The following is a 57,671-nucleotide window of genomic DNA, read 5'->3' as shown; positions in this document are numbered from 1 at the left end:
ATTCTGAATGAGAAATATGATACATTAAAACATCATGTACTGTATCATTTATAGCTTCTTTATAAGCTTCTTTTTCTTCGAAGATTAAAATAGGTGTTAGAAAATTACGCAATAAATAGATACCACCAAATGCTTTTGTATAAAAAGAGTCTGATGTAAAAACAATATCTTCTAAGTTTAAATCTCTATTTCTTAAATCCCCATATTTATTAGCTGAATCTAATAATTGTTGATGAATCTTTTCATCTATAAAGTTATTATCTTTATTAAAGTTTACTATTAATTGTAATTGCTCTTCTTTTACTTTGTCTAAATTATCTATTAGTCGAAAACGAATTACAACATCTGTATATCTTAAAACATCTAGTGGTTCGTAAAAAACATCTATATTCTGATCAAAATCGACACAAATTGCTGAATCTCTCGTAATATTTTGAATTTTAGTTTCATGTATTTTAAAAATCAACTTCATTAAGTCTTTATCAAAAGAATGAAACGGATTGTATATTGGTAATCCTTTTTGAAATGGTGTAATAATAATACAATGCGAGTTTGCATCTCCATTATTTAAATAATGAATATCTTCTTTTTCTTCAGATATTTCAGGGCTCCAACCGAGTCCGTCAATAGAAAATGATTCTAGTTTTGTTACCGTAAGTCCTAATTTAATTAAGCATTTATTATAACGTTCTACTAACTTTCCGCTTACAGGAATTAACTCACTTCTATATAAATTGGCTTCTTTTAATTTTTGCATTATAATTTTACTCTTTAATAAAAGTTTCTCTGTTTATATATCTTAATTTAAATAATAATTTACTAAAAAAAGAATTCCATTCATATCTTGAACCTCCTAACTCCCTATTAACATCAAATTTTTGGTTTTGATGTTTCCTATAAAAAGGAATATTTAATTTAGAATGAATCATTGATTTATTATTTTTAACCTCCTCAAAAAACTCTTCATCTAAAAATTTCTTAAGAAAATACTTAATTACGATAATTGTTTCATCTTTTTTTGAAGCATAAATATGAAAGTTCAAATCATATATATCAAAATAAATTTTAGATAAATCTTCCGACACCTCTTTTATTAATTTCAGTTTTTTCTTTTTTACAACGTTACCTCTTTCGTTCGAAATTTCATGTAAAAAATATTTATAATTATCTGATAAAACATTCCAACAATTCCTTTTTACTATTTCATTTAAATCTATAGTAGAATTCTCAATTATCGTTTTCACCTCCTTTATAGTAGCCATTTACTAGCTTCTTTCATTAAACTGTCCCCTAGCCTCTAAATCAATATTCATTTGGTTTACTCTAGCATCTACTTTTCGTTTAAAATCGGTATCAGCAATTGTTGCTACGTTGTCTAAATATCGAACTACTTCTTGTCTTCTTACTTCAGAAAAATTCAATCCTTTCATATTCGATTTCATTAATTCTTGTAGCATATTAAACTTTGTTTCGTAATTCTGCTTAAAATAAATTTCTGGTTTATCAAACCAATCTTGTTCTAAATCGAAATCGGTTAATCGTAATGATATTGCTGACTGAATGTTACGAACATCTCTTGATGAGAAAAACGGAAATATATTCTGAATTTCTTTATACAAACTTGCATAAAACAAATGATCATTCGTTTTATGTTGTTTTTCTGCTTTATCATATGCTTCTAAAACTCGTGCCTCAGATGGTTTTTCTACAGAGTTTAAAATATCTCCCATACTTTTTGCCAATCCTTGATCTTTCAAATACTCATAATCCGAAGGGCTTGTCATATTTACAAAATCGGGCATTGTTTTTTGCAACTTACGCCACCATAAATGATCTTGATCTAAAAAGTCATGCTCCGTTCTTGCTCCGTCAATTTTAAACCGCCCTTGCACACGAGAAATAACTGCTTTATCGAGCATTTCAGGTAAATTTGTGAATAAACCAATAGAACTATTCCCGTAATTTACAGCGTATGCTCCTTCGGTATATCGTAAGAAAACTCCGATAACTTCTTTTACTCCGGCTGATACTCCTTGTGCTGTACGTTCTTGTAAATTATTTTCAGCATCGTCAATCGGGGCAAATATTAATTTTGATGGATCTTGCATTGGCTTCATCCATGCTACCATTTTTTCTGCCGATCCTCCTTGAAATGTAGAGATTAAGGTGTCTGGCATTGGGTGAAATAAAAACGGAATGTCTAAATTATCACTATGTTCTTTTAATCGTGTTGCTATTGCGGCAATTAACATCGATTTTCCTGTACCTGGAATTCCATACCCCATAAACACAGGCATAAACCCTCCCAATTCTTGAAACGGATTTTTCTTTGCTTCAAAATCGTAACTTAACATTCGTTCTGTTAACCTACGTGCAAAGTGTTTTGCATCTCTATTACCAACAATTTGTTCAAACTTAATTTTATTAAATTCGATACTCTTTGCTGTTCCTGAAAAAGCATTTTCCCAACCAGAAATAGCAAATTCGCTCTTCTCTAATTTATAGGTTCTATCTACAATCGTCTCTGTATATTCTAAACTACTTTTTCGCAATTGAATTTCATCAATTAAAGCTTCAAAATACACTACCGTAAAATCGATAACGTCTTTATCTGATTTTATAATATCTGGATGTCCTAAATATTTTTCATAATAAAACAAACTACATGCTATTCCTTTTAATGGAGATATAAATGAAACCTCAGGAATTCCTGCGAATTTCTGTTTCATTACTGATAAATCGTCAGATGCATGCGGTTTTAAGTCGTGTACTATTTTATAAGATGTAGCAAACAATTGAAAGGCTGTTGCAGTTTGCATTTTGCTTTCAAATTCTCGTTTTCCATTTGCATCTAACGCAGCTATTCGTTCTCGTAAGCTCGATAATCCTGATGCATCATAGTAACTATCTTTTATCCAAATACCTAAGGTAAGCCCTTCTTGAACTGCGTACAGTGTTTGATTTAAATACACAGGTATTGCGATAGAATCTGGTAATAATCGTTTTTTTAATGCTAATATTGTTTTAGATACCGAAGTTACTTCTGTTGTTGAACTTCCGTTGTTTGCTCTAGATAAATATAATAATATAGAGTCGTCTTTGGTGTCTTTATTTTTATTTTTTGCTCGTTGTCCTTGCTCCCATTGAATACTTTTTAAGTATCCGCTTGCTTCATCTCGAAGCATATCAAGTTCATTCTGTTTTATTGGAAAAGTTGAATTGTGTTCCATAGTATTTTAATGTTATCTGTCATTACGAATGAAATGAAGTAATCTCTTATTTTAAAAGGATACTCTTGTTATTTTCTTCTTCTCGCGATGACGTTATTTATTTTATTTTTCACAACTATTAATCTTATTTAAAAAATTAATTCTTTCTATTTTCAAAAGGGTTTATAAGTGCGGTGTTAGGTATAGGCGCATCATTTTTTAAATATTTATCAAACCATGCTATTATATCTTTAAACTTTTCTTTTCCAAATTGAGATATACCGTGGTTTCCTCCTTCATATATCTTTAAACGATATGGTATTTTATATTTCTGAAACTCTAATGCCAACTCTAAACTTTGATTTGCTCTTACATTCCAGTCTGCACTTCCATGCATTAAAAAAATAGGTACATTAGTAGGAAATTGATCTACCCATTTTACAGCAGAACGTTTCGTAAGTTCTACTTCTTTATTTTTATAATAATTAGGAACTAATTCTGCTAAAACCCTAGTTTCCATCTCTGGTCTAGCAATAATACTTTTAAAACTATTAGATACGGCTCCTCCAATAACAGCTGTTTTAATTTTTTTGGTTTTTGTTAACGCTCTATATGCCATCATACCTCCTCTACTCCAACCAAACATTCCTATTCTGTTAGTATCTGTATTAGGCAACTCTTCTACAACATCTAATAAAGCAATAACATCATTAACATCCTTTCCACCAAATTCATCTTTTCCTTCGCTATTACCACAACCTCTATAATTACAACCAACAACAACATACCCCTTACTTGCTAAATAAGAAAAATACATTATTGCAGAAATCCCTTTCATTTTACGGTTTCCAAATAAGCTAAGAGCATTAAAATCTCTATTTCCCCCTCTATTAAATACAATAACAGGATAGTCTTTTTCTTTTTTTGGAATAGCTGCAAATGCTTCTATTTTAAGACCATCACTTAAATATTTAATTTTAAAAATATCAATACTCTTTAATCTTTTATATGACTTCTTAAATGTTTTTTCTGTTTTATCTAGATAAACTCTTTCTGCATAATCATCCCAATTAATTTTTGTTTTTTCTATAATTTTTAATTCTTGCCCTTGCGCAATTAGCACAAATAAATTAGCTAAGAATAAATATAAGCACCTCTTCATTTTCATTTTTTTTCTAAATCTATTTTCAAACTAACTTTACTGCTTACTTATTTTAAGTTCTGCAACTTGAATTGGTGGTTTTGCTAAATTATTAAGCACATTTGGCACTTTATTATGTAGCATCTGTATAATTCTATGCGGAGCAAAAACGTATTTCTTCTGCTCTACTGCATTCCATTTTTGCATGGTTTGTTTCGAAAAAAAACTTCCTTCTTTAAAAGTGTCTCCAGAAAAAACCTCATCTATTTTAAATGACAATGCATACGACTCTAAAGGAATTTCTTTTTTTGCTATTCCACCTAAAACGGCATGTGTTATTTCATTTTCATCTTTTGCAAATACATTATGTAAAGGACCTAAATCGATTCTTTTTATATGTTTTGGATATACTTCTGGCAATTTTCTGTCGATATTATATGCCATTGTATCTAACGACATTTCTCTATCGGCACTTTCTTTTAGTACTTTATATATTTCTTCTTTTGCTTTTTCTACTCGTTTACCATCGTAATCGAAATACATAAAACATATATAAGGTCTATTTGTACTTACATCGTAAAAACTCCAGCTTATTAACAAACTTGCATTGCTGTTTTTTGGTGCATCGATTATTTTTCCTTGTACAAATTTGTTAAATATGTATTGCTGTTTTACAGATTTGTAATAAACAATTGATGCTGCTTTAAAGAGTTCGTTCTTTTTTATTGGTTGTTTTTTTCGCAATAGTGTATCTAAAAACTCTTCTTTTATTATGCTTGTGTCTTGTAATTTATCTAAATACTCGTTTCGTAACTCTAAATCGTTGTATAAATATCGAAATTCTAGATAATTTGGAAAGCCAGAATCGGTTAAATCTACTTTCATATTATCTTCTTCGTCATACATATACTTAACTCTCATTGCTTCTATTGAATACAATAACAAATCGGAATATTGTTTGAAGAAGATTAGCTCTTGATAACTGCACAACTCATTTTGTTGTACACTCACTATTAATTCTTTCAGCGCAAAATCTACCATTTTATGGTAAAAAACATATTGTTCTTTTGTATTTAATATTGCCGAATCTAAAGGTGTTACAATCATATTATTTTGTAAACAATATTTGTTTAATAGCTATTTTATTGTTGCTTGTATTTGCGTTAAGGATTGAATTGGTATCCTTTTTTCTTTTTCGAAAAAAGATTGAAATGAAAGCCTGACCTTCTTTTATTTTCAAAAAGAAGGTAACGCCCTCATTATTATTTTTTCTCTTTTTTAAATTTCAAAACCTCTTTCAAAAACGTTTTATGATAACATGTCATCGTCATTATTTGCTTCTGGAGCTGGAGCAGCTTCTGGTTCTGAATCTTTTCCAGAAGGTACCGTTTTATCTGCTTTGTAATAGTCTTCAAAAAGTTCTTTCATATCTATACCATAGCGGTCAGCAAAGTTTTTTTGAATATCAATATCTTTCTCTCTAATTTCATGTAATGCCTCAGCATAGCTACCATATACTCCTTGCATAACTTTTTCGTGTACAGGAATGTTATCCATCATTTCTTGACGTGCTTTTGCACTTGCTGAATGCATTGATGCTAAGGTTGCTCCGATATGTTCATCGGTTTTTACACCTAAGTGTTCTAAAATTGCCGCAAATTCTTGATCTGTTCTTGCTTTTAACGCAACCACATATCCGTCATAATACTTTAAACGCTCTTCGGTGTCTGATTTTAGTTTTGCTCTATGTGTTTGTAAGTTACTACGTAAAGATGTTAATACTTTTATGGTTAAATTATGCTTGTGTACAAAACTATCTTTACTGGCTGCTAAGGTTGTATAGGCGTTTTTAAGTCCTTCTAATTCTTCTACCTTCTGCTCTACTTTTGTCATTTTACCTATTATTTCTGAATAGGCTGGTGATTGTTTGTCTACCGTTTCTTCTAACTCTTGTCGTACTTGTTTTAATAAAACATATTGTTCTTCTAACTTACCTTCTACTTCTTGCTTTTTCTCTAATGCTTTTGTATGGTTTTTTGTTGCTTCTACAATGGCCGTTTGTAGTTTATCTTCTACTTCTTTAATTTCTACTTCACGGTTTTTTAATCTTGTAACAGCTGCTTGAGATTTATACGATAATTCATTTAACAATGTTTGAACATCTGCGCTTTCAATACGCTCTTGAAACATTGCCTTTGCTTTATTATCCGCGCCTTCTCTTGTTTTTTCAACAATTTTTAGTTCGTCTTCAGCTTTTTTAATTTTGCTTTTTCTTCCCCAAAGGTTATTCCACCAAGTATCTGGTTTATTTTGTGCGTCTTCTAATTTAATTTTAGCACGTTCTAACGCTTTTTGAGCATCGTCAATTACTTTTTGTTCTTTGGCGTTTAATGTCGAAAATTTTTCGAATATAATTCCTACTTCATCTTGATAATCTGTTAGGTCTTTAATAGCATCTAAAAGAGTTTCTCTATCCTTTTCTGCCATATGCACCACATCATCTAATGTTGCATTTAGTATTTTTTGACGTGTTTGTGGATCTTCTTCATGTGCTAATTTAGACTTCATTGTGTCTATGGTTTTACCCCAATTAACATCTACTTTCTCAGTTTTTTCGTTTGAATTAGTTTCTAATAAATCAAAATCATCTGACATGTTGCTTCGTGTTTTTTTTAGTTGAACAATTTTTGGTTAAGCAATTTCGTTATTTTTTTTTAATTAAAACATGAATCGCATAATTTATATGTAGCAACTGAGGTCTTTTTGTTACAAAAACCTTATTTAATCATATTTATAACCATAAAAAAACTTCCTTGATTATTATCAAGGAAGTAACTTCAATTACTAAAAATTTATAAACAACTACTTATAAATCCACTATTTACTGATTGATATTAAAATCAATCTTTTAAAAATTCCCGCACTGCTTAATAAACCAAACAAATGCAGGAACTAATTATACATCATTCTGTTAAAAATATATTATTAAACTGCAATACCTCTTTGAACTTTTACACTAGTTTCTTGTTTCTTTGAACCAAACTGACTAGACGTATTTTTTGTTCCTCCAGCTATTAAAGCATTATCACCTGCAAAGAATGTTTTATGATCATCTCCTAAATCAGAACCGGCCATTCTTTGATGCTTTACACATGACACTCCTTTACGAATTTCTTGACGCTGTACTCCTTTTACATACGCTAGCATTCCTTCTTCTCCAAAATACCCTGCTGTTAAGTCACTCATGTGAAGCGCTGTAGTATGATAGGTTGGTAATGTAATTAAATGATGAAAAATACCAGCTTCTCTTGCTCCATCAACTTGAAAAGTCTTAATTTTTTCATCAGCACGATAACATAGTTCTGAACCATCATACTGAGCATCCATTAAATTATTTCTATCATAATCAGTCATATTTTCACCTTCAGAAAGCATTTCATCATAAGCTTGGTTACGGAAATTAAGTGTCCAGTTAAATGAAGGTGAATTATTATACACCAATTTTGCGTTTGGAACCACCTCTTTTACTCGATTCACCATATGAGCTATTTGCCCAACATGCGGAGTTGGCGTTTCAATCCATAATAAATCTGCGCCATTCTGAAGACTTGTTATACAATCTAAAACTACACGATCGATATTCGTTCCTTCTCTAAATTTATACAATCCATTTGCTAATCTTACCGGGCGTACTAGTTTTCCATTACGCTTTAATAAAACATCATTTTCACTTGCTTCGTCTACAGCTATTTCTTCAGCCTCAACAAAAGCTAAATACTGAGAAGCTAAATCTCCTGGCTCTTGACTTACTGGTAATTTCTGAGTAAGACCAGCTCCTTCAGAATCTGTTCTTGCCACAATAATACCTTCTTCTACTCCTAATTCTAAGAATGCGTACCTAATTGCATTTAGTTTTGCTATAAAATCTTCATGTGGTACAGTTACCTTTCCATCTTGATGTCCGCATTGTTTTGCATCTGACACCTGATTTTCAATTTGAATAGCACAAGCGCCTGCCTGAATCATTTTTTTTGCTAACAAGTATGTAGCTTCTTCATTTCCAAATCCAGCATCTATATCTGCAATAATAGGCACTACGTGTGTTTCAAAATTATCGATTTGCCCCTGTACATCTTCTCCACCTTCTAATCTTCTAAACAAATCGTTCAACTCAATAGCATCTGCTTGACGCAAAAAATCATAAATCTCTTCAATTAATGAAGCAACGGCTGTTTTCTCATGCATTGACTGATCAGGCAATGGTCCAAATTCAGAACGTAATGCTGCAACCATCCATCCCGACAGATACAAATACCTCTTACTCGTTGTTTTATGATGCTTTTTAACTGAAATCATTTTTTGTTGCGCCACAAACCCATGCCAACAACCTAATGACTGTGTATATTTAGAAGAATCAGCATCGTAAGCTGTCATATCTTCTCTCATAATCGCTGCTGTATATTTAGCAATGTCTAAACCTGTTTTAAAACGGTTTTGAGCAATCATTCTTGCTGCATTTTCAGAAGTAATCGCACTCCAAGTACTTCCATACTTTTGCTTTAAAGATTTTACTGTTTCTAATGCTGAATTATAACTTCCTTGAGCTAAATTTTTCATAAGTTTGTTTTTTAATAAGTTATTAATTACTGATAGCTTCGCCCTTAAAATGTTGCCGCATTTTAGGGGCTTTTATTTTATATTTTAAATGTATTGATATGCTGGTAAGGTTAAAAACTCCACAAATTCCTTATTTAATACCAACTTATCAAATAACTGAATTGCTAGCTCAAATTTTCCATTTACATATTGAGTATCTCCAACATATTTTTTAATCTTTTCAATTTCTTCTTCTTTTAATTGTTGATACATTTCTTGCGTAAAAACTCTTCCGTCTTCTAACTCAATATTTTTATGCAACCACTGCCATACTTGAGTTCTAGAAATTTCTGCTGTTGCCGCATCTTCCATTAAATTATATATTGCTGCTGCTCCATTTCCTCTTAACCAAGATTCTATATACAAAATACCTACATTAATATTCTTACGAACTCCTTCTTCTGTAATTGTTCCTTTAGGCATTTCTACTAAATCTTTTTCTTGAATATTAACATCTGCTCTGCTTACATGAATTTGATTTTTAGTAGTCATATTTTCGTTAAATACATTCATCGCTAAATCCACCATTCCTGGATGTGCTACCCAAGTACCATCATGCCCGTTTTTAACTTCCTGCTCCTTATCTTTTAACACCTTTGCAAACGCTAATGCATTTGCTTTATCATCATTTTTTACTGGAATTTGTGCTGCCATTCCTCCCATTGCATGCACTCTGCGTTTATGACAACGCTGAACTACTCTCAATGAATACGACTTCATAAAAGGAGTACTCATAGTTACCTGATCTCTATTAGGTACTACAAAATTTGGATGATTTCTAAATTTTTTGATATATGAAAAAATATAATCCCAACGACCACAATTTAACCCCGCCATGTGATCTCTTAATTCATAAATAATTTCATCTAACTGAAAACTTGCTGTAATTGTTTCAATTAAAACTGTTGCTTTTATAGATTTTTGAGCAATACCTAAATAGTTTTGCGCAAAAACAAAAACTTCATTCCACCAACGAACTTCCTTATAATGTTCTAATTTTGGTAAATAGAAATACGCTCCCGAACCTCTTTCTTGCAGTGTTTTAATATTATGAAAAAAATACAATCCAAAATCTACCAAAGATCCCGACATAGCAACACCATCTACCAAAAAATGCTTTTCATTTAAATGCAACCCTCTCGGACGCACTAACAATACAGCTACTTGCTCATTTAATTGATAGGTTTTATCTTTCTTCTCATTATAAAAAGAAATTGTTCTGTTATTAGCATCTCGCAAATTTATTTGCCCATTTAACTGATTTATTATGCCTGGTGAATTACTATCTTCAAAATCTGCCATAAAAGTTTTAGCTCCAGAATTCAAAGCGTTTATTACCATCTTTCTATCAACAGGACCTGTTATTTCTACTCTCCTATCTAATAAATCTTCTGGCAACTCGGCACACACCCAATCACTTTCGCGAATCTCTTTTGTCTCTTTTGGAAACTTCGGATAGTTATCAGCATCAAAATAGACTTGCTGATTTTCTCTTTCTTTTAATAAATTTAATCTTTCTTCATTAAATTTATCATGTAACTCTAACAAGAAATTCTTTGCTTCATCAGATAAAACCTGATGATACCTTTCTAACTCAAAACCCTTAAAATCAATTTCTTTCGTAATCCCATTTTGTTGCATAACTGTCATTTTTTCGATTCAACACTACAATACTATAAAATATTTTTGAACTCCACAAGCGAACGTTCGCTAATTACGTAAAATAATTAATTTTTATTAATTCGCTAATTTACATACCTTTGAATTACGAATACCTTAATCAATTACTTTGGAAGAAGAATATATCCGCTTAATTTTTGGGCTTAAATTAAAGCAAATACGTACTGACAGAAAGCTTTCTCTTTTCGGCTTAGCCAAGCTCACAGGCTTATCTAAATCTTATTTAAACGAAATTGAAAAAGGAAAAAAATATCCGAAAACGGATAAAATAGTGCTTCTATCAGAAAACCTGGATGTACCATACGATCATTTAGTTTCCTTAAAACTTGATAAAAACCTTGCTCCTATTGGAGAAATTCTTCAATCTAAAATTTTAAAGGAAATTCCGCTAGACTTATTCGGCATTAAAGAAAATAATTTAATTGATATCATTGCTAATGCTCCCGCCAAGGTAAATGCATTCATTAGCACCATTATTAAAATATCTCAAAACTATAATCTTACTCGAGAAAGCTTTTTTTTAGCTGCTCTTCGTTCTTATCAAGAAGCTCATAACAACTATTTTGGAGAAATTGAAATCGAAGCTGAAAACTTTGCGAAATCTTATCATATAGACTTAAACAAACCTGTTCTTTCAAAAGATCTAGAAGAAATATTAATAGAAGAATTTAACTATACTATTGACACAGAAGAACTTTCTAAACACCAAAATCTTTCTGAGTTACGAACCATATTTATCCCTAAAAAGAAAGCGTTATTAATATACAATGGAATAAGTGAAGCTCAAAAAACGTTTATTTACGCCAAAGAATTAGCTTATAATTTTCTGAAAATTGAAAATAGATTATATACCTTCCCGTGGGTAAAATTTGATAGTTTTGATCAAGTTTTAAATAATTTTATTGCCTCTTATTTTGCTGGTGCTTTAATTATTCCTAAAAAATCACTTATTCAACAATTAACAAACTTCTTTGCTTTAGAAGAATGGAAACCTTTTAAACTACACAGAATAATTAAGCACTATAATTGTTCTCATGAAACTTTTTACCAACGACTAACCAATATTTTACCTAAACATTTTAATATTAAGAATTTATTCTTTTTACGGTTTACACATAAGCTTAACTCCCCTATACATAGATTAAGTAAAGAACTACACGTTACACAACAACAAGCTCCGCATGCCAATAGAAATAACGAGCATTATTGCAGAAGATGGATTTCTTTAAAAACCATTCAAGATCTAGAAGATTTAAAAAAGAGTAAAGCAACTTTTGGTGTTCAAATTTCCTCTTATGAGAATGAGAAAAACGAATACCTTGTACTTTCCTCAGCAACACCTGATCCTTTTAAAAAAGAAATTAACAGAAGTGTTAGTATAGGAATGTTACTATCCCCTCACTTAAAAAAGAAGCTTCGTTTTTTCAAAGAAGGCATTTTTACAAAAAAAATTGTTGGAGTAACTTGCGAAACCTGTGCTGTTCAAAATTGCAAAGAGCGAGTTGCTAAACCTTGGAGACTTGAACGCTCAAACCAATATGAAGAAATTTCTAAAGCGGTTGAAAACATAATACTCTCGTATCACAGCACGTAAGAACCTCATTCTTACGGTTAAGAAACGAGAAAACTTCTATATTTTTTTTCAAGGTATTAAAAAACATAAAAAATAAACTCCTCAATTCATACAGTTTAATTAATTTTTAAAATTTCGATTACCTATTTATCTAAACGCATTTCAATACATTAGCATCAAATAAATAGGCTTAACTAAAAATAAAATTATTGACAATCTTAATTTACCAATGAAAATAGTTTTAATCATCTTTTTTGTTATCGTTTTAATAATAGTTCTACTTCTAATGTTAGCCGCTTCTGAAAAAAAAGAAATAAAAAAACAAGAACAAGACCGCAAACTTTTAACAATAGAAAACTATGAATTGATACGTGACTCCCCATATGCAGATAAACTAAGTAAACACACTATATATCGAGAAAAAGACAAACTTAAATTCACTTCAAAAAATGGTTATACTCGATTTTACTTAGAAATAAATAGAGACAAACCCAATAACGTTAAATTAATAGGTTTAGATGGTTACGGCATTAGAAATAGAGAATTCTTAAAACACACAGCTAACTTAATACGTAAAATACCCCGTGCTTAATTTTCAAGAATAACTACGAATTCAAAAAACAAGAAAGCTGAAATATAGCGAAACCACTATAAACTAAAAATTAATATTTTTTTTACCCGACTAAAGCCAGCAGTACTCGATTACTCTAGCATAAAATCATCACTGTCATTTTTTGATGTTCTATAATATTTCAAGTACTCACTTACCTTTTTATCAGTAATATTCCCCATACTTCAATATCCAAATCATATTACCCCAGTAAGAGCTTTAGAATATCACATTCTCAGACATGATTTGTATCACATTAAAATAACAGAAAATTTCTACTTAAAAAACTTAAAAAAACAACATCTATATAATATTTCGAAAGGAGAATAAACTACTGAAACCTGTGAGTAAAAAAGTAAATCTTAATTTTGATTAATATTTACCATTTTTACTCACAATATCTTCGCTTTAAATAAAATATAACTAAAAATGAAAAAAAAAGTAATTTTAGAATTAAAAGTAAATTCAGGAAAAATAAAAGAGCTAATGAATTTTCTAGAAAATAATTTAGAAAATGTCAGAAGTTTTAAAGGTTGTTCACAAGTTAAGGTTTATTAAAATGCTGATGATTCGAAAATGATATTTGATGAAACATGGAAAACTACAGCACATCATAAAGAGTACCTTAATTTTATTACTGAAAATGGTATTATGGAAAAGCTTTTATCTTTTACCGTATCAACACCTGAAATAAAATATTTCGATATTGTTAATTTATAATAGTTTAGAAAAACTATACTTCTTACTTTATGAATGCAAAGTGATATGATTGTAAATCAGATTCAATACAAGTTAACCATTTTTCACCTAAAATCGCACAAACTTCTTCTAGAGGTATTCCTATTATCATGAAAAATACAAGCCTATTCGCATTAATAATAATGATACGGTTATTCTATAAATTTAATTTTATTAATTAATTTTTCTTTCATAATTATAGCTATCTATAAATCTTTTGTAAGTTTTAAAACATTAGAACGTCTAACTCAATGAATTTGAATTATTCAAAGTGTATTTACTTTAAATTAGGAGCATGTAATTATGCTCCTTTTTTTATACTTTTTTATTTATTTTTGCTGTATTAAAAAGATATTCCTCTCCTTTTATACTATTTGTTTAATCTGTTTAGATGCTAAAATATTTCTGTATTTAGATATCGAAAAGTTTAATATTTACATATTTTACTATAAATTTTGGGCATTTATTTTTTGCATCACCTTGTTTATTACCTACTTAATAAACACATACAAATCCTACCGAATTTACTACACTTTTGGTTTAATATTAAATTTACTTGGCATCATCGCTTCATTAATTTTACCAATTTTATTAGCCTTAGGAACACTATGGGAAAGCCATTAATTTTTTTAACTACAGTTATTTTAATTTTTAATTTTTAAATCTTGGACATAAAAAAACACCTTAATTAAGGTGCTTTGTGGTAAGTTATTTATATTTTAAGGATTATAGAAAAACCTTTACAGTTTCTAATTCATATAATTTATTTTTAAAATCCGACATCAACAACACTTTATCAAATGTTGATTTAATTCTAAAATCTTTTAAAAAATATTCTTCAATATCATATGAATATTCAGAAACTCCACCTGCAACTATAAGCAACCACTGAGGAAGTTCTGTTTTTCGTCTATAATTTTCTATCTTTTTTTCCTTTTTATTAATTGCTTCTTGAATAATTCCCTCCGTAATATCACTTACCATATGAGCTCCAAAATTTGGAGCAAGACTTAAGGTGTTATGCGGTTGCTTAAATATATCTTTGATTAATCCATTATCGATAATCTCATTATATTTGAAGTAGTGATTTAATACCTCCTTAATATTTTCTATAAGTTCAGCTTTTGATTCAGCTGGAAATTCTAGATCTTGATACAGAAAACAATTCAATAATAAATTTGGTGTGTCGTTACTTTTTAATAAATCTCTTTCTGCTAATCGAAATAAATTTTCAAAAAATCCATGTTTTCTTCTTAATTCAAAGTTTGAAACTACCTCATGTTCCAAACCAACAGTTAATTCATTATTCGAAATTATAAAATCAGGAACTTCCCTCATCTCTTTAATTTTGAATTCAGGAAAATATGTAACTAACATTTTTCCAACTTGACAAAGTTCTAATTGTTTTTGTTTATCACCTTTATTTTGTGAGTTAAGTCCTTCTAGATAATCTCCAATAATTAATTCCATTGAATTTCTAAACTCATTGCTTTCTGAAAATTCCTTTGATTCAAGTTTCATAGTTAAAATAGTTAATTTTTCACACACTTAAAATTAGTTGAAAATTAACACTTACCACAATTATGTCAATGAACTTTTCCGTTTTTTTTAGGTGCCGGAGAACCTACAGTTTTTATTAAATTACCACAATTAGAAGTTTGTTTTAGCTATAGAGGTGAAATCGTTGTTTTATTTATAATTAATTTTACATTATTAAAAATTTTAATTCAATCAAATCATGAATATAAAGACCATGAAAACTATAGAAGCTAATTTAAATAAAAAGTTAGAAAACAATAAATTTCCTAGTGATCTTACATTTAGTATAGTTCATTTTTCACCTCAAAACCCTAATTGTAAAATACTTTTCTTTTGGGCACGTGAGGGAGAATCAGTATATTATAAACAATCAAAATCTTTTGCATGCATACCTGATGATTTATACGATTCTTATAAAAAGAAGATAATCCCCTTTTTAGAAAAATTAAGTAGCTGTTAATTATGTGATTTTATCCCCTCTAATTAAGGGGAATCAGTTTAACTACACTTATCCTTAACAATACGATTTATAACTGTTTTTATAAGTTTAATAACAAGTAAATTAGATAAATAAACCCAACATTAACATGTTGGTTTTTTCTTGTACTCGTTTATGGCACCTACATTAAGAACCGTATCAATAACCATTCTATGATAATTGTCTATTTTTTCCTGCGGGAATACATCTAAATAAATATCGGTTGTAGATTTAGTTTTATGACCTAATAATTCTTGTAAATAAAGGACCATTGTTCAAGGCATATAGCGTTAGCCTATCGGCACGCCATACACTTAGTTATTGTAAGTAGTTTATTTCTCTAAATCTATTTGCCAAGTTATTTCATTATTATCGTGAAATATTGGGCAAAGAATTTTTATTTCTTCTCGATTTTCACTGATTAATTTCCAATCAGAACTGTTGATAAAATGAATATATTTTAATTCCTCTTCTTCACACATTCTATTAAAATTCTTATCATCCCCTTCACCTAAGTAGTAACTTGCTTTTATGGAGTGTTTAATGAAACTAGCTAATTGATTGTTATCAAAAGTTTCGTCCAAAAAATTAAATTTGAATTGGATATCGCCAGAACTTCTCATATCCCAATTTGTTTCTTTTAAAGTTCCAATATCAATATTTTTCCAGTATAGTTCGTGTTTTTTCATTAGTCAATTTACAATAGGTTTATAAGTATTTAATTGAAGATTATTTACAGTTAATTAAATAGTTTATTTATAGTATCAGATTCATCTTTATGATAAAAATATTTTAAATAATGTTCAGTCGTTGCTAATTTTGTAATAAATTATTTTAAGATCAAAAAGTAATGCTGCTGCTAATTTAGCATTAAACTTTTCTTCTAAATTATGCTTTTTTTACTCTTTATTTTTTTATCTCATTGATTTAGATTTGTACTTATGTATTGAATATCATTTTAACTTGTAAAAAATCATAACCTAATAGCCTGAGTGCCATTTTGCCTTTTATAAGTGTTAATTTGTAGGTTGAAACTCATTTGTACATTATTTCGATAAAATGAACAAAAAATAACAGATATAAAAAATAAAGCCCTCTATTAAATAGAGGGCTTAAGTGATAGATACTATGTTTATTGGTATTACATAACCATACTGTGATATACATTTTGAACATCGTCATCTTCCTCTAGTTTCTCTAAAAGCTTTTCAACATCCGCTTGTTGTTCTTCTGACAATTTTAAAGTTGTTGTTGGTATTCTTTCAAATCCTGAAGATAAAATCTCTACATTATTTTCTTCAAAATATGATTGAATAGAACCAAATTGTTCAAACGGTGCGTAAATAATAATTCCTTCATCGTCATTAAAAACTTCTTCTACATCAAAGTCTATTAATTCAAGCTCTAACTCTTCTAAATCAACAGTAATATCTTCTTTCTTTACTGTAAAATTACAGACACGATCAAACATAAAAATTACTGAACCTGATGTACCTAAATTACCATTACATTTATTAAAAATAGCACGTACATTGGCTACTGTTCTGTTATTGTTGTCAGTAGCAGTTTCTACTACGACTGCAATACCATGCGGTGCATACCCTTCAAATAAAACTTCTTTATAGTTACTAGTGTCTTTATCAGCAGCTTTTTTAATGGCGCGCTCTACATTCTCTTTAGGCATGTTTGCAGCCTTTGCATTTTGCATTACAGCTCTTAAACGTGAGTTTGTATCTGGATTTGGCCCACCATCTTTAATAGCCATTACAATATCTTTACCTATTCTGGTAAATGTTTTAGCCATTGCAGACCAACGTTTCATTTTACGTCCTTTTCTAAGTTCGAATGCTCTTCCCATTTCTTTAAATTATGTTTACGCAACGGCAAATGTAACTATTGCGTTAATTATTTACAATTAAAATCTTTTTTTGATTAACAACTTACTATCTTTTTCATCGTAAGCGCGCCATGTACCAGATTTTTTCCCGTTTTTATAGCTTCCTTTTAACTTCAAATTTCCATTAGGATAGTACATTTTATAATTTCCATCTAACATACCATCATCTAATTCGACTTCAAATTTTAACTTACCATCATCATAATACTCTTTGTAATTTGGTGCGCTTAAATCAGAAGGATTAATTTCTTTTATTTGGAAATTTGATTCTATTTTAGCTACGGAATCAGTACTTAATTCCATTTTCTTTGTTAATTCCTTTTTTAATTTTCGATCTAAATTTATTTTCTCCTTTACTAGTACAGGATCATTAAATGTAGTAGTTATATTACTTTTAAAAATATTCCCTTCAGAAGTTAGCTGAATACCTAGTTGTGAAAAACATATAATATAATCTTTATGTTTTTTTATTTGAAGCTGTGTTTTTCTATCAACAAAACTTACCAAATCAGTATAAATGTAAGGTGTGTTTATGTAAGTGAAAATAGTTGACTTATCATCAAACAAATAATTAAACTCTTCAAACTCTTTAGAAGAAGCCAGTGTATAATTTGTTATTTTATTATTTATAATTTCTTTTAATGTGTTTGGGCTTGCACTAAAAATAACAAAATCGTCAATAATAGTAAAATATGGTTTTTCCATTTTTTTAAACATATTCCCAACAATCATTTTAAAAAAACCTTTTAAATCTAAAAAGTTAATAGTGTGTTCTTTGTAAGTAATTTGTTTAAACTGTAATGGTGTTTTTTCTTTTATTTTAGATAAAATAAAGTTTAAATTTTCAGTAGCGTCATCAATATCAGTTGTTTTAAAAACAGCAGCAACATCTTTTTTATTTCTTGAAAGCGAAGAGTTAAAATGTATAAGAGCAACCTCATCTCCTATCCAACTAAATACATTTTCTTTTACACTAATACCTAGCTTACTTTCAATGTCTGTAATTTGCTTATTATAAATTTCAAACTCTTCTGGTTTCTCTTTTTTAAGATCTTCAAAGTTTTCTTGAAACAGTTCAAAACTGTCAAAAGCAAAACTTAAATAAAGTGCCGTATTCCTTGGGGCAATACTTGCAATTGTTCTTTTTCCTTTTCCTGATTTTTGAATGGCTGTTAGATAACTTTCAGAATTTTCTTTAACATTACTATAACCATCTGCTTGAATAATTGTTCCTTCAATTAAAGAAACATCAAAACCTGAATAGAAAAGTGAACTCTGAATATTTTTAACAACCTCGTCATTTGTTTTATTCGTAAAACAAGAAAGGTATTTATTTAAGTATTTATATTGAAAAAACAATTTAAAAAAACCGTCTTCAGGAGTTTCTTTAGTTATTTCCACAAAATTAACATCTCTACCAATTATTGGTTTTTGATATTGGTTTATAGAGTTTTCTATTAATACATGCGTATAAGAGGCTATTAATTGGTTTTTAATAAACGCAATATGTAGCGTTTCTCTTTCGATTTTGTCGTATAACTCAGTTATTTCATGGTTTAAATATGTTCTTTTAGTAATTTTATAATTATCACCTGCTAATTTAGAAATGCTACTTTTTAAAAAATTAAGTTTTGATAATTTTTCAAGATCTATTACATATAAAAAATCATATTTTTTTGGTTTGTAAACATGAGCAGAAATAAGAACATCACGTTCTCCAATAAAATTAAGGATACTTTTTTGTTCTTTAACAACTTTATCAAGTGTATTTAAACTCTTGCTAATGTCATTAAAAAAGGTGTTTTTTTGTAAGTGTTTCCAAATATCACTGGCACTAATTTCATCCCAAGTGTCAATAGGTCTTTCGGTGTCAAGAATAAAAACTGCATCATTAGGTATAAGATAAATAGGTTTAATATTATCTTCTTCAGCAAGCGTGAAAATGTAAGTTTGGTATGCTAAAAAGCCAAGAAAGGCTATTAAGATAGTCCATAAAATTTTCTTTCTCATAACTAATGATGTGTGAAATTATACTTGAATGATTCCTAAATTAAATTTTTTTTCAATTGGCGCATGATTTGCAGCTTCAATTCCCATAGAAATCCAAGTTCTAGTATCTAATGGATTAATAATGCCATCTGTCCAAATTCTTGCGGCTGCATAATATGGTGAGATTTGGTCATCGTAACGAGATTTTATTTTATCAAATAACTCCGCTTCTTTTTCTGGCGTAATTTCTTCTCCTCGCTTTTTTAAAGATGCAGTTTCTATTTGCAATAAAACTTTAGCAGCAGAATTCCCACTCATTACAGCTAATTCGGCACTAGGCCACGCAGCAATAAGTCTTGGATCATAAGCTTTACCGCACATTGCATAGTTACCTGCTCCGTAAGAATTACCAATAATGATTGTAAATTTTGGTACAACAGAGTTACTTACTGCATTCACCATTTTAGCTCCGTCTTTTATAATTCCTCCATGTTCAGATTTAGATCCAACCATAAAACCAGTAACATCTTGTAAAAATACTAATGGAATTTTTTTCTGATTACAGTTCGCTATAAAACGAGTTGACTTATCTGCTGAATCGTTATAAATAACGCCACCAAATTGCATTTCTCCTTTTTTAGTTTTTACTAACTTTCGTTGATTAGCAACAATACCGACTGCCCAACCATCAATGCGACCATAACCTGTAATAATAGTTTTACCGTACCCCTCTTTATATTGTTCAAATTCAGAATTATCAACCAAACGATGGATGATCTCTAACATGTCGTATTGTGCATTTCTTTCCTTCGGAAGAATACCAAAAATATCTTCTTCATTTTCTTTTGGAGGGAAAGCTTCTTTACGGCTAAACCCTGCTTTGTCGTAATCCCCTATCTTATCAACAATAAACTTTATTTTATCTAAAGCATCTTTATCATCTTTCGCTTTATAGTCAGTAACACCCGAAATTTCACAATGCGTAGTTGCTCCACCTAATGTTTCATTATCAATACTTTCACCTATTGCAGCTTTCACTAAATAGCTTCCTGCAAGAAAGATACTTGCTGTTTTATCAACAATCATAGCTTCATCGCTCATAATTGGTAAATAAGCTCCACCTGCAACACAACTTCCCATTACAGCAGAAATTTGGGTAATTCCCATACTACTCATAACTGCGTTGTTTCTAAAAATTCGCCCAAAATGTTCTTTATCTGGAAAAATTTCATCTTGTAAAGGAAGGTATACCCCTGCAGAATCTACCAAATATATAATTGGCAACTTGTTTTCTATAGATATTTCTTGAGCTCTTAAGTTCTTTTTTCCGGTAATAGGAAACCAAGCACCTGCTTTAACAGTTGCGTCATTGGCTACAACAATACATTGTTTACCACTTACGTATCCCATTTTTACAACAACACCACCAGAAGGACACCCACCATGTTCCTTATACATGTTTTCACCCGCAAAAGCTCCAATTTCTATTGATTTAGCATTGTCATCTAAAAGATAATCAACACGCTCTCTAGCAGTTAATTTTCCTTTTGCATGATGTTTATCAATACGCTTTTGTCCTCCTCCGAGTTTAACTTTAGCAAAACGTCTTCGTAAATCTGATGCTAAAAGTTTATTGTGATCTTCATTCTTGTTAAAGTTAAGGTCCATTGTAAATTATTTATTTGCGATTGCTAAAGTAAGAAAAACCGCGTAGAATACAAGGTGGTAAAATGTACGTTTCAATGATGTTTTCTCTGTTTTTATTAAAATTATTAATTTATTTATTCCTTGATTGATATATAAGCCGCTTAAATATCTTTTTAACTATCAGCACTTCTTAAAAAAGTAATTCTCATTTTAAAACAATTACGACATACTATATCAAATAAAAGCACAAAAAAACGCTGTTAATTATTAAATTAACAGCGTTTGCTTTTATAAATTTTATAAAAAAATTACCTTCTACTATAATTTGGAGCTTCTTTAGTAATCGCTACATCATGTGGATGGCTCTCATTAATTCCACTTGCTGTTATACGTACAAACTTACCTGTACTTTTTAATGTTTCTATATCACTAGAACCACAATACCCCATACCAGCTCTTAAACCACCTACAAATTGATGAATGCTTTCTTCTAATTCACCTTTATATGGTACTCTACCAACAATACCCTCTGGTACTAATTTTTTAATATCATCTTCAACATCTTGAAAATAACGATCTTTAGATCCTTGTTTCATTGCCTCTACCGATCCCATACCTCTGTAAGACTTAAACTTACGTCCTTCATAAATAATAGTTTCACCTGGAGATTCTTTTGTTCCTGCTAATAAAGATCCTAACATTACACAATCTGCACCTGCTGCAATTGCCTTTGGGATATCACCCGTATAACGAATTCCTCCATCTGCAATTACTGGTACTCCACTACCTTTTATTGCTGCTGCAACTTCTAATACTGCAGAAAACTGAGGAAACCCAACTCCTGCTACAACTCGCGTTGTACAAATAGAACCTGGTCCGATACCTACTTTTACAGCATCTGCTCCAGCTTCAACTAAGTATTTAGCAGCTTCTGGTGTAGCAATGTTACCTACAATAACATCTAATTCAGGAAACTTAGCTTTTACTTCTTTTAATACATTCACCACACCTTTGGTATGACCATGAGCTGTATCAATAATAACTGCATCAACTCCTGCTTTTACTAAAGCTTCAGCTCTTACAACGGCATCAGCAGTAACTCCCAATGCAGCTGCAACACGTAAACGTCCGTAAGTATCTTTATTTGCTATTGGTTTCTGAGTAACTTTAGTAATATCTCTAAATGTAATTAATCCTGAAAGTTTATAGTTATCATCTACAATTAATAATTTTTCAATTTTATTTTCTTGTAAAATACTTTCGGCTGATTTTAATGAAGTTCCTACTGCTGCGGTAACTAAATTTTCTTTAGTCATTACTTCAACAATAGCTCTATCGTTTTTATGCTCGAAACGTAAATCGCGATTGGTTACAATTCCTTTTAAAATACCATTTTCATCAACAACAGGAATCCCACCGATGCTATGTTCTTTCATTAACATTTTAGCATCATAAACAACAGCTGTTAATGGTAAGGTAACTGGATCGATAATCATACCTGACTCTGCACGCTTTACTTTACGAACTTCTTGAGCTTGCTGCTCAATCGTCATATTTTTATGCAACACTCCTATACCTCCTTCTCTAGCCATTGCAATTGCCATAGCCGATTCAGTAACTGTATCCATAGCTGCAGATATTATAGGTACATTAATCGTTATATTTTTAGTGAATTTTGTTTGAATAGAAACTTCTCTTGGAAGTATTTCAGAATAAGCTGGTATTAATAAAACATCATCATATGTTAAACCTTCGCCTATAATTTTTGATTGGTGAGCTTGCATGTGCAATTAATTTAGTGGGTTGTTAATTAATTGCATGCAAAGATACGACTTATAAAGATAACTCCACCTTAATTTAACGTTAACATATCTATCTTTATTGTTTAAATTAAATCTAAATAGTAAGATATTTAAATTCAAAACATAATAGTCTATTATTCTTTAATCTAATTAAATTGATTCTGCAATGTCCTTTTATCCTAAAAAAGGTAAAATGAATAAACAATAAAGTAATTAAAAGTACTTTATTTTAAATAAGTCTAAATAACCTTTGAATAATGAAAAAACTAAAATATATTTGCACTTTATTTTAAATAAATCTAAATAAACAAGTAATGAAGAAAATATTAGGATTATGTTTAGTAGCTATTGCTATGACATCATGTTCAGATGACAACGAAAACATTAAAGATACACCTACAAAAGCTAAGTTTATAGAAAACTATGCGAACATTGCTGCCGCTAATTATGATGATGCATACACTACAGCAGCGACAATGAAAACAAAAATTGATGCTTTTTTAGCGACACCAACTGAAGAAACACATAAAGCTGCGCAAAATGCTTGGTTGTATGCAAGAGATTTTTACGGACAAACAGAAGCTTTTCGTGCTGCTAATGGTCCTATAGATAATGAAGACTTAGGGTCTATTGACGGTATATTAAATACTGAAGGTCGTATTAATGCATGGCCTTTAGATGAAGGTTTTATCGATTATGTTTCTGATAACAAAGGAGGTGCAGTACAAAATGGTTTAATTGGTGATGCTAATTTTGCTTTAACTGAAGCAAGTATTATAGGGAAAAATGAATTTAACAACTTGGCAGATAATGTTGCTACTGGATGGCATGCCATTGAGTTTTTATTATGGGGGCAAGATTTAAATTACAACCCAACTACGCATAAACAAGATAATTATGCAGCTGCTGGTCAAAGAGGTTATACTGATTATACAACTGCAAATTTTGCTGAAAGAAGAAAACAGTATTTACAAATTGTAACTAATTTATTAATTAATGATTTAAACGATTTAAGAAATACTTGGGCTATTGGAGGCTTATACAGAACAGCATTTGCTAAATTAAATGAAGCTACTGCTTTAAAAAATATTTTAAATGGTGTTGGTTTTATTTCTAACGGAGAAATTGCTTTAGAAAGAATTATACCAGCTGTAGAAGAAGGTCAAGAAAATGAACATTCTTGTTTTTCTGACAATACGAATCAAGATATGTGGGCTAACGTTAATGGAATTAACAATGTAATTATTGGTTCTTATAAAAGAGCCGATGGAACAAAAATATCAGGAGTTTCTTTAACTGCTATAACCAAAACTTTAAACATAGAGATTTCTACTAACTTAGAAACGAAAGCACAAACAACTTTAAATAAGTTAGATGCTCTTTTAGCATTAAATAAAACTTTTGATGAAATTATTTCTCAAGAAACGCTTACTAGTAATGGACCAGCGATACAACTATCAAATGCTTTAAAATCTCAAGGAGTTGCTATTGCTGAAGTTGCGACTACATTAGGAGTTAGTATTACGATAGACTAATATAACTTATATATTTAATTAAGAAACTGAAACTAGAAATTCTCTAGTTTCAGTTTTATTGTTTACAATATTTACATGAAAAATAATATTTTTTTTATTACCATATTATTTATATTAATATCTTGCTCTAAAGATGATGATGTATATAAACCTGTTGAATTTGAATACGAATTAGGAGAAGAAAACTTAGTTTCAGAGTTATCTATAGAGGCTTTTAATGCTGATAAAGCCTTTGGTAGAGGTATTCCTTCTTTATCTAATTTACAATCCTCTTTTTTTGGTATTGGTGATGCAATGTTTAACCAAAGTTGGGTTTCGTCTCCTGCCACCACAACTTCTAGAGATGGTTTAGGTCCTATTTTTAATGCAAGAGCATGTAGTGCTTGTCATTTAAATGATGGAAGAGGTGAGCCAATTTTAGAAACAGGTGCCAGTTCAAAAGGTTTATTAATCCGCTTAAGTACTGGAAACTCAGTTACTACAGGGCCAATTGGCCATGGAACATATGGAGGACAGTTACAAGACAGGTCTAACTTAGGCCTTAAAAAAGAAGCTAGTATTCAAGTAGTTTTTTCGTATATAAAAGGTACGTATGCTGATGGTAGTACTTATGAATTAAGAAAACCAAACTATACAATTATCAATGAAAATTACGGTAGTCTAGTTGGCGTACAAACATCTCCAAGAATAGGGCAACAATTAATTGGTCTTGGTTTTATAGACGCCCTTTCTGAAGCTAGTATTTTAGAAAATGCTGACCCCAATGATACTAATAACGATGGGATTTCTGGAAGAGCAAATTATGTTTGGAATGTTAAAAAAGATAAGCTTACTATAGGTAAATTTGGATGGAAATCAAACCAGCCCACTCTAAACCAACAAGTAGCAGGAGCTTTTAATGGAGATATGGGCTTAACAACATCAATTTTTCCAGATGAAAATTGTCCTGACGGGGTAGATTGCTCACAGTTATTTAATGGTAATAACCCAGGAGAAAATGTTGAAGTACCAGATAAACAATTTAGCCGAATAGCATTATACATGGCTGCTATATCTGTACCAAAGAGAAGAAATTACAAAGAAGAAGCTGTACTTAAAGGAAAGAAACATTTTAGAGATTTAAAATGTGTTTCTTGTCACGTAGATAATTTTACAACAGGTGCTAATGAAATTTTATCACAGATAAATAATATTAAAATAAGCCCATTTTCTGACTTTTTACTTCATGACATGGGTGATGAATTAGCTGACAACAGAGCTGATTTTTTAGCTAACGGTAATGAATGGAGAACACAACCTTTATGGGGGTTAGGACTTATTGAAGCTGTAAATGGGCACACGTTTTTACTACACGACGGTAGAGCTAGAAACATAGAAGAAGCTATTTTATGGCATAATGGTGAAGCAGAAAGCTCAAAAGAAAGTTTTAAACAAAAAACAAAAACTGAACGAGAAGAATTATTACAATACTTAAACTCTTTATAAAATGAAAAAAATATTATTAGGAATAATTATACTAACTGCTATAATTACTTGTAAAAGTGAAGATGAAGAGCCTGTAATGAATAATGCTTTTTTTGAAACTTATTACTCAGACAATATCTTACCAAGTATAAAGAACTTAAAAATAGCTCTAGAAACCCAACAGACCAATATTACAAATTTTCAAGCATCAAAAAGTGATGAAGATTATGAAAAATTACTTTCTCAATGGTTAACTTCTGCAAAAGCATATTCAAAATATGAAATTTATAATTTAGGAGTAATTAAAGAAAATTTTTATAACATAAGCATTTATAACTACCCTGTAAACATAAGTTCTATTGAAAAAAATATTATAGATAAAACTGTTTATAACGAGTCATATTTTTCAACACAAAGTACTACTGTAAAAGGGCTTGCTACTATAGAATATTTACTTTTTAGCAATCAAAATTCTATAGAGGCTAAAACACTTTTATTAAACGATTCGTATAGAATAGCTTATCTAGCTGGTGTTAACCAAGAACTTATTAGACTTTCTAATACAATCATTGACACCTGGGAAAACGGTTATAAAGACACCTTTATAGCTGCCAATGGTTCTATTTGTACAAATAACGCTAAATGTTTAAGTATAAATCAAATAATTAACGTGTTAGATGTAGCCAAAGTTACTAAAATTGGAAAAACAGCTGGTTTTGAAAAATCTAACAATACTGTTCCTACAAACTTACAAGCCTATAGAAGTAAAAACTCTTTACTATTAATACAAGCAATGTTAGCTGAGGTTAAAAATCTTTACTTTAACAGTACTACTAATTTCGCAACCATGGTAAATGCGATTAATACTTCAGAAGAAATTTCAAATGAAATAGCTATAAAGTTTAGTAATATTGAACAAGAGATTACTACTTTAAATAGTACACTTTTTGAAGCAATAAGTACCAATCCAGAAAGTGTAAGACCTATTTACAATAACTTAAAAGACTTAAGTATACTATTCTCTGTAGATATAACAAGTACTTTATCTGTTACTGTACTTCCAACAGATAATGATGGTGATTAAACTTATTATTTCATTTATAAAAAAAAGCCTGATAAAAAAAAATATCAGGCTTTTTTTGGGCATCAAATTTAATAAAATAGTTAGAACATATTTTTAAAGTTAAATCCGTAGTTTATATATACTGCTATTTGATTATTTTGAGTAGAAAAATTAACTTGGTTTGTTTTTACTGAATTTTTAATATTCTGAACGCTTCCTTCTAAAAAATAATCATTGCCAGATAAATAGTACTTTGCTCCTAGTGTTATCATATTCTTATTTTTAAAGTATTTTGTAAGTGATAATTCAGGTACTAAATATACATTCCCCCGATTAATCGAATTATTAGTACCTATAATTTTATCATCTGCATTTCCTTTTTCTTCTTCATAGTTAGTATAGTTAACAAAAGAAATAGAAGATCCTAAACCTATCATTAGATCTAAATCTTTTTTTAAAGAGATGTTATACCCAGCTCCTAATAAAACGGTATGCATAAAATAATTATTATTTACAGTAAAACTCTTTCCTTCATTAAGCCCGTTTATTGTCAACGTCGCATACGAAGCCATATACCCTAATTTAACTTGTACTTTACATGCTGTTTTATAAATTGCAGTTAATGAAAGTGAGTTATTAAAATTATTAGATATATCACTTTCTGTAAATGGCATTGCTATTTTATTCATTACAACATCAGTTAAACCAAACTCATAACCGATTGCTGTATATAAACCTTTGTGTGTATTATTTTCTTGAGCATTTATTGTTAATATGCAAACAAGAAACATATTTATCATTACAGATATTTTTAATTTCATTTTACTGTTTTTCAAGATTAATTGAAGTTGATGAAGCTGATACAGTGCATTCATTTGATTTTGACCAGATACCATTAAGACTCTTCTTATCTAATGATAAAAGAAGCTCATACGTGTTTTCAGTACAGTAATTTCCACAGCTAGGATTAGAACCAGCTTCTTGCTTACCATTCGTATTAATAATTAATTTATGACTTTCAAGGTTCATTTCTAAATTAAAAATGGCAAAATATTGTTGCTCTGGTATAGATGATATCTTTAGTTTTCCTTCAATAAATTCGTTTTCATGTTTTGTTATTGTTAATGTATAACGATATTTTTTAGAACAACAATTTAAACAGTTCATTGGGCCATCCCAAATACCAACTAAACTATTAGCTTCATTATTATTATCCGTTTCATTATATTCTATATCTATTGATTTAGCACAAGCAGCTAGTAATAGAAATAAAACTATATATGTTATTTTATTCATTATATTTTAAAAAGTTTAATTATTAAAAAGTAAACGTATTACTTAGTGTTATAGAAGTAGATTTTAAACCTGTAGATCTTTCAAAACTAGAAAACCGGAATTCTAACGACTTGAACTGAAATTCTCTTTTCTTATTTATTTTAAAACTTAATACACCGTTTACTGGGGAAAACTTCATTCCTATTCCAAATTTATTTGTGGTAAACTTAGCTAAATCATAATCTGAAGTATAATAATTAGCATCTAAATTATGTCCTCCATATGGTTGAAAATACATTGATTTTGTTTGTGTATGAAAACGATAAAAAGGGTATAATGTAAAACCATCACCCAATTTTATAGGTGTCTCAATTTCAAAAGTATTCCCTGTTACTCCAAAATCATCACTATACCATCTATAAAACAAACGTGTTATCATAAAATCACTAATAAAATAATTTGCTCTAAAACCAAGAGCTTTTTTTATTCTTGATTTGGGTAATCTTTCGCTTTTTACCACTTTAAATTTCTCTTGAAAAATTCCATCTTTAAAATAAACTCTATGAAAAGGAGTGTTTAAAATTCCTTTCTGAATTATTACCTCAGCTGTTACAGAAGCATTTAACCTTCTATTTATAGTGCCTCCATAAGTAGCACCTATGTTATAAGTAAATCGAGTATCCTTATCGTACCCCTTAAAAGTAGTTGCTTTTTGATTTTCATACTCATCATCGTCGTCATCATCTCTAGCACTATAATTCAGATTTACAGGACGATCATCGTCATCGTCATCATGATCATCATCGTCGTCGTCATCGTCATGGTCATCATCGTCGTCATCGTCATCATCATCATCATGGTCATCATCGTCGTCATCGTCATCATGGTCATCATCGTCGTCGTCATATCCGTTTCCTCCGCCTGCTCCTGTATTTCTTCCATCTCTAATTTCTCCTGGGTAAATTAAAAGCCATTTATCTATAAAGATTCCAACATTAATGCTTAAAAATTTATTTCCATCTTTAGAATCTTTTTGCCATGTAATTTTACCATAATTTGAAGTAACATCGAACTCTTTCGAATAACCATATAAAATAGAAACTGCTGAATTATTATCTGCCAATAATCGACTAAAATTTAATGATAAATATTTTCGGGTATCTTCACTTGCTAAATTAGCCTCTGAAGTTGCAGCTGTACTTGTACTTGTACTTGCTGAGGTTATTGCACCATATTTATCAATATTTCCAGTACTAGCCGAGGTATAGTGATCTAATCCTAAAGTTACACCAAAAGTTGCTGTTTTATTTACAGGTATTGAAACAGATATTTGTGGTGCGTTATTATCTAATTTTTCGGTACCAAAACCGCCGGTTACCGCTGCATTATTACCTTCTTGTTCATAATAATTATAAAGAATATCTACCTGAACCTTTTCTAGTTGTTTTATTTTTTTTTGTGAAAAAATTTTTATGTTTAATAAAAAAAGTAAAACAATGAATATTTTAGTATTTAGTTGCATCCACATCCTCCTCCCGATTTACCTCCGTTAGCACCTGACGCTCCTTCTCTATAATTTTGTGAACTTATCTCATACTGTTCAATTTTTCTCGATGATAATGCCATATCTTCATCATTTAAATACATTTTTTGATATGGTTTTACACTTGCACAATTTGAAAAAATGATTGCGATAAGTAAAATCATAAATGTTTTTTTTATCATATTTTAGTTTAATTTTAAATTATTTGATTTAAGTATTTTATTTTTATTAGTAATCAGTAAGCATTCTACCCCTCTTAATTTATTTATTAAATCAAGCCCTTTTTCTTTTCCCATAATGTAAACTGATGTTGCTAAAGCATCTCCTAACTCGGTATTTTCACAAAAAATAGTTACACTTTTTACACCTCTAACAGGCCAACCTGTTTTAGGGTTAATTATATGCGAATATTTAATACCATTAAATTGTATATATTTCGCATAATTACCTGAAGTTACTACAGAATTATTATGTAATTTAAATGAACCAATGTTATTTAATACTTTATTAGGGTCTGCGATTTTTATAACCCATTTTTTGGTTATTGGATGATTACCCCAAGTCGTTAAATCTCCACCTGCATTCACTAAACCAGCTTTTACTCCTATCTTTTTTAATTTCTCTTTTACTTTTTCTGCGACATAACCTTTACCAATAGATCCAAAACCAATTCTCATTCCTCTCTTTAATAAAAACACGGTACTTTTTTCTTCATTGATTATAATATTTCTATAATCAATTTTTTTAACAGAGTTTAAAATAAGCAGACTGTCTGGTAAATTTTTCATTGGTTTATTGAAGTACCAAAATTTATCTAACGAAGCAAAACTAATATCAAAACATCCATTCGTTAACTTAGATATTCTCTTACTTCGTTGAATTAAATCAACTAATTCACGACTTACTTTTACAGGCTTTATCCCTGCATTTTTTGTTATTTTTGAAGTTTGAGATGTTAATTTCCATGATGATATTAAATCTTCTATTCGTACTGTTTCTTTAATCGCTTCTTTTACAAAAAAAGCAGCTTCATCTTTAGTTTCCGTTACAACAGTAAATTCAAAATCGACTCCCATTAAAAGCAATTTTTCTTTGTATAACTCTTGTCCTGTTAAAGAAATAGAAAGAATAATGAACAATAATGAACAATATTTTCTTATCATTATTATAAATAATTTTCGATGTAGTATGCAGCCGTTTCGCTTTTATAACCATCTACCGTATTAATAACTAATGCCTTATCACTTAAAATAGCAACAAAAGGGAAAGCACCTAAATTATTATATTTTTCAGCTGATTCTTCTATGTAATTAATACGCTCTTTCGTTAATTTTCTTCTATTACGAGGGAAGTCTATATTTACTAAAACATATTCTAAAAATGCTTTTTTCTTAAATTCCTCAGAAGATAAAACTTCATTTTTTAATTCTTTACAAGGTTTACACCAATCAGAGCCAGAAAAGTACACGAATACTTTTTTATTCTTTTCCTTCGCCATTTTTTGAGCCTCTTCGATATTTGTAAACCACGTAACATTTTTTGACTCTTGAGCTTTTACAATTGTTACTCCTACTAAAACAAAAGTCAAAAATATAATTTTATTCATTTTTTTTAAATTTCAGACAAAACTAATATTTATTTAGAATAAATAAACATAAGTTTGTCGAAAATTTAACATTAATTTTTAATTAGTCTAATTTAATATACTTGTAAATGAAAAAACAATTTTTATTACCTATAATTATCTTATACTCAATTATCTCCAAAGCCCAAGAAGTCATTATTGGGACTGCCAAATGCGGATCTTCTATAACTCAATCAATTCCAGCTAAATACGATAATGGTTCATGGAATGGAGGAAAAAATAATAGCTGGTCTTTACTTCTCTATACAAAAGAAGATTTGAATTTTGTAAATGGAAGTTTAACTGATTTAGGTTTTTATATTGATTGTGGAAGTACCAAAATATATACTACTCTTAGCTCTCAAAGAATTTATGTTAAAGAAACTAATCAAAATGAAATTACGAGCGTAAATATTCCTGATACTTCAACTTTTACCAAAGTTTATGATGGCGATATTACTTGGAAAAGAGGTTCAAACTTATCTGCTAATAAAAATATAATAACACTTACAAACCCTTTTACTTATTCAGGAACTAAAAATTTATTAATTTATTTTGAAAATGAATCTGGTACGAGTGTCTCCATGTTTGGAAGCATTCCTTTTTTATGGGATAATCATGGCAATAATAAAGTTTCTCATTCGCAATATAAATTAAGTCTTAAAATTAATTCTACGGGTTATATAGATAAAACTTTGCCTATTACATATTTTAAATTTTCTCCATTGGGCTTACCTCCAGAAATAACAATGGAATTGGACAAAAACATATGCAGAGGAAATTCTTATAGTTTTACCAAGGTTCAAGTTATTCCAATAACTCCTAAGCCTATATTAATATGGACTACATCAGGTACTGGAATATTTAATAATAATCAGATTAGAAATCCTACCTATACACCAAGTACTCTTGATGAAACGAATGGAAGTGTAATACTAACACTAACTGCAACAAACTCTGACGGCTCTAGTAATACTGATTTTACGCTTTCTATTTCTACTCCTCCAAACGCATCTATTAAAAATAAATAACTATTAAAATGATAAAAAAATTATTATCAACTACCCTATTATTATTCTGTTGCCTTGCTATTCTAGGAAACAACACAGCTGTATCAAAAACAACTATCCCCCCTCCTTCTTTACCAAAAATTACACTATGTGAAAATGAAAACTTAGAACTTACAGCAGAAGATGCTGGAATTGGAGCAACTTATGAATGGACTAGAGGAGCTGTTGTAAAATCAAATACTATAGATTTAATTATAAATAATGTTACTTTATCTGATGCAGGAACATACACCTTAACAGTAACGAAAAATGGTTGTTTAAATACGGTTGATATTCTTGTCAAAATAAACGAAGCTCTTGATACACCAATATTAAACAACACACCTGCTTATTGTGCTTCTGATGGTACTAGTAAAATTACAAATTATGACGCTACTGTAACTTACGTTTTTACTCCTACAGGAGCTACTGTTAATGCTACTGGTGAAATTCAAAATATGGTTATTGGAACGTCATATACTGTAATAGCTGAAAAATTAACATGTCAATCTAATAATTCAGTTACTATTAAAAATGACGCAATGTTACCAACTCCTAACTTACCAACGTTAAACAATACACCTGCTTCTTGTGCTGATGATGGTGCTAATCAAATTGATAATTATGATGCTACTGTTACTTACGTTTTTACTCCCATAGGACCTACTGTTAATGCTACTGGTGAAATTCAAAACATGGTTATTGGAACTTCATATACTGTAATCGCTAAAAAAGGAACCTGTCAATCTAATAACTCGGCATCTTTTCAAAATGATGTGATGCTACCGAGCCCCAAAGCAATTATTAAACTAAAATAATTTTAAAGCCACGAGGCCATTTTCACCTCGTGGCTTTTTATTAAAATTGATTCTAATGGTTAAAAAAATATTCTTTATTCTTTTAGTAATATTACATTTTAGTACATCATATGCCGCAAATAAAATTTATACGATAAATGATTTAGATAAACATCAAAATAGTTTAACAGAAGTCACCATTTGTGAAGGAGAAAATTTAGCACTTACTGCTCATTTTTATTTAGGCGCTAATTATCAATGGTTTACTCCTGACAAAAAAATAATAAGTACAATTGATTTAGTTCGCACCAATGTTTCTACAGAAATGGCAGGTATTTATATCTTGATTATAAATAACAATGGGTGTGATGATAAAGCGGAAATTGATGTTATTATTATAACCAAACCAAACGCTGGATTAGATGGCTATCTAGAAATTATAAAAGGACTTACACCTACTCAAGAGGAATTATTTAGTGCTTTAGGTGGAACCCCTGATAAAGATGGCATTTGGACAAAAAACAAAAACAACCTTTATACATATACTGTAAGTTCAAAAAACAATTGCAAAAGTAATAGTAAAGCTACTGTAAAAATTATTGAAAGTATTGAAATAACAAATGGATTTTCTCCTAATAATGATCAGGTTAATGATACTTGGATAATTACCTCTAGTTTATTAAAAAAATATCCTAAAAATAATCTTCTTGTATTTAATAGACATGGGAATAAAGTATATGAAGCATCTCCATATAACAACGATTGGGATGGTATAGCAAATTCAAACTTAATCATTAATAAAAATACTAAACTTCCTCCAGGTCCTTATTATTACATATTAAAATTAAACAACCCTAGCAATAATTTTTTTAAAGGCTGGGTTTATATTAACTATTAAACATGAAAATTACAACTATTTTTCAAGCTTTATTATTAATAATTTTATGTAATATTAATAATTCACTAGGGCAAAATACATCTGATTTCTCAGTTTTCAACCATAGTTTAAACATTATAAATCCTGCTTTTACAGGTGTAAATGGTAAAACTCAAATAGCTTCAAATTATAAAAAAATTTGGGCAGGTATTGAAAACTCAATACACTCAAGTATTATTTCGTTTAGTATGCCTACAAAAAAAGGAATAGGTATCGGTGTAAACGTTATTAATGATAGTTTTTACTTATTTAATAAATCAAATATCTCAGGAAATGTATCTTATAAGGTTAAATTAAACTTAGAAAACGAATTATTATTTGGTTTAAAAGCCTCCTTAAAATTCTTTAGCCCTAATTTAAATAGAATCAAAACTTTTGAAAAAAATGACCCTTCATTCACTAAAAACATCGATATAATTTCGCCTAATATTTCTATTGGTTTGGCTTTCAAAAACGAGCGATATTTTATTCACTTTTCTGTCTTAAATATTCTAAAAGAAGTAAAAAATAATGTAAAAATTACAGAAACTTCAAATTTAATGCGTGCTAATTTTGGTATGGGAATTTATCATGAACTAAATAATAATTTAGGCTTAACGACAACATCTTTATTTCGAACAATGCAAGGTACCCCGGTTTCTATTGACATTACATCAATGCTTACGGTTAACAATAAATACGATATTGGTTTAACTTATAGATATAACGCTGCTTTAATGACTAATTTTCTTATTAACACCACGAATTGGTTACAGTTAGGATATAGTTATGGTATCCCCATAAATGAAATTGCAAAAAATAATAACGGTACTCACGAATTTTTTATACGAATACACTTAAAAGAAGAAACAAATAATTCTTTTAAATCAAGGCTCAAATGTTTTTAACAAATAAATATTTAACAATGAAAAAAATAACTTTTCTTTTTTTATCTTTCTTATCAATTACTATATATTCACAAGGTAGTGATGTTACAATTGGTACTCCTATATGTGGCAGTTCTATAAGTAAAAACGCCCCAGCTAGTTATGATTATGTTCTTGAAAAAGAGAATAGCTGGGTAACTATGTTATATAAAGCATCACAAATATCTGGCTCTGGAAAAATAAAAGGGCTCGCTTTTTTTGCCGATTGTGTTGCTTCTAAAGATTGTAATTTTGATACAGCAAAAAACCAAAAAATATATTTGAAAGAGGTTGATTTCTCTGAATTTAATTCTGCATCCGAACCCGATTTATCTACTTTTACAAAAGTATATGATGGAGATATTACTTGGAGAAGAGGAAAAAATAATATCGAAAATTCTAAAACTCAAATTACTTTTCAAAACGAATTTAATTATAATGGCAATAAGAATTTACTTATTTATTTTAGTAATGAGAATAACAAACCTTTAGGTGGTTTTAGTGGTTGTGGTAGCTCTCCTCCTTTTTTGTGGAATTACGCTGGTGAAAAAACTATTATTTATGAGTTTTTTAAAAATGGAGAAAAAAATGGAACTGGAAGTTATAGTAAAGAATTACCTGTTATCCGTTTATACTTTGATGAAATAAACACAGAAGATTTTACTCCTTCAATAGAGAAAACATTAATTACAGCTTCTCCTACAAAAATTACAGCTAATGGTGTTTCTTCTAGCCTTATAACAGTGCAATTATATAATAAAAATGGTGCAATTTTAAACCATTCAAATCAAACAATAACTCTAAATACTACCGCTGGTCTTTTAGGTACCATTACAGATAAAAATGATGGTTCTTACACCGCTTTTTTAACCAGTAGTACCTTAGAAGAGACAGCTATTATTACTGGTACATTAAACGGTATAGATATAATTGATACTGAAAAAGTAGAATTTATCAAAAAGAATGGCTCTGGAGGAAACCCTAATAATTCAAACCCTACAAGTTTAGTACAAGGATTCTCCCCTAATGGTGATGGGACTAATGATACTTGGAAAATTTTACCAAATGTACATTTAACATACCCTAATAATAGTCTGTTAGTTTTTAATAGACTTGGGTATAAAGTGTATGAAGCTTCTCCTTATAAAAATGATTGGAATGGAGAATCTAATGGAAGAATAACTATTTCTAAAAGCTCTAAACTTCCTGTAGGTTCTTACTACTTCGTTTTTAATACAGGTAAAAACAAGCAGGTTTTTAAAGGATGGTTGTATATAAATTATTAAAAAATAAAAAAATGTCATTTCAAAAAACATTACTGATAAGTACTTTAATTCTTAATTTTTGTGCTTTCTCTCAAAATAAGGTAAGTTATTCTTTATATAATTATAACTTAAACTTAATAAATCCTGCTTTTGCAGGTCAAAAAAACCATACATCAATACTTATAAATTCTAAAAGTCAATGGGTTGGAATTCCTGATGCACCTAAAACGAATACAATTTCTTTAAATATTCCTTTGAACGAACATGTTGGGGCAGGATTAAATATTATTAATGATAAAGTCTTTATTTTTAACCAAACACAAATTTCTTTAGACGCTTCTTATAAGTTAAAAGTAAGTGATAATCATAATTTACTATTTGGTATTAGAGGCCAAGCAAATTTATATAGTGGAGATTTTAATACTATTAAAACTGAAGTAAATAATGATGCTTTTTTTGCTGAATCTATTAATACATTTAGTCCTAACTTCTCTATCGGTACTGCATTAATACATGAAAATTATTATATCCATACAACAATAAATACTTTGTTAATTGATGATCGTTATAAGGAACTTAATAACTCTAAAAAGGAAAAAAAATTAAATATGAACATAGGAGGTGGTTATATTATTAAGTTGAATGATTATTTAAAGCTAACCCCGTCTACCCTAATTACAATTGTACAAGGTACTCCATTAGTTTTTGATTTAAATACAGATTTAGAAATCAAAGAAAAATATAATCTAGGGTTTTCTTATTCATTTAATAATTCTATTCAAATAAACGGTAAAATAACTACTACAGAATGGATTGACTTAGGTTATAGTTATAGTATGTATACAAATAAAATAAGCCCTTATCAAAGCGGAACTCATGAGTTTTTTGCTTTATTTAATTTAGATACTATTTTTTAAAAATTAAATGGTTAATATATAAAACTTAAAGACTAATGCTTTTTAAGTTTTATATATTTTCAAATAGTAACTTCACATAACTATCTTCTGGGTTTTCATAAACCTCTTTTGTTATTCCTTGTTGCAATACATTTCCATTTTGTAATACTAATATTTCATCAGAAATTTCAATAGCATCTTTAATATCATGTGTAACAAAAATTGCAGTTGTATTAGTTTCCTTCAAGATTCTTTGAACGTCTTTACGTAACTGATTTCTTAAAATAACATCTAAATTACTAAAAGGTTCATCTAAAATTAATAATTCAGGTTTTGGTGCTAATGCTCTTGCCAAGGCAACACGTTGTTGTTGACCTCCTGATAATTCATGTGGATAATTTTTCTCTTTATCAGATAACCCTACTAAATCTAATACTTCTTTTACTCTTTCTTTCTTGTTTGATAATTTAGAAATTCCGTAAGCAATATTATCAAATATTGTAAAGTGAGGAAATAATGCATAATCTTGAAAAACCATTCCTACATTTCTAAACTGTGGTTCTATAAAAATTGAATTTGAAGAAACTACTTTATTTTTTAATAAAATAGTGCCTGCATCTATAACTTCTAAACCCGTTATTAAACGAATTAGTGTAGTTTTCCCGCTTCCACTCTCTCCTACTATTGCAACAATATTTCCTTTAATTAAAGATAAAGAAACATTATTCAACGCAACTATTTCTCCTTTATTAAATGTTTTTTTAACTCCTTTTACTTCTAATAACATAACTTAGTTAACTTTCTTTAGCTATTAATCTATTTAAAAATAATATAGGCATTATTCCTGTTAAAATAATAAATAATGATGGCAATGCTGCTTCTGCAATTAACTCATCACTTGCATACTCATATGCCTTAACAGCTAATGTATTTATATGATATGGCTTTAAAATTAAAGTTAAAGGCAGTTCTTTCATTACATCTACAAAAACCAAAATAAAAGCACTTAATATTGCTGATTTTAATAGCGGAAACTCAATTCTTATAAATGTACTAATATTACCACTCCCTAAAATTCTTGACGCTTCTGATAATGAATTACCAAATTTTAACGCATTTGATTCTATAGGATTATAAGCAACTGCCAAAAAACGAACAATATAAGCATAAACTAAAACCATTATCGTTCCGTTTATTATAAAGCCAATCTTTACATCAAATATATTCTTCATAAAAATCACCAGCCATTTATCTAAAGATAATGTAGGTATTAAAACACCTACTGCAATTACTGCTCCTGGAATTGCATATCCTAAAACACCTATTTTTGCAATAGATTTCATCCATGATAATCGATTCCATTTTGATAAAAATATTAAGAGTAAAGCAAAAAAAACGGTGCAAAATGCTGAAATCGTTGCCACTCCTAAACTCTCAATTGATAAATATATAAACTCAGAAGTAAATACTTCTTTGTAAGTTAAAAATGCCCAATATAATAATTGAAATAACGGTAATAAAAAACCAAATAACACAGGTATAAAGGCAATTGTAAAGAAAACTATTTTCAATTTATTGGAAATAGTTGCTATTTTTACCTTTTGATGATTTTTAGTAGCATTAAAGTACCTTATCTTTCTTCGTTGCCATTTTTCTACCGTTATTAATAAAAATATTATTATTACTAAAATGGCTGATAAATAAATGGCTGTTTCTGGTTCTTCTAAAGAAAACCAAGCTCTAAAAATCCCTGTAGTAAATGTATTTATCCCGTAATATTTAGCCGCACCATAATCATTTAACACTTCCATCAAAACCAAAATTAAACCACCAATAAATGCAGGTCGTGCCAATGGTAAAATCAATTTAAAGAATGTTTTTCGCTCTCCTGCTCCTAATAATTTTGAAGCCTCTATTATATTATTAGATTGATTTAAAAAGAAAGCTCTTGACGCTACATATACATAAGGATATAATGAAATACTAAGCACAAAAATTAGCCCTAAATGATTCATTACATCAATCTTAACACCAAATACATTTTCTATAATTCCGCCATAATCAAAAATACCCGCATACGCATACGCCGTAATATATGATGGAATTGCTAGTGGAAGTATTAATAACCATTCTAATTGCTTTTTTAATGGAATATAATAACGAGAAACTATCCAAGCAGATGAAATACCTAAAAGCAATGTTAAAATGCTTGTACCAAAAATCAATAAAACTGAGTTTTTAATATAGTTTGGTAATAAATTATCGACTAAATGATTCCATGTTTCACCCGGACCATAAAGTAAATTAATAAAAACAATAAGTATAGGAATAGCTACAAACAAAACAATGGTCAATAAAAATATTGACCATTTATTGGTATCTCTTTGTATGTTCTTAATACTGTATTTCACAGGTTATTTAGTATGATCTATTCTTATGACTGATAAATATATCATGAAGAATTTTATTAGTTCTTATTTTTAACAAAAATCACAAATAAACAATATATTACAATAACTACCTATATATTATTTTTAGAATTTTCATCTATTTTTTCTTTTGGTTTTCTCCACAAAAGAAGGCACACCCCCATCCAAAGTAGTACTATTACAACCATTCCTATAAAAAACATATCTCGTCCTCTATCTAATGAATAGTCTAGTATTCCAAATATATAATACGCTAAAATAGCTATAAATATAACCTGACCTACAAAATAAGCTATTACTCCTTTTTTTGTTAAATATTTTAATACTAACGCTTCTAACATTTTATTTTTTCTTTTTAAAAAAATTTCTACAACCTTATTTCCACCCAGCAATATCAAAAGTTAATACCGCTTTTTTATTGTTCTCTCCTAGTTTAGTTAATGATAAATTATCTTCTTTAAAACTTCCCCAAGACTCTAATAAATATGACGGTGAAACTTCAAGGTTTACTGGATATTCGTAATTTGCTTTTGCAAATACTTCTTGTGATTTTTTACTTGCTAAAAATTCTATAAATTTAATTGCGTTTACTTTATTAGGTGCATATTTTGCTACTCCTGCTCCACTAACATTAATATGTGTTCCGCTGTCATTTTGGTTAGGAAAAAATATTTTAACTCCTTTACCTGCTTTTACTTCTTCTGGATTTTTAGAATTTAATAACTTACCAATATAATATGTATTAACTACTGCAATATCTCCTTCACCAGCAACTACAGCTTTTACTTGATCTCTATCGTTTCCTTTTGGTGAACGTGCCATATTAGCAACAATACCGTTTGCCCATTCTGTTGCTTTTTCTTCACCTTTATTCGCTATAATTGAAGCTAATAATGATTGATTGTAGATATTACCTGATGAACGAATTAAAATTCTATTTTTCCATTTAGCTCCCGTTAAGTCTTCATAAGTCGTTAATTCTTCCTCGGTTACTTTCTTTGGATTATACACAATAACACGTGCTCTTTTTGTTAAAGCAAACCAGTTATTATCTTTATCTTTTAAATGAGAAGGAATCGTTTTGTTCAAAAATTCTGAAGTAGCTGCTTGTAATAATCCTTTCTTTTTTGCTCTTACTAAACGGCCAGCATCAACTGTTATTAAAACATCAGCAGGAGATTGTTCTCCTTCAATGCTCATTTTTTGCATTAACTCATCGGCCTTTGCATTTACTACATTTACTTTAATTCCTGTTTCTTTTTCAAACTGTGCAAATAACTCTTGATCTGCTTTATAATGACGGTGTGTATATACGTTTACTTCTTGTTTTTTAATTTCTTTTTTTTGTTCTGATTTACAAGAAAAAAGTACAATTGACGCTATAAAAATTAATATGATTTGTTTCATTTCTAAAATAATTTTGTTAAAATTAAAATTTTGTATTTACTATAAATACACTGCTCTATTTAGAATAAAAATAAATGAAATTTATATTTTAAATTCTAATGTTACATACCAATTTCTTGAAGATGAAGGTATAATTCCAGGTCCTGGGTAACCAGTTGCTCTACGTGTAAAATACTTCTCGTCAAGTAAATTATTTACACCTGCTTCTATCTTAAACATTTTGTATTTATAAGATGTAGAAAAGTCTAATACGTTATATGATGGAATCACTCCATTAATAGCACTAAACCCAGAAATAACAGAGTTTGAGGCATCTGTAAATTGCTCTCCTAAATATGTATATTGAAAACTGGTTAAAAAGTTTTTATAACCAAACTTTACTCCTGTTTTTAAATTAAAATCTGGTACAAACTCTACTTGATTGCCCTTAACCCCATTGATCTGAGATTCAGTATATTTCGATTTAATAAACGAAGCGTTAACAAAATAATTAAAACTAAAATCATTATTAATATCTAGTATTTTTTTCAAATTAAAATCAAACAAACTCTCAACACCTAAAATACGAGCTTTACCGACGTTTCCTCTTTCTAAAACAGCCCTCCCATCTGGTAATCCTTTTGATATTACACCGATTCTATCATTATAAAACAGCCCAAAAACACCTAGATCATAAGATATTAAACGCTTGTAATTTCCTCGCATTCCAAAATCAGAAGTATATCCTTTTTCATCACCAATTAACGGATTTATACTAAAAGATTGGTTTACTATATTCAAATCTGAAAATGTTACAGAACGGTAATTCTGAGATATATTTCCATAAAATTCCAAATTACTATTTGGTTTATAACTAGCCCCTATGCCTAACAATAAAAAAGTACGTTGATTACTTTCATTACTATAGTCTGTTTCATTTAAAATAACATTACCAGCCCCATCTCTATTAATTTTTTTATAAAAACCATCACTTTCGGTTTTTATATATTCAAACCTAAAACCTGGGGTTATTGAAAATTTATCGTTTAAATAGAATATGTTTTCCCCAAAAACAGCAATATTCAAATTCGGATTTTTATAATTAGATTGATTTTTATAATCCGGATAACTAGCTAAAGCTGAAGAAAAACTTGCATCAGTTCCATTAGTTCCAGGCCCTTGTATAGAGGTGTTTTCAGCTTTATAAAATTTTGTTCCTATTAAAAAAGTAGCTTTTTTATTAAAAACTGTATACTTACTTAATAAACGAGTTTCAAATCCAAAATTTTTAAAATCACCTGTAATTAAATCACGTTCATTATTATCATCTTCTTGATCTACACGATTTGTTCTATAACCAATTGCCTTTCTAGCAGCATCTAAACCAAATAAATTAAATGTAAAATTGGTATTCTCTGAAAATTTATGTGATAATTTTAAATTATATAACAACCAATCTATTTCAAACCAATTTCTAGTTCTATTACTTTGTAATGGATTTTCATTAAACATAGCGTCTGTTAAACCACCACCTTGATGCGCGAGATATGTTAAATAGGTAACTTCAGCTTCTAATTTAGTACTATTGTTAAATTCATATCCTAAATGTGCAAAGGCATTTTTAGCGTGAAATTCAGAGTTTGGACGAAACCCATCTCCTTGTTTATAATTATAATAAGCAAAGTAACTAAACTTATTTTTTGTACCGCTTACGCTCGTAAAATTGGTAAATAAATTATTACTTCCTAAAGTATTTCTAGTAATAATTTCTAAAGGTTTATTAGCATTTGGTTTCTTCATAACAAAGTTTACCAAACCTCCAAACTGTGTACCATATTGTAATGAAGCAGCACCACGAACAATTTGAATTTTCTCTAATGCTTCTGCCGGAGGCGTATAATAACTCTCAGGATACCCTAATACATCTGCGCTAATATCGTAACCGTTTTGACGGGTATTAAAATTAGAGGTTCTGTTAGGGTCTAAACCACGACCACCAATATTTAATTGTAAACCTGCATCGTCGTTTTGAAAAATATTTAACCCCACAACTTGGCTATAAATTTGACGTGCATTATTTGATGCTAAAGCAGCCGAAGTTTCACTTACCAAAACTACTTCATTTTTTTTACCCGCAAATATAGCAGTTTGTTCTACATCTTTTAAACGTGTTAATTCAAACACCTTTCTTCGTTGTGCTTTTATTACTATTTCAGTTAGTTCTTCAGTAAAAGATTGTAGCTTTATATTTAAAATAAGGCTTTTATTTACAACTATTTCCTGTTCTTTTAACTGAAATTCATTCGCATAAAAAACCACAATAAATTTTTGTTTATCTGTAGTGTATTGGTATAATCCTTTTGAATTTGTTACCGCAAGTAATTTCCCTGATTTTGCATAAATATTAACTTTATTTAAAGGCACATTTTTTTCTGAAGTTATAACTCCAGATACTTTATGTTGCGCGTAAATTGTTGTAGAAAACAGCAAAAATACGATTGCTAAAATTTTTAATATACTCTCATTAAATTTAGAGTACTTACACTTGTATTTGAACATATTTTTAAAGTCCATTAATTTTAATTTTATTGGTAAAAGGTAATATCCATTTTTTATGTTTAAAACCTTCCTTTTGTTGATATAAATCAATATTTGAATTTATATACGATTCACTTAAACGTCCATTTAATGCTACAAAACTCTCTACATATACTTCTATATTTTTATGTCCGTCTCTTTTAAAATGATCCCCTAAATAATGTGCATATTCTAAAATAAAATCGGGCTGAAAACTCATTTGTTTTTCTTGATACGTTGTTAAAAAATCGGTATTATCAACATAAAAAAACTTTCCTGTTTTACCATCTACTATTTTAAAACTTGCATAACCTGCTTTTTCCATTAACATTACACGCCAAGAAAACCGATATCCTTCCTCTGTCCAAAATAACTCACCAGGATATAATAAGTATCGCCAAGGCATTAAAAGTTGAATTATTAAAAACACACCAACTATTACAGTAATAGTTTTTCTTTTTGTATTTGAATACTGGTAATTAGCAATACTTTGTATTTTTTCTATGGGTAATCTAAAAACACGTTTTATGTTATTGATTATTTTCTCGTGAAATGTACCCTCAAAGAAAATGAGTGTTGCTATTATCATTATAAACGGAAACATTCCGATAGGAAATAAAATTCGAGTAAATACATGAAAAAATACAACTAATGTAAAAGCCAACAAGCGTGTTCTTTTCCATAATAATAAAAAAGGAATACTTAAATCATATAACGCTCCATTCCAACTCATTACGTAATGAAACCATTCTTGTTGCATTACGTTATTTCCTATAAACGGTATATCATACTTTGATGGTAACCATATTTTTAATGGCATTGCTCTAAATAACCAATCGGAATTTAACTTTGCCAATCCTGCATAAAAATAAACAATTACTAATAAGAGCTTTATACTATCGATTGTCCATTTTGGAATATTTTTAAATTCTTTTTTTAAAAGAAAACTGTCTACTGAAAAATACTTATTTGCAGGTAAAAAAATTAATAAAAAACTTAATAAACTTATAAAATAATAATGGTTTAAATAAGTTGTTTTATCCATTAACTCAATGTAAGTGAAACTTAAAAAGAAAAAAATAATTGCCAATCTATATTTGTAACCTATCGTTATAAATATTGCTGATAAACCGCATAAAATAAAAAGTAGGTATGTATACGTTCCTATTGGTTGTACCCATTCAAAACCATAATATGTAAAGTGAAACTTAGGTTCTAAGTATAATTTTTCTATCCACCCGTGATACCAAAATCTAATAATGCTGGCAAGCATCATTATACCAAATAAAATACGAAAAACCGCTAGAGGAGCGGCATTTGTTTGATTCTTTATATATTTTTCTTTGGTCATTAATTATAAAAAGCTGCCCCAAATAGGACAGCTTTTATTTTTTATCTTTTATTAATCTCCATCATTATCTACATAGCCCGCATCTAAGCTTATACCAAATGCTTGCATCATACCTACTTTTAAAGATATAATATTTTTTTGCAACTTATCAAATGCTTTTGTCATTACTACATTATTGTTTGTAATTTGTTCAGTAAAGTTATCACCTAGCGTATTAATTTGCGTTCTCGAATTATCAAATTGACTGTTAATTAATGTTGCTAAATCACTTCTATCTAAAGCTATTAAATATGCATTAAATCCTAATTTCTCAACATTTGATGCTCCAAAATTCTTACCTTTAAAAAAGCTCTGTGATGCATTTAATGCTTCTAAAGCCAATTCTTTTGATAAATTCTGTTGGTAAAAAGCTTCAACTTTTTCAGGAAAAGTTGTTCCTCCTGAGAAACTACCTACTGGAATACCAAATTTATTACTTCTAATACCTTTTTCATAATGAAAAACATAGTCATTTACTATTTTATTAACTGAAGCTGTTCCTGAATTCCCTGAATTATTTACAAAAGAATCTCTAAAGGCCCCATTCCAATCACTAACTACAAGAGTCGTAACCTCACTCATTTTAGTTACAACATCTGTAAGGTATTTTTTATATTTTACTGCATCTACTCCTGTATATTTTGCTACGATTGCTGTATCACCTACTGCAATTCCATAAAATAAATAATCTAACGCAGGAAATCCTATTTCGTCTTTTGAATTAGTATGTGCTAAATCGTATGTACCACTCATTATGTTCGTTTCAACTTGAGTAACGTTTGTAGGAAAAATATTAAAATAATTTACAAATTGTAATTCTTCCGCCTTACCTATATTAAACATAGCTACATGTTGCCAAGCTTTATATGCTTCATTATAAGAAGCACGAACATCTTGTAAAGTAACGATGCTTGGTGTACTATTATAAATTGCAGTTTTTTCTTTTAAAACAATTAACTTATCATTAAACTCTTTAAAAGCAGGTATAATAATATCATCAGCCATGTGTGTTAACATTGCTTTTCTATCAAAATTATCTTTTGGAGCTGGATTATCTGAATTAGAACTGCTACAAGCGTAAACCGTTATAGCAACAACTAAAATTAAAATTATTTTCTTCATAATTGTTATTTCTATTTATTCTAAATAAAGTATGCAAATATAAAAAAAGTAGCTGTTTAAGACAGCTACTTTTTAATAAAATATATTTTTTAAAAATTAGTTTACAGTTTCTGCTACTACAAAATTAAACTTAGCTGCTATTTTACTAGAAACAGCATCTAATGTAGCCACGGTAGAAGCTTCCCACAATCCGTTACCTGTACCTAATAAATCACTTAAATATCCATCAATCTCAACTTTTGTAAAATATGAGCTTGCACTATTAGATTTACGTGTAAATTGTAAACTATATAGAAATCCTAAACCTTCTGAAAGATCATGAAAAGCTGCTGCTTTATCAGTAGCTAATAAGGTTTTACCTGCTTGTAAATAATGAACTGTTCTAATTGCTATTACTTCTGATATTTTTTCACGTATAATTTCTGCTTGTTTATCACGTAATGTATAATCTTTAGCTACAATTGCTGCTCTACCTAACTTAAATGCATCATAAACACTTTTTGCAACACCTGCAAAATCTGAATCTGCTTCAACTTTTCCTAAATATTTATTTAAAAAACTGTCTGCACCCAAAACTGGAACTTCTGGATTAACTTCAGTACCATACAAGTACCCATAAGCCTCATCCCATTTATGCTCCATTGTAGTGTAGTCTTTACCTGTAGCAACAGTACCTGCATTATTATCTGTTATATTTGTACCTGCATCTAAAACTGCTAAACTTAAATAGTTATTTAACATTTGATCAGCCATTAAAGCACCTATTAAACCTTTTGCAAAAATCTGATTTAATTCTACTCCTTTACCATTAATGTATCTTGCTGTACCACTATTCTGTTCTAACTTCCCTGCTGTTCCTGCAACTGCATTAAAAGCCCAGTTTGGATATACAACAGCTACTTGTTCTGTTATCCAAGAATCAAATTTTGCCTTAATTGCATTTGCATCGGTAGTATTAGCAGCAAAAAAATCAACAGATGCTGCAACTTTACTACGTACACTTTTACTTGAAGTATTTAAATCTGCATCAGAAAAATCTGCATTACCCGCAGTATGTGCAAACATTTCATTTAACGCAACTTCAGTTTTAGTTACATCTTTTAATGCAGATGTTAACTCTGTTGCCATTTTAATACGCGTTGTTTGCCCTGAAAAACTAACCGAAGAGTTTCCGTTTCTTTCAAACTTATATGTTGTTGGCGCAGTAACGTTATTAATTGGAGTATCTCCATCACTAGAACAAGATGTAAATACTAAAGCTGAAATAGCTAATATTGAAAAAACAACTTTCTTCATTTTATTTAGATTTAATTTTAATAAATTTTATGCAAATCTATGTAACAAATCTAATCTATCAAATTTTATTTGGATTTATTTTAAATAAAGATAAGCTATTTTATTACATTATAAAATAATCTATAATGTGCTATAATGTTTTTAAATAACTAATAACAGCACGTCTAATATCATAACTTAAATCAGATGTATCTGGCTTATATATAGTAAGTATATTGGGGTTTTTGTCTGATAACATAGGAATATCTAATCCTCTTAGTAAGTAATCTGAAAAAGCTACTTTATAAATTTTATTATCATTTATTACTTTATTATTTATAAACCATTCATCACTTTTTTTACTAACATTATAACGTTGTAAATAAGCACCAGTACCGGCAGCGTTATAACCATAATCTAAAACCTCTTTAAGTAAATTTCCTTTGATATCAACTTTTAAAATTGCTCCACCATATGGTAAAACTCTAAAGATGTCTACAATATTAACATCTCCTTCTAAAACATCGTCAATACGAACAGAACCTCCATTCACTAAGGCACAATCAACTTTATTATCATAAGCCAAACTCATAGCTTTTGTAATAATTTTTCCCATATTGGTTTGAACACTTCTAATCTGAGTTTCTCTAGCTTCTAATGGAATTGTTGTCTTATATATTACTTCATAAGGGTTTGATACAATATCTTGTATTTGTATTTTTAACTTCTTTTGCCATTTATCAACAATTGCTCCTACTTTTTTATTTGTAGCAATCTTGTCATTAATCTCCTTTAATTCTGATTTTAATTTTACTTTTTTTGTAATTGGATTATACTCAAAACGATGAATATAAGCTGTCTTAGCATTCGCATCAGCTTTTGCTATAACTACATTCCCTATACTATCATAACTATTAGCATGCTCGTGTCCCCCCATTATCAAAGGAACATTTGGTAATAATTCAGCAACTTTTTTATCTTGATTAAACGTTAAGTGCGTTAAGCCTATAACAATATCTACCTTATCTTTAACTTCATTATATGATTTTTTAATTTCTTCATAAATATCTCTATAATACACATAACTCCGAGGGTTTGAAGGAATACATGCACTTATAAAACCTACTTTTAATTTTGTACCATCAGCATTATTAAACTCTCTGATATATGAATCTTTTAAATATTCTTTTTTTTCATTGATTACTTTATGAAAATATTCATGCTTCCCTGCTTTGTTGTGAAAAGTGTTTGCTGAAATCCAATTAAATTTACTTTCATTTAATCTTTTTTGCAAACTAGAGTAACTCAAATCAAACTCATGATTACCAAAAGCTACAAGATCGAAATTCATTGCATTCATAACTTCAATCATTTGTTTACCTCTAACCCTATCTCCATCTATTTTCATAGTACCTATTAAAGACGGATTTAAAAAGTCTCCTGCTAAAACAAGCATTGTATTTTTTTCTTCTTTTAATAAGTTTTGATGTACAGTTTCAACTCTTGCCATTCCTCCAAACTGTCCTCCTTGAATTGGCGCAATTTCATAAACATCATTTAATTGAAGTATATTAAAATATGTTTTACCTGCTTCTTTTTTAAAACTATATACAGGTTCTGAAGTCTTTTCTGTGCTTTTTTTAAAATTACAGCTAAAAATTAAAGCAGTCGTTACCGCTATAAATAATAATTTAAAATGGCTCATTGTGTTCTTTTTAATATAAGAAATAAAAAAAATTAGTGAAGATATTTACGTGTATTTTTCCTAATTTCTTTTCGGTATGCTACCAGTTCAGGAAATTGATAAAAGAAATTCATTTTTTTTTCTGCAATTGTTTTAGGATTTCTAATTTTTGGTCTTAAAACAAATGCTGTCCAACTTTCAACAATGTCTTCTTCTGGGCTTTCCACCGCATAATCGGTAATAAACTCAGTATCATTATTCATATATAACAAATCATGTTTCTTCTTTACACAATTTGCTTCTGTATAACAATAATCCCTTTGTATAACATCCCAACTATCTAATAAAGCTCCTTTCCAAAATAAATTAACAAATTTATTTATATAACTTTTCTTATAAGCTTCTCCTTCTAAAGTTAAATATGACTCTCCTTCTCCTTGCAAATTTTTCTTTGTTGGTCTTATCTGGGTTTTGTTTAGCGTTAATAAATGTCCGAATTCATGAACCATTGTATAAATAGATTCATGCAATCTTTTTTTATCCCTAGTTTTAAGGTTCACATCTCTAACATCAATCTCTAACATCCATTTATCATTCCTTGAATTTAATGAAATAAGTGCTCCTGTTTTTTCATCTACACCATCAGTCATTAAAAGGATTCTTTTAATATATTTCCTTGTTAACTCTTTAGGAAATATCCTATAAAACTCTTCCCAATAATCATTAGCTAAGTCATTTTTATTAGATCCATTTTTAATTAAAGCTCCATTTTGAATCTGCCATACTCCTATCCTTATATCAACCTGAGATTGACAAAAGACAGAAAAGAATAAAAAAAGAGTAAAAATTTTAAATTTCATCATATGTTAAAATACGTCTAATGCCTTATTATAAGCACTTTCAAAACTCATTGGTTTTATATTTGTTTCTATTTTTTGAGTAGTAAAATAGGATATTAATTTTTCAGTAGGCATATTACCTGTTAATTCATCTTTTGCCATCGGGCACCCTCCATAGCCTTTAATAGCACCATCAAAACGACGACAACCAGCTTTAAAAGCACTATCTACTTTCTCAAACCATTTTGCAGGAGTCGTATGCAAATGTGCTCCAAACTCTATTTGAGGGTAACTTAGTATTAAGTTAGAAAACAAATAATCTATATCTTCAGGAGTTGAACTACCAACCGTATCTGATAAAGATAAGATTTTTACACCTAAATTCGACAATTTTTCTGTCCATTCTCCAACTATCTCGACGTTCCAAGGATCTCCGTAAGGATTTCCAAATCCCATTGATAAATACGCTACTACTTCTTTATTGGTTCTATTAGCTATCGCCAATACTTCTTTTAGCGTATCAATAGATTGCGCTATTGTTTTATGCGTATTACGCATTTGAAAGTTTTCAGATATCGAAAAAGGATATCCTAGATAGTTTATCTCTTCGAATTGAGACGCATCATTAGCTCCTCTAACATTAGCTACAATTGCTAACAATTTGCTTCTTGTTGTAGATAAATCTAACTTTGATAACACCTCAGCTGTATCTCTCATTTGTGGAATTGCCTTTGGTGATACAAAACTTCCAAAATCTATAGTATCAAATCCTACCTTTAACAAAGAATTTATATACTTTGCCTTCGCTTCTGTAGAGATAAAATGACTTTTAATTCCCTGCATCGCATCACGAGGGCATTCTATAATTTTTATACTGTCAATCATTATGCCAAATATACAAATTTTGATTCGTTTTATTTATTTTGTTTTTCTTCAGAATGTTAAAGCTATTGTAAATATATTTTAACTTAACAAAAGATTATTACTCTTTTCACTAACTCTTTATTGTAATAAATATTTATTTTTATGAAATAAACTGTCACAACTCAAAAGTTAAATTGTCTATAACATAGATAGAATCATTCTCTTTGGAATCTAAAACAACGCATATCAACCAACTAATAGAACGCTGTAAAAAAAATGATAGTAATGCACAAATGCAAGTGTATAATGACTATTATAAAGCAATGTATAATACTGCTTATCGCATTTTAAAAGATGAATTTGAAGCTGAAGATTTAATTCAAGAAGCTTTTTTAACTGCTTTTACTAAGTTAAATACTTTTAAAGGAGATGTTACTTTTGGCGCTTGGTTAAAAAGAATTGTAATCAACAAAAGTATTACACAATTAAAGAAAAATAATCGTTATAACGAAGTGAAAATGGAAATTATTCCTAACCCTGAAGAAGAGACAACTGTAAATTATAGTTCTTTAACGGTAAAAGAGGTAATGAGTAGTTTACTTAATTTAAAAGAAAATTATCGAGTTATTTTAACTTTAAACTTAATAGAAGGCTATGATTACGAAGAGATATCTCAAATATTAAATTACACAAACGAAAATGTACGCACAACTATTTCTAGAGCTAAGAAAAAATTAAAACAAGTATTACTTGCTAACAAAAAAAACACACAAGTATATGGAAGATAAACTAAAAGAGTTTTTTAATGAAAACAATTTTGATATATACGAGCCGCATTCAGGTCATTCAAATCGATTTCAAAGAAAACTTCAACAACAAAAAAAACAGCATAAACCAACAATATTTTGGATGAGTATTGCTGCTTCAATTGTGCTTGTCTTAGGATTTTATCTTGGTAGTTACCAACAGAATAACAATTATGATTTAGCCGATATTTCACCAAAAATGGCTGAAACTCAAAGTTTTTTTGTTTCAACCATTAACCAAGAATTAAAAGAAATAGAACAGTATCGGAATATAGAAACTGAAAAAATAATTGAAGATTCTTTAGAGAAAATTGAAGAACTAGAAGACCATTATAAAGCACTTATTAGCGAGTTAACAAAAAATGAAAACAAACGTCAAGTCATTCAAAAAATGATTGGTAATTACCAACAAAGGCTAACCGTTTTAGAAAGGCTCTTATTACAATTAGAGCGACAAAAAAACCCAACAAAATTAGAAATATTAGATGATGAAATTATATAAACTCTTATTCTTTTTTATATTAATACCAACTATTATGGTAGCAAACGATAAAAAGAAACATGAAAAAAGTAAAACAATAAGTAAAAGTTTTTCTGTAAATGAAAATGCTACCTTATATATTAATAATAAATATGGTAAGGTTAATGTAACAACATGGAATGAAAATCGTATTGAAATTGAAGTTAAAATTATTGTAAAAGGAAATGATTTAACAAATATTGATCGGAAATTAAATTCAATTAATGTTCTTTTTGAAGCTTCAGAAAGCTTAGTCGAAGCTCGTACCAAAATAGAAAGCTCAAAATCTAGTTGGTCATGGTGGGGTTCTAGTAACATCAATTATAAAATTAATTATTTTATAAAAATGCCGATAACCAATAATGCTGATTTACACAATAAATACGGTGCTATTGAATTAGATAGACTTAGTGGTAAGGCTAGTTTAAATTGTGATTACGGAAATATTGAAATAGATCAATTACTAAATGACTCAAATACAATAAACTTAAATTACTGTGGAGATTCTGAAATTAATTTCATAAAATCTGGTAGTTTAAATATCGATTATTCTAAACTACAAATAAAAGAATCAAAATCACTTAGCATTAATGCCGACTACTCAACCGTAAAACTTGGCAATACTAATAGCGTAAAATTTAGTTGCGATTATGGTAGTATCTCTATAAATGAGGCTAAAAATATATCAGGAAGTTCTGATTATACTAGTATAAGAATAGGTACATTAAGAAAAAAACTTAAAATTAATACTGATTTTGGAAGTATTAAAGTTCAAAACATAACAAAAGATTTTGAAAATGTTACCATTGATGGAAGTTATGCTAGTATTAAATTAGGTACTAGTAGTGATAACGCTTTTAAATTTAATATTGATTTAGGGTACGCTAGTTTTAATTACCCTGAAAATAAAGTAGAATTCACTAAAAGCATTAAAAAGAACACAAAAAAATACTATGAAGGTTCTTTTGGTAACGCGAATATTAATTCAACTATAATGATAAAATCTAGATACGGAGGAGTTTCGCTTAAATTAAACGATTAAAAACCTTGTTTATAGCCTGCAATAAAATCACACTCTATAAATTCATATATAAAACACTAACACAGCCAATACTAACTTTAAAACAAACAAAATGAAAAAACAATTTATAACAACCTTAATAATTTTTATTTCTCTTACTTTAAATGCGCAAAGCTGGTGGGGAGGTAAAAAAGTTAGAGGAAATGGGAAGGTTATCACAAAAACTAGATCAATAAATAAATTTGATAAGGTTAGCGTTGGTGGTTCGTTTGATGTTAATTTAATAGCAGGAACTGAAGGTAAGATTACTCTTAAAGGAGAAGAAAACTTACTTCCTTATATTGAAACAACAGTAAAAAACGGAAAATTAAAAGTTCAGTTTAAAGAAAACACTAACATTAGAACAACTAAACGTTTAATTGTTACAATTCCTTTTGAAAGTATTAATGCTATTTCTTTAGGTGGTTCTGGTGATGTACATGTACAAAAAATAATTAAATCGGATGAAATATCTATTAGTATAGGTGGCTCTGGAAGCATCAATGCAAATATTGACACCAATACTATAAAAGCTTCAATTGGTGGCTCTGGAAACATAAAATTAAAAGGAAATACAAGTAATTTTAAATGCTCTATAGCAGGATCTGGGAATATAAAAGCATATGATTTAGATACTGAAACTTTAAAAGCTAGTATTGCGGGCTCTGGAAGCGTAGAAACAACTGTAAGTACTAAAATAAAAGCAAGTGTTGTAGGCTCTGGAAGTGTTTATTATAAAGGAACTCCTAAACATATAGATACTAATTCAATAGGTTCTGGAGATGTAATTGATAAAAACTAATAAAAGAATAATTTACAAAAAAAGCCAGTTAAGTATAATACTTAACTGGCTTTTTTTCTTAGAACTAAAAGAGTTTTAACTTAAACTTGCTAAACTCGCTTTAATCGTTTCTATTTTTGCTAATGAATCTGATTCTTTTTTACGCTCAATAGTAATTACTTGCTCAGGGGCATTACTAACAAAACGTTCGTTAGATAATTTCTTTTGAACTCCAAACAAGAAACCTTCCGCTCGTTTTAATTCTGCTTTTAATTTTATTATTTCAGCTTCTACATCAATACTATCTAATGAAATTGGTACAAAGTATTCATTTGATTTTACTCTAAAAGAAGCAGCTCCTTCAACCTTTTCTGTTACATAATTAACAACTGAAGTGTTTGTTAATTTTTTAATTATTAAATCAAAACCTGTAGTGTACTTTTCGCTATTTACAACAGATAATTCTATTGCTTCTTTAAACGAAATATTTTTATTTTTTCTAATTGTTCTTATTCCTGAAACAACTTCAGTAGCAAAATCAAAATTAGTTATTAACTCTTCATTAATAGCTGTTACTTTAGGATATAAAGCAATTACTAATGCCTCTTCTGATGTTCTTTCTGTAATGTGCTGCCAAATTTCTTCTGATAAAAATGGCATAAATGGATGTAATACTTTCAAGTTATTTTCTAAAACTTGTATTACTTCTGCATATGTCTTAGCGTCAATTGGTTGTTGATACCCTGGTTTTACGATTTCTAATAACCATGAAGAAAAATCATCAGTAATTAATTTATAAATAGCCATTAAAGCGTCAGATAAACGATATTTAGAAAAATGATCTTCTATTTCTACTAACGCCTTTTGAAATTTAGACTCATACCATGCTAGTCCTATTTTTGCAGTTTCAGGCTGCTCTAAATTAGCATCTATTTCCCAGCCTTTTATTAAACGGAAAGTATTCCAAATTTTATTTGAAAATCCTTTTCCTTGCTGACATAAATCTTCATCAAACATTAAATCATTACCCGCAGCAGAACTTAATAATAAACCAACTCTTACACCATCAGCTCCATACTCTTCAATCAGTTTTAAAGCATCAGGTGAGTTACCTAATGATTTAGACATTTTTCTACGTTGCTTATCACGAACCAAACCTGTTAAGTAAACATTTTCAAACGGGCGTTCATCTTTATATTCATAGCCAGCAACAATCATACGTGCTACCCAGAAAAATAAAATATCTGGTCCAGTAACTAAATCGTTTGTTGGATAATAATATTTAATTTCTTCGTTCTCAGGATTATTAATTCCGTCAAAAACACTCATTGGCCATAACCAAGAAGAAAACCAAGTATCTAGCGCATCTTCATCTTGTCTTAAGTCAGATGCTACTAAATCAGCTTTTCTTGTTCGTTCTTTTGCTAAAACAATCGCTTCTTCGATACTTTCAGCAACTACAAAATCTTCTTTTCCATCACCATAGAAATAAGCAGGAATTTGTTGTCCCCACCATAATTGACGAGAAATATTCCAATCACGGATGTTTTCCATCCAATGACGGTACGTATTTTCGAATTTTTTAGGATATAAAGTTACCTCACTATTTTCACCTAAAACAGCTTCAATAGCAGGTTTTGCTAAATCTTCCATTTTTAAAAACCATTGATCTGACAATCTTGGTTCTATTACTGCTTTAGTTCTTTCTGAAGTCCCTACTTTATTCATATGAACTTCAGTTTTCACTAAAATCCCTTTCTCTTCTAATTCTTGAACAACTTCTTTACGAGCTACAAAACGATCTTTTCCTTGATAATGTAATCCGAAAGAATTTAAAGAAGCATCGTCATTAAAAATATCAATTACTTCTAATTTGTGTTTATCTCCAAGAACTTTATCGTTTTCATCGTGTGCAGGAGTTACTTTTAAACAACCTGTTCCAAACTCAACATCAACATATTCATCTTCAATAATAGGAATCACACGATTACTTAATGGTACGATTGCTTTCTTTCCTTTTAAATGTGTAAAACGTTCGTCATTTGGGTTAATACAGATTGCTGTATCACCAAAAATAGTTTCAGGACGCGTAGTTGCAATGGTTAATTTATCTTCTGACCCTTCAATTTTATATTCTAAATAATAAAGGTTTCCTTGTTTTTCAACATGAATAACTTCTTCATCAGAAAGCGTTGTTTTAGCTTCAGGGTCCCAATTTACCATTCTATATCCACGGTAAATTAATCCTTTATTATATAAATCAACAAACACCTTTATTACAGATTCAGACAATGCAGGATCCATTGTAAAAGAAGTACGCTCCCAATCACAAGAAGCTCCTAACTTTTTTAATTGATCTAAAATAATTCCACCATACTCATTTTTCCATTCCCAAGCATGCGCCAAAAATTCTTCACGAGTTAAATCGTTTTTATCAATTCCTTGTTCTTTTAACTTTGCTACAACTTTTGCTTCTGTAGCAATAGATGCGTGATCTGTACCAGGAACCCAACAAGCATTTTTACCTTGTAAACGTGCACGACGAATTAATACATCTTGAATCGTAATATTTAACATATGCCCCATATGTAATACTCCCGTAACGTTTGGTGGAGGTATTACAATTGTATATGGCTCTCTTTCGTCTACTTCTGAATGAAAGTAATTATGTTTCATCCAGTAATCATACCACTTCCCTTCTACTTCTTTAGAATTATATTTTGATGGAATATTCATCTGTTTTTTATATCTTTATAACCAAATAATTAAGCTTCGTGCTTTTTGGCATTGTTTTTGAAATTGAATAAGCAAAAATACAATTATCTCTGATGTTCAGAAAATAAGATGTTGATTTTTTTGGAACTAAAAAAATAATACTAAATTTGTAACGGTCTAAGCCCCTAAATTAACTTTATCAATTATGAAAACAATTTTATCATTTATCGCAGTTTGTTTTATTACATTAACAATAAACGCACAAGAATTTAAATTTGAAACGGAAACTATTGACTATGGAAAAGTAGCTATTGGTTCTGAAGGAAAACGTGTGTTTGAATTTACCAATATAGGTGATGCACCTTTAATTATTAAAGATATTAAATCTACTTGTGGATGTACAGTTCCAAAAAAACCTGAAGCACCAATTATGCCAGGTCAAAAAGGAGAAATTGAAGTATCTTATGATACAAAAAGACCAGGAGGATTCTCTAAAGCAATTACAGTAATTTCAAATGCTAAGAAATCTAGAACAATGCTTAAAATTAAAGGTTTTATTTCTAAGGATGCTGTTCCTGCGAAAGCAAAAACTATGGTGAATGATAGTGAGTAATTACTAAAAACACTTAAACATAAAAAAAAGCGTCAATTAATTAATTGACGCTTTTTTTTATATTCTTTTTTCTAATTTAAATTCAAATTTTAGATAAACAAAACCTCTCTTAACTTTAAGTTTGATTTTTCTATTAGGTTTTGTTTGAAATAAAAACATTATTTCTTCTAATGTATACTCATAAGATTTTTGTCCGTTAATAGACATTATAATATCTCCTTTTAAAATACCCGCTTTATATGCAGGAGAACCTTCTACAACTACATTTATCTTATATTTTGGCTTAAATTTATATTGA

At 29.3% G+C, this 57,671-nt stretch carries 53 protein-coding genes (2 of these 53 only partly in view); 19 read left to right on the top strand and 34 right to left on the bottom strand.

Annotation, left to right across the window (positions count from 1 at the left end):
* The 8 genes from CXF68_RS11350 to aceB form a co-directional block, all read right to left on the bottom strand.
* Positions 1 to 757 carry the 5' portion of a DUF6638 family protein gene (locus CXF68_RS11350; RefSeq protein ID WP_101044754.1) on the bottom strand. It extends 479 nt beyond the left edge of the window, so 757 of the gene's 1,236 nt are visible here — the first part of the coding sequence; the start codon lies at positions 755 to 757; its stop codon lies beyond the left edge, outside the window.
* Positions 758 to 764: 7 nt separating this feature from the next.
* On the bottom strand, positions 765 to 1,262 hold the full coding sequence (locus CXF68_RS11345) for a hypothetical protein (protein ID WP_101044752.1): 498 nt from the start codon (positions 1,260 to 1,262) through the stop codon (positions 765 to 767).
* A gap of 3 nt (positions 1,263 to 1,265) precedes the next feature.
* The gene (locus tag CXF68_RS11340) at positions 1,266 to 3,230 is read right to left on the bottom strand and encodes an AAA family ATPase (RefSeq protein WP_101044750.1); all 1,965 of its coding nucleotides are present in this window, start codon (positions 3,228 to 3,230) and stop codon (positions 1,266 to 1,268) included.
* Between the two features lie 136 nt (positions 3,231 to 3,366).
* A complete protein-coding gene (locus CXF68_RS11335; RefSeq protein ID WP_101044748.1) occupies positions 3,367 to 4,377 on the bottom strand; it encodes a S9 family peptidase in 1,011 nt (336 codons plus the stop codon).
* Positions 4,378 to 4,407: 30 nt separating this feature from the next.
* Positions 4,408 to 5,457, bottom strand: a complete 1,050-nt coding sequence (locus tag CXF68_RS11330) for a hypothetical protein (RefSeq protein ID WP_101044746.1) — start codon at positions 5,455 to 5,457, stop codon at positions 4,408 to 4,410.
* Positions 5,458 to 5,658: 201 nt separating this feature from the next.
* Positions 5,659 to 7,005: a microtubule-binding protein gene (locus CXF68_RS11325; protein ID WP_101044744.1), complete on the bottom strand. Its 1,347-nt coding sequence runs from the start codon at positions 7,003 to 7,005 to the stop codon at positions 5,659 to 5,661.
* 330 nt (positions 7,006 to 7,335) lie between these two features.
* On the bottom strand, positions 7,336 to 8,967 hold the full coding sequence (locus CXF68_RS11320) for an isocitrate lyase (protein ID WP_101044742.1): 1,632 nt from the start codon (positions 8,965 to 8,967) through the stop codon (positions 7,336 to 7,338).
* Positions 8,968 to 9,051: 84 nt separating this feature from the next.
* Entirely contained in the window at positions 9,052 to 10,647 is a 1,596-nt protein-coding gene (gene aceB / locus CXF68_RS11315) for a malate synthase A (protein WP_101047484.1), read from the bottom strand.
* A 148-nt stretch (positions 10,648 to 10,795) separates the two neighbouring features.
* Here aceB and CXF68_RS11310 point away from each other — a divergent pair, with 148 nt between their 5' ends.
* The 4 genes from CXF68_RS11310 (at position 10,796) to CXF68_RS20585 (ending at position 13,589) form a co-directional block, all read left to right on the top strand.
* Positions 10,796 to 12,280 carry a helix-turn-helix domain-containing protein gene (locus tag CXF68_RS11310; protein WP_198553805.1) on the top strand — a complete coding sequence of 495 codons (1,485 nt, stop codon included), beginning with the start codon at positions 10,796 to 10,798 and terminating at the stop codon, positions 12,278 to 12,280.
* 208 nt (positions 12,281 to 12,488) lie between these two features.
* On the top strand, positions 12,489 to 12,851 hold the full coding sequence (locus CXF68_RS11305) for a hypothetical protein (RefSeq protein WP_157821911.1): 363 nt from the start codon (positions 12,489 to 12,491) through the stop codon (positions 12,849 to 12,851).
* 447 nt (positions 12,852 to 13,298) lie between these two features.
* The gene (locus CXF68_RS21100; RefSeq protein WP_255398687.1) at positions 13,299 to 13,427 is read left to right on the top strand and encodes a hypothetical protein; all 129 of its coding nucleotides are present in this window, start codon (positions 13,299 to 13,301) and stop codon (positions 13,425 to 13,427) included.
* A gap of 18 nt (positions 13,428 to 13,445) precedes the next feature.
* The gene (locus CXF68_RS20585) at positions 13,446 to 13,589 is read left to right on the top strand and encodes a hypothetical protein (RefSeq protein ID WP_157821910.1); all 144 of its coding nucleotides are present in this window, start codon (positions 13,446 to 13,448) and stop codon (positions 13,587 to 13,589) included.
* A gap of 744 nt (positions 13,590 to 14,333) precedes the next feature.
* On the opposite strand, the gene CXF68_RS11300 is transcribed toward CXF68_RS20585, so the two are convergent.
* A complete protein-coding gene (locus CXF68_RS11300) occupies positions 14,334 to 15,128 on the bottom strand; it encodes a hypothetical protein (RefSeq protein ID WP_101044737.1) in 795 nt (264 codons plus the stop codon).
* A 232-nt stretch (positions 15,129 to 15,360) separates the two neighbouring features.
* Here CXF68_RS11300 and CXF68_RS11295 point away from each other — a divergent pair, with 232 nt between their 5' ends.
* Complete coding sequence (locus CXF68_RS11295) at positions 15,361 to 15,606, top strand: hypothetical protein (RefSeq protein WP_198553804.1); 246 nt, start codon at positions 15,361 to 15,363, stop codon at positions 15,604 to 15,606.
* A 122-nt stretch (positions 15,607 to 15,728) separates the two neighbouring features.
* On the opposite strand, the gene CXF68_RS20580 is transcribed toward CXF68_RS11295, so the two are convergent.
* From CXF68_RS20580 to guaB, 6 genes are all read right to left on the bottom strand, one after another.
* Positions 15,729 to 15,896 carry a hypothetical protein gene (locus CXF68_RS20580; RefSeq protein ID WP_157821909.1) on the bottom strand — a complete coding sequence of 56 codons (168 nt, stop codon included), beginning with the start codon at positions 15,894 to 15,896 and terminating at the stop codon, positions 15,729 to 15,731.
* A gap of 60 nt (positions 15,897 to 15,956) precedes the next feature.
* Positions 15,957 to 16,313, bottom strand: coding sequence for a hypothetical protein (locus tag CXF68_RS11290; protein WP_101044733.1), 357 nt, complete (start codon positions 16,311 to 16,313; stop codon positions 15,957 to 15,959).
* A gap of 452 nt (positions 16,314 to 16,765) precedes the next feature.
* Positions 16,766 to 17,482 carry a YebC/PmpR family DNA-binding transcriptional regulator gene (locus tag CXF68_RS11285; protein ID WP_101044731.1) on the bottom strand — a complete coding sequence of 239 codons (717 nt, stop codon included), beginning with the start codon at positions 17,480 to 17,482 and terminating at the stop codon, positions 16,766 to 16,768.
* A 57-nt stretch (positions 17,483 to 17,539) separates the two neighbouring features.
* Positions 17,540 to 19,531 (bottom strand): DUF3352 domain-containing protein, encoded by a 1,992-nt coding sequence (locus tag CXF68_RS11280; RefSeq protein ID WP_101044729.1) that lies wholly within the window; start codon positions 19,529 to 19,531, stop codon positions 17,540 to 17,542.
* A gap of 18 nt (positions 19,532 to 19,549) precedes the next feature.
* Positions 19,550 to 21,178, bottom strand: coding sequence for an acyl-CoA carboxylase subunit beta (locus CXF68_RS11275; protein WP_101044727.1), 1,629 nt, complete (start codon positions 21,176 to 21,178; stop codon positions 19,550 to 19,552).
* A gap of 287 nt (positions 21,179 to 21,465) precedes the next feature.
* Entirely contained in the window at positions 21,466 to 22,941 is a 1,476-nt protein-coding gene (guaB, locus tag CXF68_RS11270; protein ID WP_101047482.1) for an IMP dehydrogenase, read from the bottom strand.
* Positions 22,942 to 23,273: 332 nt separating this feature from the next.
* On the opposite strand from guaB, the gene CXF68_RS11265 reads away from it, so the two are divergent.
* From CXF68_RS11265 to CXF68_RS11255, 3 genes are all read left to right on the top strand, one after another.
* A complete protein-coding gene (locus CXF68_RS11265; RefSeq protein ID WP_101044725.1) occupies positions 23,274 to 24,494 on the top strand; it encodes an imelysin family protein in 1,221 nt (406 codons plus the stop codon).
* A 75-nt stretch (positions 24,495 to 24,569) separates the two neighbouring features.
* Positions 24,570 to 25,979, top strand: a complete 1,410-nt coding sequence (locus tag CXF68_RS11260) for a di-heme oxidoredictase family protein (protein WP_101044723.1) — start codon at positions 24,570 to 24,572, stop codon at positions 25,977 to 25,979.
* A gap of 1 nt (position 25,980) precedes the next feature.
* A complete protein-coding gene (locus CXF68_RS11255) occupies positions 25,981 to 27,042 on the top strand; it encodes an imelysin family protein (protein WP_101044721.1) in 1,062 nt (353 codons plus the stop codon).
* An 80-nt stretch (positions 27,043 to 27,122) separates the two neighbouring features.
* Here the strand turns inward: CXF68_RS11255 and CXF68_RS11250 are convergent, their stop codons facing one another.
* From CXF68_RS11250 to CXF68_RS11225, 6 genes are read right to left on the bottom strand one after another with little or no spacing between them, the layout of a single operon-like run.
* A complete protein-coding gene (locus CXF68_RS11250; RefSeq protein WP_101044719.1) occupies positions 27,123 to 27,842 on the bottom strand; it encodes a hypothetical protein in 720 nt (239 codons plus the stop codon).
* A gap of 1 nt (position 27,843) precedes the next feature.
* Positions 27,844 to 28,317, bottom strand: coding sequence for a hypothetical protein (locus CXF68_RS11245; RefSeq protein WP_101044716.1), 474 nt, complete (start codon positions 28,315 to 28,317; stop codon positions 27,844 to 27,846).
* 22 nt (positions 28,318 to 28,339) lie between these two features.
* Positions 28,340 to 29,824 carry a DUF3570 domain-containing protein gene (locus tag CXF68_RS11240; protein ID WP_101044714.1) on the bottom strand — a complete coding sequence of 495 codons (1,485 nt, stop codon included), beginning with the start codon at positions 29,822 to 29,824 and terminating at the stop codon, positions 28,340 to 28,342.
* On the bottom strand, positions 29,809 to 30,021 hold the full coding sequence (locus CXF68_RS11235; RefSeq protein WP_101044712.1) for a DUF4266 domain-containing protein: 213 nt from the start codon (positions 30,019 to 30,021) through the stop codon (positions 29,809 to 29,811). Before CXF68_RS11235 ends, CXF68_RS11240 begins: the two co-directional genes overlap by 16 nt.
* A gap of 3 nt (positions 30,022 to 30,024) precedes the next feature.
* On the bottom strand, positions 30,025 to 31,002 hold the full coding sequence (locus CXF68_RS11230) for an FAD:protein FMN transferase (RefSeq protein ID WP_198553803.1): 978 nt from the start codon (positions 31,000 to 31,002) through the stop codon (positions 30,025 to 30,027).
* Between the two features lie 2 nt (positions 31,003 to 31,004).
* Entirely contained in the window at positions 31,005 to 31,445 is a 441-nt protein-coding gene (locus CXF68_RS11225) for a thioredoxin family protein (protein WP_101044710.1), read from the bottom strand.
* 107 nt (positions 31,446 to 31,552) lie between these two features.
* On the opposite strand from CXF68_RS11225, the gene CXF68_RS11220 reads away from it, so the two are divergent.
* From CXF68_RS11220 to CXF68_RS11195, 6 genes are read left to right on the top strand one after another with little or no spacing between them, the layout of a single operon-like run.
* Entirely contained in the window at positions 31,553 to 32,494 is a 942-nt protein-coding gene (locus CXF68_RS11220; RefSeq protein ID WP_101044708.1) for a hypothetical protein, read from the top strand.
* 8 nt (positions 32,495 to 32,502) lie between these two features.
* Complete coding sequence (locus tag CXF68_RS11215; protein ID WP_101044706.1) at positions 32,503 to 33,330, top strand: immunoglobulin domain-containing protein; 828 nt, start codon at positions 32,503 to 32,505, stop codon at positions 33,328 to 33,330.
* A 55-nt stretch (positions 33,331 to 33,385) separates the two neighbouring features.
* On the top strand, positions 33,386 to 34,207 hold the full coding sequence (locus tag CXF68_RS11210; RefSeq protein ID WP_101044704.1) for a gliding motility-associated C-terminal domain-containing protein: 822 nt from the start codon (positions 33,386 to 33,388) through the stop codon (positions 34,205 to 34,207).
* 2 nt (positions 34,208 to 34,209) lie between these two features.
* Entirely contained in the window at positions 34,210 to 35,133 is a 924-nt protein-coding gene (locus CXF68_RS11205) for a type IX secretion system membrane protein PorP/SprF (RefSeq protein ID WP_101044702.1), read from the top strand.
* Between the two features lie 17 nt (positions 35,134 to 35,150).
* Positions 35,151 to 36,437 carry a gliding motility-associated C-terminal domain-containing protein gene (locus tag CXF68_RS11200; protein WP_198553802.1) on the top strand — a complete coding sequence of 429 codons (1,287 nt, stop codon included), beginning with the start codon at positions 35,151 to 35,153 and terminating at the stop codon, positions 36,435 to 36,437.
* An 11-nt stretch (positions 36,438 to 36,448) separates the two neighbouring features.
* Positions 36,449 to 37,333, top strand: a complete 885-nt coding sequence (locus CXF68_RS11195; RefSeq protein WP_157821908.1) for a type IX secretion system membrane protein PorP/SprF — start codon at positions 36,449 to 36,451, stop codon at positions 37,331 to 37,333.
* A 49-nt stretch (positions 37,334 to 37,382) separates the two neighbouring features.
* On the opposite strand, the gene CXF68_RS11190 is transcribed toward CXF68_RS11195, so the two are convergent.
* The 11 genes from CXF68_RS11190 to CXF68_RS11140 form a co-directional block, all read right to left on the bottom strand.
* Positions 37,383 to 38,099 carry an ABC transporter ATP-binding protein gene (locus CXF68_RS11190; protein WP_101044696.1) on the bottom strand — a complete coding sequence of 239 codons (717 nt, stop codon included), beginning with the start codon at positions 38,097 to 38,099 and terminating at the stop codon, positions 37,383 to 37,385.
* Positions 38,100 to 38,106: 7 nt separating this feature from the next.
* Entirely contained in the window at positions 38,107 to 39,723 is a 1,617-nt protein-coding gene (locus CXF68_RS11185) for an iron ABC transporter permease (RefSeq protein WP_101044694.1), read from the bottom strand.
* Between the two features lie 110 nt (positions 39,724 to 39,833).
* A complete protein-coding gene (locus CXF68_RS11180) occupies positions 39,834 to 40,082 on the bottom strand; it encodes a hypothetical protein (protein WP_157821907.1) in 249 nt (82 codons plus the stop codon).
* Positions 40,083 to 40,116: 34 nt separating this feature from the next.
* Positions 40,117 to 41,148: a Fe(3+) ABC transporter substrate-binding protein gene (locus tag CXF68_RS11175; RefSeq protein WP_101044690.1), complete on the bottom strand. Its 1,032-nt coding sequence runs from the start codon at positions 41,146 to 41,148 to the stop codon at positions 40,117 to 40,119.
* An 81-nt stretch (positions 41,149 to 41,229) separates the two neighbouring features.
* On the bottom strand, positions 41,230 to 43,686 hold the full coding sequence (locus CXF68_RS11170; RefSeq protein ID WP_101047478.1) for a TonB-dependent receptor domain-containing protein: 2,457 nt from the start codon (positions 43,684 to 43,686) through the stop codon (positions 41,230 to 41,232).
* 4 nt (positions 43,687 to 43,690) lie between these two features.
* Complete coding sequence (locus CXF68_RS11165) at positions 43,691 to 45,055, bottom strand: HTTM domain-containing protein (protein ID WP_101044688.1); 1,365 nt, start codon at positions 45,053 to 45,055, stop codon at positions 43,691 to 43,693.
* 51 nt (positions 45,056 to 45,106) lie between these two features.
* Positions 45,107 to 46,216, bottom strand: a complete 1,110-nt coding sequence (locus CXF68_RS11160; protein WP_101044685.1) for an imelysin family protein — start codon at positions 46,214 to 46,216, stop codon at positions 45,107 to 45,109.
* A 96-nt stretch (positions 46,217 to 46,312) separates the two neighbouring features.
* Positions 46,313 to 47,512, bottom strand: a complete 1,200-nt coding sequence (locus tag CXF68_RS11155) for a DUF4856 domain-containing protein (RefSeq protein ID WP_101044683.1) — start codon at positions 47,510 to 47,512, stop codon at positions 46,313 to 46,315.
* Between the two features lie 130 nt (positions 47,513 to 47,642).
* A complete protein-coding gene (locus CXF68_RS11150) occupies positions 47,643 to 49,196 on the bottom strand; it encodes a bifunctional UDP-sugar hydrolase/5'-nucleotidase (protein WP_101044681.1) in 1,554 nt (517 codons plus the stop codon).
* A 32-nt stretch (positions 49,197 to 49,228) separates the two neighbouring features.
* Positions 49,229 to 50,038 carry a putative zinc-binding metallopeptidase gene (locus CXF68_RS11145; RefSeq protein ID WP_198553801.1) on the bottom strand — a complete coding sequence of 270 codons (810 nt, stop codon included), beginning with the start codon at positions 50,036 to 50,038 and terminating at the stop codon, positions 49,229 to 49,231.
* A 3-nt stretch (positions 50,039 to 50,041) separates the two neighbouring features.
* Complete coding sequence (locus CXF68_RS11140; RefSeq protein ID WP_101044677.1) at positions 50,042 to 50,899, bottom strand: hydroxymethylglutaryl-CoA lyase; 858 nt, start codon at positions 50,897 to 50,899, stop codon at positions 50,042 to 50,044.
* 203 nt (positions 50,900 to 51,102) lie between these two features.
* Between CXF68_RS11140 and CXF68_RS11135 the strand changes: the two genes are divergently transcribed.
* From CXF68_RS11135 to CXF68_RS11120, 4 genes are all read left to right on the top strand, one after another.
* Complete coding sequence (locus tag CXF68_RS11135) at positions 51,103 to 51,666, top strand: RNA polymerase sigma factor (RefSeq protein ID WP_198553800.1); 564 nt, start codon at positions 51,103 to 51,105, stop codon at positions 51,664 to 51,666.
* The gene (locus CXF68_RS11130) at positions 51,656 to 52,186 is read left to right on the top strand and encodes a hypothetical protein (RefSeq protein ID WP_101044675.1); all 531 of its coding nucleotides are present in this window, start codon (positions 51,656 to 51,658) and stop codon (positions 52,184 to 52,186) included. The genes CXF68_RS11135 and CXF68_RS11130 overlap by 11 nt, the downstream gene beginning before the upstream one ends.
* Complete coding sequence (locus tag CXF68_RS11125) at positions 52,173 to 53,246, top strand: hypothetical protein (RefSeq protein WP_101044673.1); 1,074 nt, start codon at positions 52,173 to 52,175, stop codon at positions 53,244 to 53,246. The genes CXF68_RS11130 and CXF68_RS11125 overlap by 14 nt, the downstream gene beginning before the upstream one ends.
* A 91-nt stretch (positions 53,247 to 53,337) precedes the next feature.
* A complete protein-coding gene (locus CXF68_RS11120; RefSeq protein WP_101044671.1) occupies positions 53,338 to 54,066 on the top strand; it encodes a head GIN domain-containing protein in 729 nt (242 codons plus the stop codon).
* Positions 54,067 to 54,141: 75 nt separating this feature from the next.
* Here CXF68_RS11120 and CXF68_RS11115 read toward each other — a convergent pair whose 3' ends face one another.
* Entirely contained in the window at positions 54,142 to 56,781 is a 2,640-nt protein-coding gene (locus CXF68_RS11115) for a valine--tRNA ligase (protein WP_101044669.1), read from the bottom strand.
* A gap of 184 nt (positions 56,782 to 56,965) precedes the next feature.
* On the opposite strand from CXF68_RS11115, the gene CXF68_RS11110 reads away from it, so the two are divergent.
* Positions 56,966 to 57,373 carry a DUF1573 domain-containing protein gene (locus CXF68_RS11110; RefSeq protein WP_101044667.1) on the top strand — a complete coding sequence of 136 codons (408 nt, stop codon included), beginning with the start codon at positions 56,966 to 56,968 and terminating at the stop codon, positions 57,371 to 57,373.
* A 57-nt stretch (positions 57,374 to 57,430) separates the two neighbouring features.
* On the opposite strand, the gene CXF68_RS11105 is transcribed toward CXF68_RS11110, so the two are convergent.
* On the bottom strand, positions 57,431 to 57,671 hold the 3' end of the coding sequence (locus CXF68_RS11105; protein ID WP_101044665.1) for an aspartyl protease family protein. 1,094 nt of this gene lie beyond the right edge of the window; only the last 241 of its 1,335 coding nucleotides appear in the window; its start codon lies off the right edge, out of view — the gene reads right to left on this strand; its stop codon occupies positions 57,431 to 57,433.

Source organism: Tenacibaculum sp. Bg11-29 (assembly GCF_002836595.1).
GTDB lineage: Bacteria > Bacteroidota > Bacteroidia > Flavobacteriales > Flavobacteriaceae > Polaribacter.
The sequence above is the reverse complement of the archived record's forward strand: the minus strand, read 5'-3'. Positions and strand labels throughout refer to the sequence as shown.

Coding starts and splice junctions, on each gene's coding strand:
- CXF68_RS11345 (WP_101044752.1), bottom strand. CDS start 1,262: ATGGCTACTATAAAGGAGGTGAAAACGATAATTGAGAATTCTACTATA.
- CXF68_RS11340 (WP_101044750.1), bottom strand. CDS start 3,230: ATGGAACACAATTCAACTTTTCCAATAAAACAGAATGAACTTGATATG.
- CXF68_RS11335 (WP_101044748.1), bottom strand. CDS start 4,377: ATGAAAATGAAGAGGTGCTTATATTTATTCTTAGCTAATTTATTTGTG.
- CXF68_RS11330 (WP_101044746.1), bottom strand. CDS start 5,457: ATGATTGTAACACCTTTAGATTCGGCAATATTAAATACAAAAGAACAA.
- CXF68_RS11325 (WP_101044744.1), bottom strand. CDS start 7,005: ATGTCAGATGATTTTGATTTATTAGAAACTAATTCAAACGAAAAAACT.
- CXF68_RS11320 (WP_101044742.1), bottom strand. CDS start 8,967: ATGAAAAATTTAGCTCAAGGAAGTTATAATTCAGCATTAGAAACAGTA.
- aceB (WP_101047484.1), bottom strand. CDS start 10,647: ATGCAACAAAATGGGATTACGAAAGAAATTGATTTTAAGGGTTTTGAG.
- CXF68_RS11305 (WP_157821911.1), top strand. CDS start 12,489: ATGAAAATAGTTTTAATCATCTTTTTTGTTATCGTTTTAATAATAGTT.
- CXF68_RS21100 (WP_255398687.1), top strand. CDS start 13,299: ATGAAAAAAAAAGTAATTTTAGAATTAAAAGTAAATTCAGGAAAAATA.
- CXF68_RS20585 (WP_157821910.1), top strand. CDS start 13,446: ATGATATTTGATGAAACATGGAAAACTACAGCACATCATAAAGAGTAC.
- CXF68_RS11300 (WP_101044737.1), bottom strand. CDS start 15,128: ATGAAACTTGAATCAAAGGAATTTTCAGAAAGCAATGAGTTTAGAAAT.
- CXF68_RS11295 (WP_198553804.1), top strand. CDS start 15,361: ATGAAAACTATAGAAGCTAATTTAAATAAAAAGTTAGAAAACAATAAA.
- CXF68_RS20580 (WP_157821909.1), bottom strand. CDS start 15,896: ATGGTCCTTTATTTACAAGAATTATTAGGTCATAAAACTAAATCTACA.
- CXF68_RS11290 (WP_101044733.1), bottom strand. CDS start 16,313: ATGAAAAAACACGAACTATACTGGAAAAATATTGATATTGGAACTTTA.
- CXF68_RS11285 (WP_101044731.1), bottom strand. CDS start 17,482: ATGGGAAGAGCATTCGAACTTAGAAAAGGACGTAAAATGAAACGTTGG.
- CXF68_RS11280 (WP_101044729.1), bottom strand. CDS start 19,531: ATGAGAAAGAAAATTTTATGGACTATCTTAATAGCCTTTCTTGGCTTT.
- CXF68_RS11275 (WP_101044727.1), bottom strand. CDS start 21,178: ATGGACCTTAACTTTAACAAGAATGAAGATCACAATAAACTTTTAGCA.
- guaB (WP_101047482.1), bottom strand. CDS start 22,941: ATGCAAGCTCACCAATCAAAAATTATAGGCGAAGGTTTAACATATGAT.
- CXF68_RS11265 (WP_101044725.1), top strand. CDS start 23,274: ATGAAGAAAATATTAGGATTATGTTTAGTAGCTATTGCTATGACATCA.
- CXF68_RS11260 (WP_101044723.1), top strand. CDS start 24,570: ATGAAAAATAATATTTTTTTTATTACCATATTATTTATATTAATATCT.
- CXF68_RS11255 (WP_101044721.1), top strand. CDS start 25,981: ATGAAAAAAATATTATTAGGAATAATTATACTAACTGCTATAATTACT.
- CXF68_RS11250 (WP_101044719.1), bottom strand. CDS start 27,842: ATGAAATTAAAAATATCTGTAATGATAAATATGTTTCTTGTTTGCATA.
- CXF68_RS11245 (WP_101044716.1), bottom strand. CDS start 28,317: ATGAATAAAATAACATATATAGTTTTATTTCTATTACTAGCTGCTTGT.
- CXF68_RS11240 (WP_101044714.1), bottom strand. CDS start 29,824: ATGTGGATGCAACTAAATACTAAAATATTCATTGTTTTACTTTTTTTA.
- CXF68_RS11235 (WP_101044712.1), bottom strand. CDS start 30,021: ATGATAAAAAAAACATTTATGATTTTACTTATCGCAATCATTTTTTCA.
- CXF68_RS11230 (WP_198553803.1), bottom strand. CDS start 31,002: ATGATAAGAAAATATTGTTCATTATTGTTCATTATTCTTTCTATTTCT.
- CXF68_RS11225 (WP_101044710.1), bottom strand. CDS start 31,445: ATGAATAAAATTATATTTTTGACTTTTGTTTTAGTAGGAGTAACAATT.
- CXF68_RS11220 (WP_101044708.1), top strand. CDS start 31,553: ATGAAAAAACAATTTTTATTACCTATAATTATCTTATACTCAATTATC.
- CXF68_RS11215 (WP_101044706.1), top strand. CDS start 32,503: ATGATAAAAAAATTATTATCAACTACCCTATTATTATTCTGTTGCCTT.
- CXF68_RS11210 (WP_101044704.1), top strand. CDS start 33,386: ATGGTTAAAAAAATATTCTTTATTCTTTTAGTAATATTACATTTTAGT.
- CXF68_RS11205 (WP_101044702.1), top strand. CDS start 34,210: ATGAAAATTACAACTATTTTTCAAGCTTTATTATTAATAATTTTATGT.
- CXF68_RS11200 (WP_198553802.1), top strand. CDS start 35,151: ATGAAAAAAATAACTTTTCTTTTTTTATCTTTCTTATCAATTACTATA.
- CXF68_RS11195 (WP_157821908.1), top strand. CDS start 36,449: ATGTCATTTCAAAAAACATTACTGATAAGTACTTTAATTCTTAATTTT.
- CXF68_RS11190 (WP_101044696.1), bottom strand. CDS start 38,099: ATGTTATTAGAAGTAAAAGGAGTTAAAAAAACATTTAATAAAGGAGAA.
- CXF68_RS11180 (WP_157821907.1), bottom strand. CDS start 40,082: ATGTTAGAAGCGTTAGTATTAAAATATTTAACAAAAAAAGGAGTAATA.
- CXF68_RS11175 (WP_101044690.1), bottom strand. CDS start 41,148: ATGAAACAAATCATATTAATTTTTATAGCGTCAATTGTACTTTTTTCT.
- CXF68_RS11170 (WP_101047478.1), bottom strand. CDS start 43,686: ATGTTCAAATACAAGTGTAAGTACTCTAAATTTAATGAGAGTATATTA.
- CXF68_RS11165 (WP_101044688.1), bottom strand. CDS start 45,055: ATGACCAAAGAAAAATATATAAAGAATCAAACAAATGCCGCTCCTCTA.
- CXF68_RS11160 (WP_101044685.1), bottom strand. CDS start 46,216: ATGAAGAAAATAATTTTAATTTTAGTTGTTGCTATAACGGTTTACGCT.
- CXF68_RS11155 (WP_101044683.1), bottom strand. CDS start 47,512: ATGAAGAAAGTTGTTTTTTCAATATTAGCTATTTCAGCTTTAGTATTT.
- CXF68_RS11150 (WP_101044681.1), bottom strand. CDS start 49,196: ATGAGCCATTTTAAATTATTATTTATAGCGGTAACGACTGCTTTAATT.
- CXF68_RS11145 (WP_198553801.1), bottom strand. CDS start 50,038: ATGATGAAATTTAAAATTTTTACTCTTTTTTTATTCTTTTCTGTCTTT.
- CXF68_RS11140 (WP_101044677.1), bottom strand. CDS start 50,899: ATGATTGACAGTATAAAAATTATAGAATGCCCTCGTGATGCGATGCAG.
- CXF68_RS11130 (WP_101044675.1), top strand. CDS start 51,656: ATGGAAGATAAACTAAAAGAGTTTTTTAATGAAAACAATTTTGATATA.
- CXF68_RS11125 (WP_101044673.1), top strand. CDS start 52,173: ATGAAATTATATAAACTCTTATTCTTTTTTATATTAATACCAACTATT.
- CXF68_RS11120 (WP_101044671.1), top strand. CDS start 53,338: ATGAAAAAACAATTTATAACAACCTTAATAATTTTTATTTCTCTTACT.
- CXF68_RS11115 (WP_101044669.1), bottom strand. CDS start 56,781: ATGAATATTCCATCAAAATATAATTCTAAAGAAGTAGAAGGGAAGTGG.
- CXF68_RS11110 (WP_101044667.1), top strand. CDS start 56,966: ATGAAAACAATTTTATCATTTATCGCAGTTTGTTTTATTACATTAACA.